The 56,836-nt window shown below is 57.1% G+C and carries 52 protein-coding genes (1 of these 52 cut by a window edge); 40 read left to right on the top strand and 12 right to left on the bottom strand.

Annotated features, from left to right (window positions below):
• From gltB to ABIE59_RS10365, 4 genes are all read left to right on the top strand, one after another.
• Window positions 1–792: the 3' end of a glutamate synthase large subunit gene (gltB, locus tag ABIE59_RS10380; RefSeq protein WP_286253843.1), read on the top strand. 3,657 nt of this gene lie to the left of the window's left edge; the window shows 792 of its 4,449 coding nt (coding positions 3,658–4,449); its start codon lies beyond the left edge, outside the window; the stop codon is at window positions 790–792.
• Between the two features lie 78 nt (window positions 793–870).
• The gene (locus ABIE59_RS10375) at window positions 871–2,289 is read left to right on the top strand and encodes a glutamate synthase small subunit GltD family protein (RefSeq protein WP_061332380.1); all 1,419 of its coding nucleotides are present in this window, start codon (window positions 871–873) and stop codon (window positions 2,287–2,289) included.
• A 125-nt stretch (window positions 2,290–2,414) separates the two neighbouring features.
• Window positions 2,415–3,479, top strand: coding sequence for a uroporphyrinogen decarboxylase (gene hemE, locus ABIE59_RS10370; RefSeq protein ID WP_354446650.1), 1,065 nt, complete (start codon window positions 2,415–2,417; stop codon window positions 3,477–3,479).
• Window positions 3,480–3,765: 286 nt separating this feature from the next.
• Window positions 3,766–4,134, top strand: a complete 369-nt coding sequence (locus ABIE59_RS10365; protein WP_058091272.1) for a PilZ domain-containing protein — start codon at window positions 3,766–3,768, stop codon at window positions 4,132–4,134.
• Window positions 4,135–4,141: 7 nt separating this feature from the next.
• Here the strand turns inward: ABIE59_RS10365 and radA are convergent, their stop codons facing one another.
• Complete coding sequence (gene radA, locus ABIE59_RS10360) at window positions 4,142–5,518, bottom strand: DNA repair protein RadA (protein ID WP_061332378.1); 1,377 nt, start codon at window positions 5,516–5,518, stop codon at window positions 4,142–4,144.
• A complete protein-coding gene (gene ettA / locus ABIE59_RS10355; protein ID WP_061332377.1) occupies window positions 5,518–7,179 on the bottom strand; it encodes an energy-dependent translational throttle protein EttA in 1,662 nt (553 codons plus the stop codon). The genes radA and ettA overlap by 1 nt, the downstream gene beginning before the upstream one ends.
• A gap of 396 nt (window positions 7,180–7,575) precedes the next feature.
• On the opposite strand from ettA, the gene glyA reads away from it, so the two are divergent.
• The 8 genes from glyA (at window position 7,576) to ABIE59_RS10315 (ending at window position 14,191) form a co-directional block, all read left to right on the top strand.
• A complete protein-coding gene (glyA, locus tag ABIE59_RS10350; protein WP_354446647.1) occupies window positions 7,576–8,829 on the top strand; it encodes a serine hydroxymethyltransferase in 1,254 nt (417 codons plus the stop codon).
• A gap of 73 nt (window positions 8,830–8,902) precedes the next feature.
• Window positions 8,903–9,421, top strand: coding sequence for a transcriptional regulator NrdR (nrdR, locus tag ABIE59_RS10345; RefSeq protein WP_058091276.1), 519 nt, complete (start codon window positions 8,903–8,905; stop codon window positions 9,419–9,421).
• On the top strand, window positions 9,418–10,533 hold the full coding sequence (gene ribD, locus ABIE59_RS10340; RefSeq protein ID WP_152437326.1) for a bifunctional diaminohydroxyphosphoribosylaminopyrimidine deaminase/5-amino-6-(5-phosphoribosylamino)uracil reductase RibD: 1,116 nt from the start codon (window positions 9,418–9,420) through the stop codon (window positions 10,531–10,533). Before nrdR ends, ribD begins: the two co-directional genes overlap by 4 nt.
• 63 nt (window positions 10,534–10,596) lie before the next feature.
• Window positions 10,597–11,712, top strand: a complete 1,116-nt coding sequence (ribBA, locus tag ABIE59_RS10335; RefSeq protein WP_354446644.1) for a bifunctional 3,4-dihydroxy-2-butanone-4-phosphate synthase/GTP cyclohydrolase II — start codon at window positions 10,597–10,599, stop codon at window positions 11,710–11,712.
• A 48-nt stretch (window positions 11,713–11,760) separates the two neighbouring features.
• A complete protein-coding gene (gene ribH, locus ABIE59_RS10330) occupies window positions 11,761–12,237 on the top strand; it encodes a 6,7-dimethyl-8-ribityllumazine synthase (RefSeq protein WP_106693188.1) in 477 nt (158 codons plus the stop codon).
• Window positions 12,237–12,713: a transcription antitermination factor NusB gene (gene nusB / locus ABIE59_RS10325; RefSeq protein WP_072678316.1), complete on the top strand. Its 477-nt coding sequence runs from the start codon at window positions 12,237–12,239 to the stop codon at window positions 12,711–12,713. The genes ribH and nusB overlap by 1 nt, the downstream gene beginning before the upstream one ends.
• 3 nt (window positions 12,714–12,716) lie before the next feature.
• Complete coding sequence (gene thiL / locus ABIE59_RS10320) at window positions 12,717–13,667, top strand: thiamine-phosphate kinase (RefSeq protein WP_354446641.1); 951 nt, start codon at window positions 12,717–12,719, stop codon at window positions 13,665–13,667.
• Between the two features lie 14 nt (window positions 13,668–13,681).
• Window positions 13,682–14,191 (top strand): phosphatidylglycerophosphatase A family protein, encoded by a 510-nt coding sequence (locus ABIE59_RS10315; RefSeq protein ID WP_354446826.1) that lies wholly within the window; start codon window positions 13,682–13,684, stop codon window positions 14,189–14,191.
• A gap of 49 nt (window positions 14,192–14,240) precedes the next feature.
• Here the strand turns inward: ABIE59_RS10315 and ABIE59_RS10310 are convergent, their stop codons facing one another.
• Window positions 14,241–14,444, bottom strand: coding sequence for a DUF6316 family protein (locus ABIE59_RS10310; protein WP_286921068.1), 204 nt, complete (start codon window positions 14,442–14,444; stop codon window positions 14,241–14,243).
• 262 nt (window positions 14,445–14,706) lie between these two features.
• Between ABIE59_RS10310 and ABIE59_RS10305 the strand changes: the two genes are divergently transcribed.
• Window positions 14,707–15,357 carry a DUF2057 family protein gene (locus tag ABIE59_RS10305; RefSeq protein ID WP_354446638.1) on the top strand — a complete coding sequence of 217 codons (651 nt, stop codon included), beginning with the start codon at window positions 14,707–14,709 and terminating at the stop codon, window positions 15,355–15,357.
• 38 nt (window positions 15,358–15,395) lie between these two features.
• Here ABIE59_RS10305 and ABIE59_RS10300 read toward each other — a convergent pair whose 3' ends face one another.
• Window positions 15,396–16,922 carry a WS/DGAT/MGAT family O-acyltransferase gene (locus tag ABIE59_RS10300; RefSeq protein ID WP_354446636.1) on the bottom strand — a complete coding sequence of 509 codons (1,527 nt, stop codon included), beginning with the start codon at window positions 16,920–16,922 and terminating at the stop codon, window positions 15,396–15,398.
• A gap of 93 nt (window positions 16,923–17,015) precedes the next feature.
• Complete coding sequence (locus ABIE59_RS10295) at window positions 17,016–17,930, bottom strand: LysR substrate-binding domain-containing protein (RefSeq protein ID WP_354446634.1); 915 nt, start codon at window positions 17,928–17,930, stop codon at window positions 17,016–17,018.
• A 190-nt stretch (window positions 17,931–18,120) separates the two neighbouring features.
• Between ABIE59_RS10295 and ABIE59_RS10290 the strand changes: the two genes are divergently transcribed.
• On the top strand, window positions 18,121–19,107 hold the full coding sequence (locus tag ABIE59_RS10290; protein ID WP_354446632.1) for a glutathione S-transferase family protein: 987 nt from the start codon (window positions 18,121–18,123) through the stop codon (window positions 19,105–19,107).
• A 47-nt stretch (window positions 19,108–19,154) separates the two neighbouring features.
• Here ABIE59_RS10290 and ispB read toward each other — a convergent pair whose 3' ends face one another.
• Window positions 19,155–20,123 carry an octaprenyl diphosphate synthase gene (gene ispB, locus ABIE59_RS10285; protein WP_354446630.1) on the bottom strand — a complete coding sequence of 323 codons (969 nt, stop codon included), beginning with the start codon at window positions 20,121–20,123 and terminating at the stop codon, window positions 19,155–19,157.
• A 241-nt stretch (window positions 20,124–20,364) separates the two neighbouring features.
• Between ispB and rplU the strand changes: the two genes are divergently transcribed.
• The 4 genes from rplU to proB all read left to right on the top strand — a co-directional run bounded on the left by rplU (window position 20,365) and on the right by proB (window position 23,457).
• On the top strand, window positions 20,365–20,676 hold the full coding sequence (gene rplU, locus ABIE59_RS10280) for a 50S ribosomal protein L21 (protein ID WP_061332366.1): 312 nt from the start codon (window positions 20,365–20,367) through the stop codon (window positions 20,674–20,676).
• A gap of 35 nt (window positions 20,677–20,711) precedes the next feature.
• Window positions 20,712–20,972 carry a 50S ribosomal protein L27 gene (rpmA, locus tag ABIE59_RS10275; RefSeq protein ID WP_022987754.1) on the top strand — a complete coding sequence of 87 codons (261 nt, stop codon included), beginning with the start codon at window positions 20,712–20,714 and terminating at the stop codon, window positions 20,970–20,972.
• Window positions 20,973–21,108: 136 nt separating this feature from the next.
• Window positions 21,109–22,302 (top strand): Obg family GTPase CgtA, encoded by a 1,194-nt coding sequence (gene cgtA, locus ABIE59_RS10270; protein WP_354446627.1) that lies wholly within the window; start codon window positions 21,109–21,111, stop codon window positions 22,300–22,302.
• Between the two features lie 30 nt (window positions 22,303–22,332).
• Window positions 22,333–23,457 (top strand): glutamate 5-kinase, encoded by a 1,125-nt coding sequence (gene proB / locus ABIE59_RS10265; protein WP_354446625.1) that lies wholly within the window; start codon window positions 22,333–22,335, stop codon window positions 23,455–23,457.
• 72 nt (window positions 23,458–23,529) lie between these two features.
• On the opposite strand, the gene rpsT is transcribed toward proB, so the two are convergent.
• The gene (gene rpsT / locus ABIE59_RS10260) at window positions 23,530–23,799 is read right to left on the bottom strand and encodes a 30S ribosomal protein S20 (RefSeq protein WP_072678304.1); all 270 of its coding nucleotides are present in this window, start codon (window positions 23,797–23,799) and stop codon (window positions 23,530–23,532) included.
• 269 nt (window positions 23,800–24,068) lie between these two features.
• Between rpsT and murJ the strand changes: the two genes are divergently transcribed.
• The 12 genes from murJ to ABIE59_RS10200 all read left to right on the top strand — a co-directional run bounded on the left by murJ (window position 24,069) and on the right by ABIE59_RS10200 (window position 38,463).
• Window positions 24,069–25,658, top strand: a complete 1,590-nt coding sequence (gene murJ / locus ABIE59_RS10255) for a murein biosynthesis integral membrane protein MurJ (protein ID WP_354446622.1) — start codon at window positions 24,069–24,071, stop codon at window positions 25,656–25,658.
• Window positions 25,659–25,776: 118 nt separating this feature from the next.
• Window positions 25,777–26,745, top strand: a complete 969-nt coding sequence (gene ribF / locus ABIE59_RS10250; RefSeq protein ID WP_354446620.1) for a bifunctional riboflavin kinase/FAD synthetase — start codon at window positions 25,777–25,779, stop codon at window positions 26,743–26,745.
• A 34-nt stretch (window positions 26,746–26,779) separates the two neighbouring features.
• Window positions 26,780–29,599: an isoleucine--tRNA ligase gene (ileS, locus tag ABIE59_RS10245; RefSeq protein ID WP_354446618.1), complete on the top strand. Its 2,820-nt coding sequence runs from the start codon at window positions 26,780–26,782 to the stop codon at window positions 29,597–29,599.
• Window positions 29,599–30,120, top strand: coding sequence for a signal peptidase II (gene lspA / locus ABIE59_RS10240; RefSeq protein WP_354446616.1), 522 nt, complete (start codon window positions 29,599–29,601; stop codon window positions 30,118–30,120). The genes ileS and lspA overlap by 1 nt, the downstream gene beginning before the upstream one ends.
• Before the next feature lie 5 nt (window positions 30,121–30,125).
• Complete coding sequence (gene fkpB, locus ABIE59_RS10235) at window positions 30,126–30,578, top strand: FKBP-type peptidyl-prolyl cis-trans isomerase (RefSeq protein ID WP_354446614.1); 453 nt, start codon at window positions 30,126–30,128, stop codon at window positions 30,576–30,578.
• A 159-nt stretch (window positions 30,579–30,737) separates the two neighbouring features.
• The gene (gene ispH, locus ABIE59_RS10230) at window positions 30,738–31,688 is read left to right on the top strand and encodes a 4-hydroxy-3-methylbut-2-enyl diphosphate reductase (RefSeq protein ID WP_354446612.1); all 951 of its coding nucleotides are present in this window, start codon (window positions 30,738–30,740) and stop codon (window positions 31,686–31,688) included.
• A gap of 208 nt (window positions 31,689–31,896) precedes the next feature.
• The gene (locus ABIE59_RS10225; protein WP_354446610.1) at window positions 31,897–32,382 is read left to right on the top strand and encodes a GspH/FimT family pseudopilin; all 486 of its coding nucleotides are present in this window, start codon (window positions 31,897–31,899) and stop codon (window positions 32,380–32,382) included.
• Between the two features lie 46 nt (window positions 32,383–32,428).
• Window positions 32,429–32,842: a type IV pilus modification protein PilV gene (gene pilV, locus ABIE59_RS10220; RefSeq protein WP_354446608.1), complete on the top strand. Its 414-nt coding sequence runs from the start codon at window positions 32,429–32,431 to the stop codon at window positions 32,840–32,842.
• Window positions 32,839–33,942 (top strand): PilW family protein, encoded by a 1,104-nt coding sequence (locus ABIE59_RS10215; RefSeq protein ID WP_354446606.1) that lies wholly within the window; start codon window positions 32,839–32,841, stop codon window positions 33,940–33,942. The genes pilV and ABIE59_RS10215 overlap by 4 nt, the downstream gene beginning before the upstream one ends.
• 11 nt (window positions 33,943–33,953) lie before the next feature.
• Window positions 33,954–34,550, top strand: coding sequence for a PilX N-terminal domain-containing pilus assembly protein (locus ABIE59_RS10210; protein WP_354446604.1), 597 nt, complete (start codon window positions 33,954–33,956; stop codon window positions 34,548–34,550).
• 11 nt (window positions 34,551–34,561) lie between these two features.
• Window positions 34,562–38,029, top strand: a complete 3,468-nt coding sequence (locus tag ABIE59_RS10205) for a pilus assembly protein (protein WP_354446602.1) — start codon at window positions 34,562–34,564, stop codon at window positions 38,027–38,029.
• Window positions 38,026–38,463 (top strand): type IV pilin protein, encoded by a 438-nt coding sequence (locus ABIE59_RS10200; RefSeq protein WP_286253894.1) that lies wholly within the window; start codon window positions 38,026–38,028, stop codon window positions 38,461–38,463. Before ABIE59_RS10205 ends, ABIE59_RS10200 begins: the two co-directional genes overlap by 4 nt.
• A 17-nt stretch (window positions 38,464–38,480) precedes the next feature.
• Here ABIE59_RS10200 and ABIE59_RS10195 read toward each other — a convergent pair whose 3' ends face one another.
• The 3 genes from ABIE59_RS10195 to ABIE59_RS10185 form a co-directional block, all read right to left on the bottom strand.
• On the bottom strand, window positions 38,481–39,044 hold the full coding sequence (locus ABIE59_RS10195) for a GspH/FimT family pseudopilin (protein WP_354446601.1): 564 nt from the start codon (window positions 39,042–39,044) through the stop codon (window positions 38,481–38,483).
• Window positions 39,045–39,145: 101 nt separating this feature from the next.
• Complete coding sequence (locus tag ABIE59_RS10190) at window positions 39,146–40,531, bottom strand: sigma-54-dependent transcriptional regulator (protein WP_354446599.1); 1,386 nt, start codon at window positions 40,529–40,531, stop codon at window positions 39,146–39,148.
• 54 nt (window positions 40,532–40,585) lie between these two features.
• Entirely contained in the window at window positions 40,586–42,232 is a 1,647-nt protein-coding gene (locus ABIE59_RS10185; protein WP_502915348.1) for a sensor histidine kinase, read from the bottom strand.
• Window positions 42,233–42,325: 93 nt separating this feature from the next.
• Here ABIE59_RS10185 and ABIE59_RS10180 point away from each other — a divergent pair, with 93 nt between their 5' ends.
• Entirely contained in the window at window positions 42,326–43,990 is a 1,665-nt protein-coding gene (locus ABIE59_RS10180) for an NAD+ synthase (RefSeq protein WP_354446597.1), read from the top strand.
• 66 nt (window positions 43,991–44,056) lie between these two features.
• On the opposite strand, the gene ABIE59_RS10175 is transcribed toward ABIE59_RS10180, so the two are convergent.
• Window positions 44,057–44,890, bottom strand: a complete 834-nt coding sequence (locus tag ABIE59_RS10175; RefSeq protein WP_138438111.1) for an outer membrane protein assembly factor BamD — start codon at window positions 44,888–44,890, stop codon at window positions 44,057–44,059.
• 63 nt (window positions 44,891–44,953) lie between these two features.
• Here ABIE59_RS10175 and rluD point away from each other — a divergent pair, with 63 nt between their 5' ends.
• The 3 genes from rluD to clpB all read left to right on the top strand — a co-directional run bounded on the left by rluD (window position 44,954) and on the right by clpB (window position 49,597).
• Entirely contained in the window at window positions 44,954–45,931 is a 978-nt protein-coding gene (rluD, locus tag ABIE59_RS10170; RefSeq protein WP_354446594.1) for a 23S rRNA pseudouridine(1911/1915/1917) synthase RluD, read from the top strand.
• Window positions 45,921–46,679 carry a peptidoglycan editing factor PgeF gene (gene pgeF / locus ABIE59_RS10165; protein WP_354446592.1) on the top strand — a complete coding sequence of 253 codons (759 nt, stop codon included), beginning with the start codon at window positions 45,921–45,923 and terminating at the stop codon, window positions 46,677–46,679. The genes rluD and pgeF overlap by 11 nt, the downstream gene beginning before the upstream one ends.
• Window positions 46,680–47,020: 341 nt before the next feature.
• Window positions 47,021–49,597, top strand: coding sequence for an ATP-dependent chaperone ClpB (gene clpB / locus ABIE59_RS10160; RefSeq protein WP_354446590.1), 2,577 nt, complete (start codon window positions 47,021–47,023; stop codon window positions 49,595–49,597).
• Between the two features lie 82 nt (window positions 49,598–49,679).
• On the opposite strand, the gene ABIE59_RS10155 is transcribed toward clpB, so the two are convergent.
• Window positions 49,680–50,159 (bottom strand): DUF4124 domain-containing protein, encoded by a 480-nt coding sequence (locus ABIE59_RS10155; protein WP_354446588.1) that lies wholly within the window; start codon window positions 50,157–50,159, stop codon window positions 49,680–49,682.
• Window positions 50,160–50,631: 472 nt separating this feature from the next.
• Between ABIE59_RS10155 and ABIE59_RS10150 the strand changes: the two genes are divergently transcribed.
• From ABIE59_RS10150 to msrQ, 6 genes are all read left to right on the top strand, one after another.
• Window positions 50,632–52,350: an acetolactate synthase 3 large subunit gene (locus tag ABIE59_RS10150; RefSeq protein ID WP_354446586.1), complete on the top strand. Its 1,719-nt coding sequence runs from the start codon at window positions 50,632–50,634 to the stop codon at window positions 52,348–52,350.
• A 2-nt stretch (window positions 52,351–52,352) separates the two neighbouring features.
• Window positions 52,353–52,844: an acetolactate synthase small subunit gene (gene ilvN / locus ABIE59_RS10145; RefSeq protein WP_061332344.1), complete on the top strand. Its 492-nt coding sequence runs from the start codon at window positions 52,353–52,355 to the stop codon at window positions 52,842–52,844.
• 63 nt (window positions 52,845–52,907) lie between these two features.
• Window positions 52,908–53,924 (top strand): ketol-acid reductoisomerase, encoded by a 1,017-nt coding sequence (gene ilvC, locus ABIE59_RS10140; protein ID WP_354446583.1) that lies wholly within the window; start codon window positions 52,908–52,910, stop codon window positions 53,922–53,924.
• A 91-nt stretch (window positions 53,925–54,015) separates the two neighbouring features.
• Entirely contained in the window at window positions 54,016–54,828 is an 813-nt protein-coding gene (gene pssA / locus ABIE59_RS10135; protein ID WP_354446581.1) for a CDP-diacylglycerol--serine O-phosphatidyltransferase, read from the top strand.
• Between the two features lie 92 nt (window positions 54,829–54,920).
• Window positions 54,921–55,892, top strand: a complete 972-nt coding sequence (msrP, locus tag ABIE59_RS10130; protein ID WP_354446579.1) for a protein-methionine-sulfoxide reductase catalytic subunit MsrP — start codon at window positions 54,921–54,923, stop codon at window positions 55,890–55,892.
• Window positions 55,892–56,509 (top strand): protein-methionine-sulfoxide reductase heme-binding subunit MsrQ, encoded by a 618-nt coding sequence (gene msrQ, locus ABIE59_RS10125; RefSeq protein WP_354446577.1) that lies wholly within the window; start codon window positions 55,892–55,894, stop codon window positions 56,507–56,509. The genes msrP and msrQ overlap by 1 nt, the downstream gene beginning before the upstream one ends.
• Window positions 56,510–56,836: the final 327 nt, after the last annotated feature.

Raw genomic sequence — 56,836 nt, 5'->3', positions numbered from 1 at the left:
AAAGATACCGCTGCAGCTATCGCAGAGAAGTCCGGCGGCGCCTGGAGCTACAAGGTTACCAACTGCGATCGCTCCATTGGTGCGCGGCTGTCTGGCGAAATTGCAGCGCAGTACGGTAACCAGGGAATGGTGGATGCACCGATCACCCTGGATCTTACCGGGACCGCAGGCCAGAGCTTTGGTGTGTGGAACGTGGGTGGTCTGAACCTGATTCTTGAAGGCGATGCCAACGACTACGTGGGCAAGGGCATGACTGGCGGCAAGCTGGTTGTTAAACCGCCCCGCGGCAGCGACTTCAAAACCCAGGAAACATCCATCGTGGGTAATACCTGCCTGTACGGCGCGACAGGGGGCAAGCTGTTTGCCGCTGGCACAGCCGGTGAACGCTTTGCGGTTCGTAACTCTGGTGCCCATGCGGTGGTAGAAGGGGCCGGGGACCACTGTTGTGAATACATGACCGGCGGCCTGGTGACCGTTCTCGGTTCCACCGGCTATAACTTCGGTGCCGGCATGACCGGCGGCTTCGCCTATGTGCTGGACCTGGACAACACCTTCGTGGACAAGTACAACCACGAACTGGTTGAGATCCAGCGCATTTCGCGGGAAGACATGGAAGCCTACCGGAATCACCTGCGTGGTGTGATCCGGGAGCATATTTCCGAAACCGGAAGCGCCTGGGCGGAGCACCTACTTGAAGATTTCGACGATTACATCGGCCGCTTCTGGCTGGTGAAGCCAAAGGCTGCGAACCTGCGCAGCCTGCTGGCCAGCACCCGTGCCCGCCCGGAATAAGGCTGGGCAACGCAAAGGTTGATGGGCTGCGCCAGCGGGCGCAGCCCCCGTCGAAATTGAGCTGATGAGAGTAGCAACATGAAAGAACGTCTCAACAATGACTTTCAGTTTGTGGAAGTTGGGCGGGTAGACCCGAAGAAGGTGCCTGCCAAAAAGCGGAAGAAAGAATTCGGTGAGATCTATCACCCGTTTACCGAAACCCATGCGGCATCTCAGTCTCACCGCTGCCTGGCTTGCGGTAACCCCTATTGCGAGTGGAAATGCCCGGTACACAACTATATTCCGAACTGGCTGAAGCTGGTGTCTGAAGGCAACATCATGAAGGCCGTGGAGTTGTGCCACCAGACCAACTCCCTGCCGGAAGTGTGCGGCCGGGTGTGCCCACAGGATCGCCTGTGTGAAGGTGCCTGTACCCTGAACGATGGCTACGGCGCGGTAACCATCGGTTCAGTGGAAAAATACATTACCGACACGGCCTTCGCGCTGGGTTGGAAGCCTGATATGTCCAATGTGAAATGGACAGACAAAAAAGTGGCCGTTATCGGCGCCGGGCCCGCTGGCCTCGGCTGTGCCGATATCCTGGTGCGTAATGGCGTCAAGGCGGTGGTTTTCGATCGTTACCCTGAAATTGGCGGTCTGCTGACCTTCGGTATTCCCGAGTTCAAGCTGGAAAAGTCCGTGATGTCCCGGCGCCGTAAGGTGTTCGAGGAGATGGGCGTGGAATTCCGTCTGAACACCGAGGTGGGTAAAGATGTCCAGGTGAAGAGCATCATGGAAGAATTCGACGCGGTGTTCATGGGCATGGGCACCTACACCTACATGAAAGGCGGCTTCCCGGGAGAAGAATTGCCGGGCGTCTATGATGCTCTGCCGTTCCTGATTTCCAATGTGAATCGCCGTCTTGGGTTCGAGAAAAAAGCGACAGACTTCATCGATATGAAGGGCAAGCGCGTGGTGGTGCTGGGTGGTGGTGATACCGCCATGGACTGCAACCGCACCTCCATTCGTCAGCAGGCGGAGAGCGTCACCTGTGCCTACCGTCGGGATGAAGCCAACATGCCCGGTTCGCGCCGGGAAGTCGCAAACGCCAAGGAAGAAGGTGTGAAGTTCCTGTTTAACCGGCAGCCTATCGCCATCATCGGTGAAGACCGTGTTGAGGGCGTCAAGGTGGTGTCTACCCAGCTGGGAGAACCGGACGAAAATGGCCGTCGCCGCCCTGAAGTCGTGCCGGGTAGTGAGGAAGTCATTCCTGCAGATGCGGTACTGGTGGCGTTTGGTTTCCGGCCGAGCCCCGCTGACTGGTTCGGTGAACACGAGGTGAACACCGATGATTCCGGTCGCGTTGCAGCGCTGGAGGAAGCCGAGTTCCCGTTCCAGACCAGCAACCCCAAGATCTTTGCCGGTGGCGATATGGTGCGCGGCTCTGATCTGGTGGTCACTGCCATCTGGGAAGGTCGCCAGGCTGCGGAAGGCATTCTGGACTACCTCGACGTATAACTCTGAGTTGATCAGAGTCAGAAGGGCGGCTTGCTACGGGTAAGCCGCCCTTTTTTATTCGTATAAACGGGGTATCATTGCTCCCCATTATCTCTGACCATTTACCGACGAGAACGGGATACCATATGACCGAGCTGAAGAATGACCGCTTCCTGCGCGCCCTGATGCGGCAGCCTGTAGACCGCACCCCGGTGTGGATGATGCGCCAGGCGGGTCGCTACCTGCCGGAGTACCGCGCAACCCGGGCCAAGGCCGGCGATTTTCTCAGCCTGTGCAAGAACACGCCGCTGGCCTGTGAAGTTACCCTGCAGCCGCTCGAGCGCTATCCGCTGGACGCTGCCATCCTGTTCTCCGATATTTTGACCATTCCTGATGCCCTGGGCCTGGGCCTGTATTTCGAAACTGGCGAAGGTCCGAAATTCCGCAAGGTGATTCGCACCGAAGCCGACGTCGACGCCCTGCCGAAGATGAATGCCGAGTCGGATCTGGACTACGTGATGAACGCCGTCTCCACCATCCGCCGCGAACTCAGCGGCCGGGTGCCTCTGATCGGTTTCTCCGGCAGCCCCTGGACCCTGGCCACTTACATGATTGAGGGCGGCTCCTCCAAGACTTTCTCCGAAGCCAAGAAGCTGATGTATGGCCAGCCGGAAGTGATGCACCGCTTGCTGGACCACCTGGCAGACTCGGTGATCGATTACCTGAACGGTCAGATCAAGGCCGGTGCCCAGGCCGTGCAGATTTTCGATACCTGGGGTGGGGTGCTGAGCAGCTGGGCCTACGAAGAGTTCTCCCTGCGTTACATGAAGAAGATTGTGGATGGGCTGATTCGTGAAAGCGAAGGCCGCAGGGTGCCGGTGATCGTGTTCACCAAGAACGGCGGCCAGTGGCTGGAGTCTATTGCTGATTGTGGCGCCGACGCCGTGGGCCTGGATTGGACGACGGACATTGGCAATGCCCGCGCTCGCGTGGGCGATAAAGTTGCCCTGCAGGGCAATATGGACCCGGCCATGTTGTATGCGCCGAAGGCGCGGATTCGCCAGGAAGTGGCGGATATCCTGAAGCGGTATGGCTCGGGGTCTGGGCATATCTTCAACCTGGGGCATGGGATAACGCCGGATGTGGATCCGGAGCATGCTGGGGCGTTTATAGAGGCGGTTGTTGAGCTTAGCGGGCAGTATCACCAATAGGTTCGAGTTTGTGCTTTGTTTACTCCTAGCCTGCGGGCTGTGGAGTAGGCAGGGTGGCGATAGGGCCTCCAAAAAAACGCTACGAGCTCATCCCTGAGCGCTTCGCTCCGGCCATCCATGGCCTCCGAGATTTTTTGGAGGCCCTATCGCCACCCTGCAGTCCAACGTTTCGGGAATATCTTAAGCCCTCGGGAGCGAAGCTCTCGTTAACCACTCCACGCTGTACTCCCTTTTATGTCCGGTCTATAGTCATAGAGAGTAATGACCGTCGAGCCGGAGCTGCCCCTTGTCTACCAAAACTTCCGAAAAACGCCGTTTCCATCGAATCAGTTTCGATGCGCCCTGTGAGCTGCATTGTCAGGACCAGGTGTGGTCAACCGAGGTGCTGGATATTTCCCTGAAGGGCGTTTTGGTCCAGCGGCCGGAAGGTTGGAAGGTTCCGCTCAACAAGCCTTGTGAGGTGGTGATTCACCTGAATGAACATGAAGCCGCGATTGTGATGGCGGTGGAGTTGAAGCATGTGGAGGATCATCGGCTGGGATTTCGGTGTCAGTATATTGATCTTGAAAGTGCTACGCATTTGAAGCGGTTGGTGGAGTTAAATCTTGGTGATCAGGCGCTGTTGGAGCGGGAGTTTGCGCATCTGATTGATTAGTCAGAGCTCAAAGCTCCTCCAATGCCGAAAGGGCATCAGAAAGCTTGGTCACCGGAATGACCTTCATGCCTTCTACAGGCTTGCGCGGCACATTGGCCTTGGGAACCAAAGCTCGGGTGAAGCCGTGCTTGGCCGCCTCGTAAATCCGCTCCTGGCCATTCGGCACGGGTCGAATTTCCCCGGACAGACCGACTTCTCCGAAAATCACCAGATCCTGCGGCAACGCCCGATTCCGAAACGATGACACCACCGCCGACAACAACGCAAGGTCCGCGCTGGTTTCGTTGACTTTCACGCCCGCTACCACGTTCACGAACACATCCTGATCTGCCACGTGCATGCCGCCATGGCGATGCAGCACGGCCAGCAACATCGCCAGGCGGTTCTGGTCTGTGCCCACGGCCACACGCCGCGGGTAGCTGCCCTGAGCCATGTCCACCAGAGCCTGGATCTCCACCAGCATGGGCCGGGTGCCTTCCCAGACCACCATCACCACACTGCCGGGAGCCGCCTCTTCGCCCCGGTTCAGGAAAATGGCGCTGGGGTTTTTTACTTCCTTCAGGCCTTGTTCCAGCATCGCAAACACGCCCAGCTCGTTTACCGCGCCGAAACGGTTCTTGATGCCCCGCAGGGTGCGGTAGCGGCTGTCGCTGGAGCCTTCTAGCAGGATGGAGCAATCGATCATGTGCTCCAGCACCTTCGGACCGGCCAGGCTGCCGTCTTTGGTGACGTGGCCAACCAGCAACAAAATCGTGCCGGTTTGCTTGGCAAAGCGGGTGAGAAAGGCGGCGCTCTCACGCACCTGGGATACCGAACCCGGGGCGGATTCGATATCGGCCACGTGCATCACCTGGATACTGTCGATCACCAGAATGCGCGGCTTCTCCATTTCCGCCACCTGCATCAACCGCTCCACGGAGGTTTCCGAGAGCATTTTCAGGTCTTTGGTGGGCAAACCAAGGCGTTTGGCGCGCATGGCGACCTGTTGCAGGGATTCCTCGCCAGTGACATACAGGGCTGAGTGTTGCTCGGCCAACTGGCAGACCGCCTGAAGTAGCAGGGTGCTTTTGCCCGCGCCGGGGTGGCCGCCCATCAAGACTGCCGAGCCTTCCACTAACCCGCCGCCCAGTACCCGGTCGAACTCCTGCATGCCGGTACTGATGCGGGCCTGTTCGGCCAGGCTGACTTCGTCCAGGCTTTTGACCTCGGAGAGGCTGCCCGCGTAGCCCTCAAAACGGGCGCTGCGGGCGCCCTTGCCGGGGCCGGAAACGCCGCGTACTTCGCTGATGGTATTCCAGGCCTGGCAAGCCGTGCACTGGCCTTGCCACTTGGAATAGTCTGCACCGCATTCGGTGCAGACATAGGCAGTTTTTGCTTTTGCCATCAGGCCAGCTTCTTGTACTTCATGCGCTTGGGCTGCATCGCTGATTCGCCCTTGCGCTTCTTGAAGTCGGCGTCGTAGTCGGTGAAGTTGCCTTCAAAATACACCACCTCGCCGTCATCTTCGAACGCCAGGATGTGGCTGGCGACGCGGTCCAGGAACCAGCGGTCGTGCGAGATGATCAGTGCGGAGCCGGGGAAGTTCAGGATGGCTTCTTCCAGGGCGCGCAGGGTCTCCACGTCCAGATCGTTGGTAGGTTCGTCCAGCAGCAACACGTTGCCACCTTGCTTTAACAGCTTGGCCAGATGCAGGCGGTTACGCTCACCGCCGGACAGGTCGCCTACCCGTTTTTGCTGGTCGGTGCCCTTGAAGTTAAAGCGGCCCACATAAGCGCGGGAAGGTGTTTCGTAGTTACCTACCTTGATGATGTCGTTGCCGTCGGACAGTTCTTCCCACACGGTCTTGCTGCCGTCCAGGTCGCGCATCTGGTCTACGTAGGCCAGTTCCACGGTTTCGCCCACGGTAATGGTGCCGGAGTTTGGTTGGTCCATGCCGGCAATCATTTTGAACAGCGTGGATTTACCCGCGCCGTTACCACCGATAATGCCAACAATGGCGCCCGGCGGTACGCTGAAAGACACGTTTTCATAAAGCAGGCGATCATCGAAGGCCTTGCTGATGCCTTCCACTTCGATCACTTTGCCGCCCAGGCGCGGTCCGGGCGGGATATACAGTTCGTTGGTTTCGTTGCGCTTCTGGAATTCCTGTGAACTCATCTCTTCGAAGCGGGCCAGGCGGGCCTTGCTCTTGGACTGGCGGCCCTTGGCGTTGGAACGCACCCACTCAAGCTCCTGCTTGATGGCTTTCTGGTGCGAGGCTTCCTGTTTGGATTCCATTTCCAGGCGCTTCTCTTTGTTCTCCAGCCACTGGCTGTAGTTGCCCTCGAACGGAATGCCGTGGCCACGGTCCAGTTCCAGGATCCAGCCGGCCACATTGTCGAGGAAGTAGCGGTCGTGGGTAATGGCGACCACAGTGCCATCGTAGTCGTGCAGGAAGCGCTCCAGCCAGGCCACGGATTCCGCATCCAGGTGGTTGGTGGGCTCGTCCAGCAGCAGCATGTCCGGGCCGGACAGCAGCAGGCGGCATAGGGCGACACGGCGGCGTTCACCGCCGGACAGTACTTTGACTTTCTGATCCCAGGCCGGCAGGCGAAGAGCGTCGGCGGCCACTTCCATTTTGCGTTCGATATCGTGGCCGTCGGTGGCCTGGATGATGGCTTCCAGTTCGCCCTGCTTTTTGGCCAGGGCGTCGAAATCGGCATCCGGCTCGGCGTATGCGGCGTATACCTGGTCCAGTTCGGCCAGCGCGTTGTGTACGTGGGCGACGGACTCGTCGACGATTTCCTTGACGGTTTTCTCTTCGTCCAGCTCCGGCTCCTGTGGCAGGTAGCCTACATTGATCCCGGGCTGTGGCCGGGCTTCGCCGATGTAATCCTGGTCGACACCCGCCATAATACGGAGCAGGGTGGATTTACCGGAGCCGTTAAGGCCGAGAACGCCGATTTTGGCGCCCGGGAAGAAGCTCAGGGAAATGTCTTTCAGAATCTCCCGCTTGGGTGGTACCACCTTGCCCACGCGGTTCATGGTGTATACGTACTGGGCCATATTGGCAGAATCCTTATCCGAAATTCGCGTAGATAACAGAAAACACGACAGGTGTCTGGCTAAGGCCTTCGGGGTGGGCGATTCGGGATCCTCAAAAACAGGGATGTTTTTGCGGAGCGTACAGGGACGTATTCACAGCGTATCCCGAATCGCCCACCCCGAAGGCCGTCACTGCCAAAGTAGACACCATTGAATGTTGATCGGCTAAGGTATCTAAACCTATCCGGGATAGCAATTGAGTGAAAATCGGGATCCTCGGTGTGCCGGTATCTGCGGACGGCATAAAGGATGATTTTTAACCCGCTTTCGGGATAGAATAGCGGCCCAATTTTTCAGGGGTTACGGCATGCACAGAGGCAGCGCCGGGCCAGCCATACAGACAGGGGCAGCACATCCATGTTTAATCGTGATATGAAAATCGCCGGTTTCGATGACGAACTTTGGAACGCCATGCAGGCGGAAGAGAAGCGTCAGGAAGCGCACATCGAACTGATCGCGTCTGAAAACTACACCAGCCCGCGGGTGATGGAAGCCCAGGGCAGTGTGCTGACCAACAAATACGCCGAAGGTTATCCCGGCAAGCGTTATTACGGCGGCTGTGAGTTTGTCGATATTGCCGAAGACCTGGCCATTGCCCGTGCCAAGGAACTGTTTGGTGCTGCCTACGCCAATGTGCAGCCCCATTCTGGCTCCCAGGCCAACTCTGCCGTGTTCATGGCCCTGCTCAAACCCGGCGATACCGTTCTGGGCATGAGCCTGGCCCACGGTGGCCACCTGACCCACGGTGCCAGCGTCAACTTCTCCGGCAAGATCTATAACGCCGTTCAGTACGGTATCAACACCGACACCGGCTTGCTGGACTACGACGAAATCGAGGCACTGGCCGTTGAGCACAAGCCGAAGATGATCATTGCCGGCTTCTCAGCATATTCCCAGGAATTGGACTTTGCCCGCTTCCGTGCCATCGCCGACAAGGTTGGCGCCTACCTGTTTGTGGACATGGCTCATGTGGCTGGCCTGGTTGCTGCGGGCGTGTATCCGGACCCGGTGCCACACGCCCACGTGGTTGCAACCACCACTCACAAGACCCTGCGCGGCCCCCGTGGTGGCCTGATCCTGGCCTGTGATGATGAAGATCTGCAGAAGAAACTGAACTCCGCCGTGTTCCCCGGTGGCCAGGGCGGCCCGCTGATGCACGTGATCGCTGCCAAGGCTGTGTGCTTCAAGGAAGCCATGAGCGACGAGTTCAAGGCTTACCAGAAGCAAGTGGTCAAGAATGCTGCAGCCATGGCTGAAGTGTTTGTTGAGCGTGGTTTTGACGTGGTTTCCGGTGGCACCAAGAACCATCTGTTCCTGGTCAGCCTGATCAAGCAGGACATTACTGGTAAAGACGCCGACGCCGCGCTTGGCAAAGCGCACATCACCGTGAACAAGAACGCCGTCCCGAATGACCCGCGCTCGCCGTTTGTGACCTCTGGTCTGCGCATTGGCACCCCTGCAGTCACCACCCGTGGTTTCAAGGAAGGGGAGTGTCGTGATCTGGCTGGCTGGATGTGTGACATCCTCGACAACCTTGAAGACGAAGCAGCCATCAGCCGTGTGCGTGAGCAGGTAGAAGCGGTGTGTGCCCGCTTCCCGGTCTATGGCTAAGTGATAGCGTAACAAGACTGCCCGGCTGTTCTTGACGGAGCCCCGGGTTCTTCCTTTCCGGAGCATCTGAATTATGCATTGTCCTTTCTGTGGTGAAGCCGATACCAAGGTGATTGATTCGCGCCTGGTGGCTGAAGGTGATCAGGTTCGCCGCCGCAGGGAGTGTTTGTCCTGCCGGGAGCGGTTCACTACGTTTGAAAACGCTGAGCTGGTGATGCCGCGCGTGGTCAAGCAGGATGGAACCCGGCAGCCATTCGATGAAGAAAAACTTCGGGCAGGCCTGATGAAGGCGCTGGAAAAGCGGCCGGTCAGCATCGAGGAAATCGACGCTGCCCTGAACCGCATCAAGTACCGCCTGCGTTCCACTGGTGAGCGTGAAGTAAAGTCTATGCAGCTCGGTGAGGAAGTGATGACCGAGCTGCGCCAGCTCGACAAGGTGGCCTACGTTCGCTTTGCCTCTGTTTATCGCAGCTTTCAGGACATCAACGAGTTCAAGGAAGAGATTGAGCGATTGTCTCAGGGTAATGGTGAAACCGCGGCTGATGTGGCAAGGGCGTTGGCCGACAAGCAGTCCGGAAAAGGCAAGGCATGATTGCAGACCGTGACCGGGCGATGATGGCCCGGGCCATTCAGTTGGCCTGGCGTGGCCGCTATTCTACCCACCCCAACCCCCGGGTTGGCTGCGTGATCGCCAAGGGCAACCGCATCGTCGGAGAAGGCTGGCACGAACGTGCCGGAGAGGCTCACGCAGAAGTTCGCGCTCTGAGCCAGGCCGGCCAGGATGCCCGTGGGGCGACTGCGTATGTCACGCTAGAGCCCTGCAGCCATTATGGCCGAACGCCGCCCTGTGCCAGAGCGTTGATTGACGCTGGCGTGGCGCAGGTATTTGCCGCGACGAAAGATCCTAATCCGTCAGTGTCTGGCCGGGGGCTGGACATGCTCCGGGATGCCGGCATCAAGGTGACCGAGGGGTTGATGGCTGATGAAGCGGTTCGCTTGAACCCCGGCTTTATGAAACGCATGAATACTGGCCGGCCCTGGGTTCGCCTGAAAATGGCCGCCAGCCTGGATGGCCGTACCGCTATGGCCTCTGGCGAAAGCCAGTGGATCACCGGGCCCGAAGCCCGGAGGGACGTGCAGCGGCTGCGCGCCATCAGCGATGCTATCCTGACGGGAGTAGGCACGGTTCTGGCGGATGACCCATCGTTGACGGTGCGTCGGGATGAAATGGGGGAGATTGGTGATGCCACGGATCCCTCACGCCAGCCTCTGCGGGTTATTGCCGACCGGGACGCCCGCACACCGGCGACGGCGCGTATTCTCCAGGGGGGCAATGTTCAGGTGTTCTGCGCCAGTTCGGCACTGGCATCGGCGCCGGCGCAGGATCTGGCCGCGCTGGGCGTTAGCCTGACCGGTGTGGCCTGGAAAGATAATGGTGTTGACCTTGCTGAGCTGCTGGATGCCCTGGGCGAACTTGGCATCAACGAATTATTGGTAGAGGCGGGGCCAACCTTGGCCGGAACGTTCATTCGGGAAAACCTTGTGGATGAACTCTGGTTGTATCAGGCGCCGGTATTTCTGGGCAGCACCGGGCGACCAACCGCTCATCTGCCGCTTGAAACAATGGCTGATAAAGTGCAATGGAAAGTGCTGGATCGGCGTCAGGTGGGTGAGGATCAGAGGCTGATCCTGGCCCGCAGCTAATCATTCAATTCATTCCCTTCGGTCGCAGCAAGATGCGGCCAGGGTGACAGGGTGCAGAACCGTATGGCACTGAACAGCATTGAAGACATCATCGAAGACATCCGCCAGGGCAAAATGGTGATCCTGATGGACGATGAGGATCGCGAGAACGAGGGCGATCTGGTAATGGCTGCAGAACATTGCACGCCGGAAGCGATCAATTTCATGGCTCGCTTTGGCCGGGGCCTGATCTGTATGCCGATGACCCGAGACCGGTGCGAACAGCTTGGCTTGCCGTTGATGGTGCAACAGAATGCTTCCGGTTTCGGCACCAAGTTCACGCTGTCTATCGAGGCGCGTGAAGGCGTGACCACCGGTATCTCTGCCGCTGATCGCGCCCGCACGGTACAAGCGGCGGTTGCCCGCAATGCCAAGGCGTCAGACCTGGTTCAGCCGGGCCATATTTTTCCCTTGATGTCTGATCCTGGTGGGGTTTTGAGCCGGGCAGGGCACACCGAAGCCTCCTGTGACCTGGCGGCTCTTGCTGGTTGCGAGCCTGCCGGTGTGATCTGTGAAATCATGAATGACGACGGTTCCATGGCGCGCCGTGAAGACCTGGAAAGATTCGCAGAAGAGCATGACCTGAAAATCGGCACCATCGCCGACCTGATCCACTACCGCACCATGAATGAAAAAACCGTGGAGTGCGTGGAAGAGCACGACCTGGATACCGAGTATGGTCTTTTCAAGTTACGTACCTACCGAGACAACATTCAGGGTGCCACCCACCTGGCCATGGTGATGGGAGTTATTGCCCCTGAAGAGCCTGTGTTTGTGCGTGTACACATCACCGATACCCTTCGGGATCTGCTGGGTGCACGTCGTAAGGACTCGCGCAGTTGGCCATTGCATCATGCCCTTGAGAAAGTGGCTGAGGAAGGGCGTGGCGTTGTGGTTCTGCTGAACAGCGCTGAAGACAGCTATAACCTGGAAGATCGAATCCAGGAATTCTACGACGAGGGCACAGCATCTGCCGGGAAAGGCAGTTCTGGCGTGTACTTCACCGTCGGAACCGGTTCTCAGATTCTGCGGGACATTGGCGTAGGCAAAATGCGCTTGTTGAGCCCGCCGGTAAAATTCTCTGCCATTTCCGGTTTCGATCTGGAAGTTGTGGAATACGTACCCTACACCCCCGAATGATAAACCCGGCTGCGGCTCTGAGTGCCGCAGCTCGCGAAGGAGCCCAAGATGGCAGATATCAAAGTAATTGAAGGTGATTTCACCCAGTGCAGCGGCCGTTACGCCCTGGTGGTTGGCCGGTTTAATGGTTTTGTGGTTGAAAGTCTTGTAGATGGGGCTGTAGATACCCTGTTGCGCCACGGTATTTCCAAAGATGACATCACCATCATCCGGGTACCGGGTGCCTATGAAATGCCGCTGGCAGTCAAGCGCGTAGCCGAAACCTCCGACTACGATGCCATCATCGCCCTGGGTGCGGTTATTCGTGGTGGTACGCCGCACTTCGAATACGTCGCCGGCGAAGCCTCCAGTGGTTTGGGCGCTGTCAGCCTGGAAACCGACGTGCCAGTGACCTTTGGCGTATTGACCGTCGATTCGATCGAACAGGCCATTGAGCGCTCAGGCACCAAGGCCGGCAACAAAGGCGCGGAAGCGGCCATTACTGCCCTGGAAATGGTCAGTCTGTTCAAAAAGTTGGGTGAGTAATGAACGAAGCGGGTGATACCTCTCCCCAGCCGGGGAAAACCGGCCAGCCCAAGGCTGGTGATCGGCGCAGGGCGCGGGCCCTTGCCATGCAGGGCCTGTACCAGCGGCACTTCAGCAAAACGCCGATCTCTGACATTGAAGCGGAGTTCATGGTCGATAACGACATGAGCAAAGTGGACATCATGTATTTCCGGGATCTGCTGCGAGGCATCCATCGGGAACAGGCCGAGCTGGATAAGCTGATCGAGCCATTCCTTGATCGCCCATTGAAAGAGGTGGATCCGGTGGAGCTGGCGATTGTTCGCCTGGGCACCTATGAGCTGAAGCATCGGATTGATGTTCCCTACAAGGTGGTGATCAACGAAGGTATCGAGATGGCCAAGCGTTTTGGCGGTACCGAAGGCCACAAGTTTGTGAACAGTATTCTGGATAAACTGAGCCAGCGCTTGCGCCTGGCAGAGACTCGCCCCCGTTGATTCATGGGTGAATTTGAGCTGATTCGTCGCTTCTTTCAGCCCCTGGCCAACAAGGCCATGACAGATCAGCTTATGCTCGGCCCCGGGGATGATTGCGCTATCCAGCGCATTCCCGAGGGCCGGGAGTTGGTCTTCTCTGTAGATACGCTGGTCGAAGGCGTTCATTTCCCTGCACACTATTCTCCTTTCTGCCTGGGTTGGCGTGCGCTGGCAGTGGCGACCAGTGATCTGGCGGCCATGGGGGCTTCCCCGGTCTGTTTTACCCTTGCACTGACCTTGCCTGAGGCGCAGCCGGAATGGCTGGCGGAGTTCACCCAAGGGCTGGCAAAGGCCAGCGACGCTTTCGGGCTTGCCCTGGCCGGGGGCGATACTACCCGGGGGCCGCTGTCGATCTCCATTCAGGTGCATGGCACCGTCCGACAGGGTGAAGCTATCCGGCGCAGTGGCGCCCGCGAGGGTGATCTGATCTGTGTGTCCGGTCCCCTGGGGGGTGCCGGAGCTGCGCTGGATTTTCTCGATGCCGATGATCCGGGGATGGATGAGCAAGCAGTTCTGGCGCGCTATCACTTTCCCGAACCGAGGCTGGAGCTCGGGCAGCGGCTGGTTGGCCGAGCCTCGTCAGCGATTGATATTTCGGACGGACTGCTGGCGGATCTGGAGCACATTCTCGAGCAGTCTGGTGTGGGTGCCGAGCTGGACGCACGCAAAATCCCGATACTACCGGAGCTGAGGCGACTGAAAGGAGACGCCGCGCTCAATCTGGCGTTGACCGCAGGCGACGACTACGAATTGTGCGTCACCATCGCGCCTGATCAGTATGCTGCCCTGACCCCGCAGGAGCGGGGAGGATTGATCACCATCGGGTGTATACAGCACGAGCCGGGGCTGCGCGTGATGGGAGCGGATATGGCGGGATTGCCCGCCGGGTTTGATCATTTTGGGAGGTCGGTTTGAAGGACGAAGACCTGATGCACGAACCAGACAGTCCCGCGGCCCTGCTGCCCCCGGGCTTTCTACGAAACCCGGTGCATTTGCTGGCCTTTGGCTTCGGCAGTGGCGCCATGCCAAAGGCGCCCGGCACCTGGGGGAGCCTGGCGGCGATACCGGTATGGTACACCTTCGCCTGGTTGCCCCCGGTTGCCTATTGGCTGGTGGTTCTGGCGGCTTTCCTTGTGGGTATCTGGTTGTGTGGGAAAACCGCAGACGCGCTCAAGGTGCATGACCATGGAGGTATCGTCTGGGACGAGTTTGTAGGCATGTGGATAGCCCTTGGCCTGTTCCCGGACCAGATCTACGGTGTATTGATGGCGTTTCTGCTGTTCCGGCTGTTCGATGTGGTCAAGCCCTGGCCCATCAGTTGGCTGGATGCCCGAACGCCAGGCGGGCTGGGGATCATGGTGGATGACGTTGTGGCCGGCTTCATGGCGCTTGCCTGCTTGTGGGGGATCGATGTGTGGGTGATGCCCTTCATCATTTGAAGGGCATCACTTGGCGGGTGGGCCAGCCGTGGCTTCCGTTCGGCCAGATTTAATGGAGTTGCTGTTCTTCCGGTAACATCCGTACCACGTGCAGAAAGCGCCTCAGGCCGATCTCTGCCCGCTCTCGGGACGCAAAGGGGCCACTGTCAAAGCCTTCCCGGGTGGTGAAATACCATTTGCTGCCTACACAGAAAAAGCGACTACTGCGAAAGGGGGCCGGGCCTTGTTCCCCGGTCCTGCGCTGAGTGTCCATGGTTGCTCCTGAGCCCGCTTATTCTTTTCTTCTCGGGCGACGCGTTTTGTTTGCCGACCTGTTTAAAATTAATCCAATTGCAGCCTAATTCAACATTTTTTTACATTCTTGTGATCGGTATTGCTTAAAACCGCCAAAAATCCCCGCCGTCGGCGCCTCGCACAGCAAAGCTTTGCTTGCTCCCCGTGGCCTGGATGGTCAGAATGCGAAATCGTGCTATCCCGTCCAGGCCGCCCCGGCCTCTTAAGGAAAAGGAGATGAAATGAGTATGTGTCACGTTTACAGGGTTTTCAAGTTGGTTGCCCTGGTGTTGAGCGTTACTTTGGTTGGATGCGCCTCATCACTGACGCGGGTTGATGCATGGCAGGGCAATCCCGAGGGGGCGGCGACCCCGGCAGTGTTGAAGACCCCGGGTGAAATCCAGGTGGCTGCCATCAATGGCAGAAGCATGACCCGTTTCATGCTGGACGACCTGGCCCTGGATTATGGCTTGCTGCCCGGCGAGACCGAGGTAGTCTTTACCTACAAAACCATCTGGGCCCGTACCGGGGTGGTGCGTGATGGTGAATCCAAAGTGCACACGGTTGAGAGTGAGCAACAGGTCGTGCGCTTCGATGCTCAGCCGGGAGCAGAATATCGGTTCCGTTTTGACAAGCCCTCGTCGCGGCAGCACGCCGAAGCCATGATGGCAGACTTTTCCGCCGCTATTATCGACAGTAACGGGGTGGTGGTGGCTGAATCCGGCAAATGGGATGGACTATCACAGGCTAATGACTCCCGTACACCTCTGGGTACATCCACCAGTGGCGCCAGTGCAGGACCCGGTTCGACCACCCTGGAGCGCCTGCAAGCGCTTTGGAAGGATGCCACTGAGGAAGAAAAGCGAACCTTCCTGCGCTGGGCGTTCGAATAGTTTTGCCAGTATACCGGGCGCCCGGCGCCCGGTCCTGGCTACCGGCGGAATCGCTGAAGCCCGCCCTTGAGTATGTTTTCCAGAAATCCCAATACCTCATCAGTCAGGTTTTGGTTGCTGCTATTCGGAATTTCCAGGCCCTGATCCGGGCCAAGTTCAGGTAGGCATTCCTCGATTCCCGTCAGACTGTCCTCAACCAACTCTTTAAGACTGTCGCCATCGGGAACCACGTCCGGGCACAGGGTAAAGTTCAGCGTCAGTTGCCCTTGGTAGCTCACGGCCACGATGACCAGCCCAAGGCTGTCGAACAGCGGTGCGGTGTTGTATTGCCGTATCAGGCGCGCGCCTTGCAGGAACAGCGGTACCTGTGGTCCGGGTACGTTGGTGATCGGCAAATTGAACAGTGGGTGATAACGCTGCGCCACCTGCAGCTCGGAATACAGCCTGGCAGAAAGGGCCAGCAGGGTGGACGGCAGAAGTTCGGTGAGCCGGTCGGCGGCAATGGCTTCGCGGTAGGGTTCAGACTCAACCGCGTTCTGATGGATTCGCCGGATACGGGCAGCGGGATTAGGTTCGTTAGTGGCAAGATCCAGCAGCATCGCAGACATCTGGTTGCCAGTGGCCTTGCGCAGACTGCTGGACCTTACGGAAATCGGCGTCATTGCCACCAGTGATTTATCGGTGTCGCCCCCCTGTTGCTCGAGGTAACGGTGCAGGGTCTCAGCGCACAATCCGAGCACAACGTCGTTCAGGGTGACATCCCCGAGGCTTGCTTTGATGGCTTTAAGTCTAGAGAGGCTCACACTGGCGGAGACAATGCGTCGATTGGCGGTGATCTGCCGGTTGAACGGGCTGTGGGGCGCGGTAAACAGCGGGAAAGGCACGGGCAGCTTCTGCAGCTGTTTCTTGACCAGTCCCCGGGCCGTGGCCTCGGCCGCGTTGTAGGCGAGTGATGCAACCTGCATGGGTGTTTTGAGCATGTTGGCACCGGCCTGAAGAAAAACCCTTTCCTCCGATGGCTCCGGTCGGGCCATCCAGGGTCGGGGTGGCGCAATAGGCCGGGGCTCTGGTGTGTATTCCAGTAACTTGCCCATGATTTCCTCGCCACTGAAGGCGTCAATCGCGGCATGGTGCAGTTTGACGATCAGTGCAAAACCTTGTTTGTCTCCCTCTGGATCGTCAATACGGAAGCCATCTACAAACGTAACTTGCCACAGTGGGCGGTCACGTTTGAGCGGCTCCTCCATAATTTTTGACGCCAGCGACATCAGGCTTGCCTGTTTGCCGTGTTCACCCAGGTTGACGTAGGCCAGGTGTCGCTCAATGCTGAAACCCGGGTCATCGATCCAGTAGGGGCGCCCCAGGCGCAGCGGGATTTCCTTGAGCTTTTGCCGAAACAGGGGCACCACATGCAGGCGGCTGCGCAGGTAGGACACAAACGTGCTGAATGCCAGGGGGGCGCTCAGGCTGCTGGCGTCGAAAAGGTACACACCGCCAATGTGCATGGGGGTGGTTTCTGACTCCAGGTAAAGAAACGAGGCATCCAGTTCCGACAGCTGACGCATCCAGCGCACTCCCTTGTGTGTCACGGTTAAGGTTGCGGGCCTTGGAGTATAGCCCATGGCATGACGGGGCCTATTGGCCCCGGTGCCCCGATTTTATTCCGGTTGAAGCCATTTGTGGATGGTCTCATCGTGGCTGAGTCGGTCCCAGAACCACATCAGTGCTTTACCCCTGTCTTCGCTATGGCGGGCCAGATGCACGCTGATAGCGGAACGGGGTTCACTGGTCTCTTTGGCGATAAGCGAACCCCTGGCGAGCTGATCCCGGATTCGGGGGGAGGGGAGCCAGCCCACGCCCAGACCTGCCTCCTGGGCCAGAATTTTTTGATCAATGTTGCTGACGGTGAGGGTTCTCTGGCGCCGGAATATTCCCGCATGGCCAGGTGGCAGCGAGCGCGACGTATCGGCCGCTACAGCTGCCGGATACTGTGCAATATCCGCCTCGGCCAACGGGCCGGTTACCCTGGCGAGAGGGTGCTCTGCGCCTACCGCAAACACAAACGGTACCTGCCCCAGCGATTTGGTGGCGAAAGCTCCGGCAGGTTTGCTCAGCAGGTCTGCCCCGACAACCATATCAACGCGACGGCTTTGCAGGGCATCCCAGGCACCGGCGAAGACTTCCTCGATAACCTGAACATCAACCGGAACCCCAAGCTGATGGAAATCCTGAATGGCCGGAAACAGGCATTCCGCCGGCAGCAGCGAGTTAAAACCAATACGCAGCCGGGTTTCCCAGCCCTGGGCCACCTGCCGTGTGGTATGGGCAAGGTTCTCAGCGGCTTCCAGCAGTGAACGCCCCTCCTCAAGCAGATACCGCCCGGCCGGGGTCAGCACAGCCTTATGACCGCTACGGTCAAAGATACTGACGTTCAGATCCTCTTCCAGTTTCTGAACCGTGTAACTGATAGCCGAAGGCACCCGGAACAGCTCCGAGGCGGCGCCGGCAAAACTGCCCTTGCGGTCAATGGCGTCCAGCACTTTGAGTGCGTCAATGGTAACGGCTGTATGCATGTTCGAATAATCTGAAAGTGTTTGCCAGAAATGCTTGCTATCAGCCTACCAGCCCACCCGGTAACCTGTCTCCAACATTTGTAAACGGGGTCAGACCCCTGTGAATTAATGTAGACAGTTAAATCGGGGTCAGACCCCTGTTGATAAGTCTGCAGTTGTACACAGGGGTCTGACCCCAAAAGGAGGTTTTATGGGGTTGTTGGTTGATGGTCAGTGGCACGATGAGTGGTACGACACCGAAAAGACCGGAGGTAAGTTTGAGCGTGAAGCGGCGCGGTTTCGCAACTGGGTGACTGCGGATGGCTCGCCCGGCCCGGTGGGAGAGGGTGGTTTTGCCCCAGAGAGCGGGCGTTACCACTTGTATGTGTCGATGGCCTGCCCCTGGGCCCACAGGACGCTGATCTTCCGGAAGCTGAAGGGGTTGGAGCGTCACATTTCGGTGTCGGTTGTGCACCCGGATATGGTGGAGAATGGCTGGGAGTTTCGGGAGGATGACCCGGCACACCAGGATCACCTCTATCAATCGCAGTTTATGCATCAGATCTACACCCGGGCCGCGCCGGATTATTCCGGGCGGGTGACGGTGCCGGTGTTGTGGGATAAGCAGCAGGAAACCATCGTCAGCAATGAGTCTGCCGATATTATCCGGATGTTCAATTCCGCGTTTGATGGCCTGGAGGGTGTGAATTCTGGTCTGGATCTATACCCGGAGCAGCTGCGCCAGCAGATCGATTCGGTGAACGAGCGGGTTTATGACACCGTTAACAATGGCGTTTATAAAGCCGGCTTCGCCACAGCTCAGGACAAGTACGAAGAAGCCTACAGCGCGCTGTTTAATTCTCTGGACTGGCTTGAGCAGATCCTGGGAGGGCAGCGTTACCTGACGGGGCATCAGCTTACGGAAGCAGATTGGCGCCTGTTCACCACGTTGATTCGGTTTGATGCTGTGTATTACAGCCACTTCAAATGTAATCGACAGCAGATCCGGGATTACCCGAACCTGTCGGGTTATGTTCGTGAGCTGTATCAGGTGCCAGGCGTGGCCGAGACGGTGGATATTCGGCAGATCAAGCAGCATTACTATGTCAGCCAGCGCACGATTAACCCTACACAGATAGTTCCGGTTGGGCCGGCTCTGGACTTCGATGCGCCCCATGGCCGCGAGCAGGCTGGCTAAGGCAGTAGAACGGGCGGCGCCTGATGGGTTGCCGCCCGGCTTGATAGTCAGCTGACTCGGGCTACCGCCACTTCAGTCAGCAACTCCAAGGCCTTCCGGTGCTCAGACTTCGGCAGGCAGGTGAGCAGGTCGCAGGCGATCTGTGCCTGCTCCTTCGCCTTGGCCATGGTGTATTCGATGGCGCCGGAGGCTTTGACGATCTCCAATACCTTCGGCAGGTTGTCCAGCCCGCCTTTGCGGATGGCCTGACGAATCAGTTGTCGCTCTTCATCGCTGCCGTTGGCCATGGCATAAATCAGGGGCAGGGTGGTTTTCCCTTCGGCCAGGTCGTCGCCCACGTTTTTGCCCATGGCTTCGGCATCGCCCAGATAATCGAGAACGTCGTCCACCAGCTGGAACGCCAGGCCTAGATGCTTGCCATAGTCTTTCAGTGCAACTTCTTGCTTGTCATCGGCGCCTGCCAGCAGCGCGCCGGTGTGGGAGGAGGCTTCGAACAGCATGGCAGTCTTGTTATGGATGACCACCATGTACTGCTCTTCGGTAAGATCCGGATTTTTTACATTCATCAGCTGCATCACTTCGCCTTCGGCAATCACCGCCGTGGCGTGGGACAGAACGTTCATGATTGGCAGGCTTTCCAGCTCCACCATCATCTCGAAGGCCCGGGCGTAGAGGAAATCACCTACCAGGACACTGGGAGCATTGCCCCATTTTGCGTTGGCGGTGCTGCGGCCCCGACGCATGTCAGAGGTATCGACCACATCGTCGTGAAGCAGGGTGGCGGTGTGCAGGAATTCGATGACGGCAGCCAGTTTCAGGTGTTCGCTTTCGCTGTATCCTGCAGCCCGACTGGATAGTAGCACCAGAAGCGGCCTCAGGCGCTTGCCGCCGCTTTCAATGATGTATTGAGCGATCTTCTCAACCATCGGGACGTCAGAGGCAAGCCGCTGGATTATCAGATCATTGACGCGGCTGAAGTCTTCCGCCACGGTATCGTGGATGCGCTGGGCTGTCATCGGGCTGGTACGTCCCTTGCTGGTGTTTTCGTTGAGTTTTCGGGCAGGACGCGGCAATGCTAGGTATTGCTGCTTACAGTGTCAACTTGCCCGGGAATCTCGCTTGTATTGCCCGGCGGCTTTTCGTACAATCACGCGCCCAACTCATCCCAACCTGCGCTCCCTGCAATAGGGTCGCCAGAGCGCTTCCCTTAGAACCAGGTGGATAAGAGCAGGGATGGGTCAATCGCGGAGACTATGAATGTACGCAGTTATTGTTAGCGGTGGTAAGCAGCACCGTGTAAAAGAAGGCGAAACTCTGAAGCTGGAAAAGCTGGAAGTTGAAACCGGCGGCTCTGTTGAGTTCGATCGTGTTCTTCTGGTTGCCAACGGCGACGACGTAAAAGTTGGCGCTCCGGTAGTTGACGGTGCCAAGGTGACCGCTGAGGTGGTTAGCCACGGTCGTCACGACAAGATCAACATCATCAAGTTCCGTCGTCGTAAGCACCACATGAAGCGTCAGGGCCACCGTCAGTGGTTTACTGAAGTCAAGATCACGGGTATCCAGGGCTAAGCCCTCGAATAACCCCTTAATGAAGGAGGCTGGTAATGGCTCATAAAAAGGCAGCAGGTAGTACCCGTAACGGTCGCGATTCCGAGTCGAAACGACTTGGTGTCAAGCGCTACGGCGGTGAGACTGTCACTGCAGGCAGCATCATCATTCGTCAGCGTGGCACCCGTTTCCACGCCGGCAGCAACGTAGGCATTGGCAAGGACCACACCCTGTTCGCGAAAGCGGAAGGTCAGGTGAAGTTCGAGACCAAAGGCCCACAGAACCGCAAGTTCGTGAGCATCGTTCCGGCTGCGTAAGCAGCGGCGATCCGGTTCTGTCGAACCTTGGGTGAGCCTGATATGCTGATCTGATCAGCCCTCAGGTGAATCCGGAGCCCCGCAAAGCTTCCATGAGGCTGCGGGGCTTTTTAGTTTATGCAAAGGCATCAGGCGTATGAAATTTGTAGACGAAGCCACCATCATCGTTGAAGCCGGTAAAGGCGGCCACGGCTGTCTGAGTTTTCGGCGGGAAAAGTATGTACCCAAGGGTGGTCCCGACGGCGGTGACGGTGGGGATGGCGGCTCTGTCTACCTGGAAGCAGACAGCGCTCTGAACACGCTGATTGACTACCGCTTCCAGCGTAAACACAAGGCCCAGAATGGTGAGCCGGGTGCAGGCCGTAATTGCACCGGTAACAAGGGCGAAGATCTCGTGCTGCCCGTTCCAGTGGGCACGACCGTAGTCGATATGGATACCCACGAAGTGCTGGGCGACCTCACCAAAGAGGGGCAGCGCCTGAAGGTGGCCCAGGGCGGATTTCATGGTCTGGGGAACACCCGTTTCAAGTCGTCGGTTAACCGGGCGCCACGCCAGACCAGCAAAGGTTCTGAAGGTGAGACCCGGAATTTGCGCCTGGAGCTGAAAGTCCTGGCGGATGTCGGTTTGCTGGGTATGCCCAATGCCGGCAAATCCACCTTCATTCGTTCAGTATCGGCGGCAAAGCCCAAGGTGGCTGACTACCCCTTTACCACTCTGGTACCAAATCTTGGTGTGGTCAGTGTTCAGGCTCACCAGAGCTTTGTCATTGCCGACATTCCCGGGTTGATCGAAGGCGCCGCAGAGGGTGCGGGCCTGGGCATTCGCTTCCTGAAACACCTGGTGCGTACCCGCTTGTTGCTGCACCTGGTGGATGTGGCGCCGTACGATGGCTCCTCACCTGTGGAGGCGGTCCGTGCCATTGCCCACGAGCTGGAAAAGTTCAGCGAAACCCTGGCCAGCCGGCCCCGGTGGCTGGTACTGAACAAGGTTGACATGGTGGCGGAAGAAGATCGCGATGCCCATTGCCAGGCCATTGTGGATGAGCTGGGCTGGGAAGGCCCGGTTTTCCGCATTTCGGCGCTGAGTGGTGAGGGTACCAAGCCGCTGGTTCAGGCGGTGATGCGCTGGATTGAAGAGCAGGCCGAGCAGGAGGCTGAAAATCCGGAAGTCGCCGAGCAAGAAGCCGCCCGCCGTCGAAGGATGGATGAAGAAGCGCGCGCCAGAATAGAGGCGGACCGACAGGCTCGCCGGGCTGCCCGAGAAGCCGATGACGACGATGACTTTGACGACGATGATTACGACGTCGAAGTCGTCTACGCCCCAGAGTAAACCGAAACACCAAGGAACAGAATCGCAATCATGAGTGAACGCCTCCAGCTCCGAAAGGCCCGTCGTCTGGTTATCAAAATTGGTAGCGCCTTGCTCACTGATGATGGCAAAGGGCTGGATGTTGCGGCTCTCGGGTTGTGGGTAGACCAGATCGCTGAGCTGATTGCCGAAGGCGTCGAAGTCGTGGTGGTGTCCTCAGGTTCGGTGGCTGAAGGCATGAGTCGTCTGGGTTGGAATGCACGCCCACAGCATCTGCACGAACTGCAGGCTGCTGCTGCCGTCGGCCAGATGGGCCTGGTGCAAACCTGGGAGGCTCAGTTCAAGCGCCATGATATCCATACTGCCCAGATCCTGCTTACTCACGATGACCTTTCCGATCGCAAGCGTTACCTGAATGGTCGCAGCACGCTGCGCACGCTTCTGGATTACGGTGTGGTGCCTATCGTAAATGAAAACGACACGGTGGTGACCGACGAGATTCGATTTGGCGACAACGACACCCTGGGTGCGCTGGTGGCCAACCTGATCGAAGCCGATGGTCTGATCATCCTTACAGACCAGTTGGGGTTGTTTAACAAGGACCCCCGCAAGCATCAGGATGCAGAACTGGTTACCGAACGCAAAGCCGAAGACCGGGATCTCGACGCCATGGCGGGTGGCGGCGCCGGGGCGCTGGGCCGCGGAGGTATGCTGACGAAGCTGCGGGCAGCCCGCCTCGCAGCCCGTTCAGGAGCCTTTACCGTGATTGTCGGCGGTCGTATCGAGCATGCGATTTCCCGTCTGCGGCAGGGTGATGTGATTGGCACGTTATTGCTTCCAGAGCAGGGTAGAATGGCGGCTCGCAAACAGTGGATTGCCAGCCATCTGCAAACCCGGGGTAAGTTGACGCTGGATGATGGTGCGGTAAAGGTGTTGCGCCAGGGCGGTCGCAGTTTGTTGCCGGTAGGCGTGAAGGCAATTGCCGGCCAGTTCCGGCGGGGCGAGATGGTGTCATGCGTTGACCTGAATGGTCGGGAAATTGCCCGCGGGCTTGTTAACTACGATGCGGACGAAGCAAGGGCTATTGCCGGCCGCTCAAGTGATCGCATTGCCGATGTGCTGGGTTATGTCTCCGACGAAGAGATGATTCATCGGGATAATCTGGTTGTGGTCTGATTGGTTCGTATAACGGGTAAAATTCAGGCACAAAAAAACCGGCACGAAGCCGGTTTTTTATGAGCTCAAGAATCAGGCCGCTTTCAGGGCCTTGATCTTGGCGTTCAGGCGGCTCTTATGGCGAGCAACCTTGTTCTTGGCGAAGATGCCTTTGTTGACCATGCTGTCCAGAATCGGCTGAGCCGTTTTCAGGGCCGCCTGGGCACCTTCGTAGTCGCCAGCTTTGATCTGAGCGTCTACTTTCTTCATGTAAGTACGCGCCATGGAACGCAGGCTGGCGTTGTGCTTGCGGTTTTTCTCGTTCTGACGAGCGCGCTTCTTGGCTTGCGGGGAATTTGCCACCGTAAAACTCCTGAAATTCGTTGCTGTAACTACTGAATATGTTTACATCGCAGGCGCGCCAAAACCAGCGCGTCGGAATAAATGACGCGGAACTATGCCGCTGAAAGCCCCAAATGTCAAGGCCGGCGCCGCAGTAATCCCCGTGTTGTAAAGCCCTGTGGTACACTCCCGCATCGTTGCATGGGGCCAGCGCTGGCTGAGGCTGGCACCCTGTGGATTACCGAAACGCCATTCCGGCCTGAACCCTGGATTTCTGGACGCTCAAAACCATGTCTTCGGAACCCCGACCGACGGAACCGCCGTTGTCTGACAAAACACCGCCCAAGGCGCCCGGGTTGCTGCGCTCATCGGGGGTTGTTGGTGTTATGACCATGCTGTCCCGGGTTCTGGGGTTGGTTCGGGATATGGTGATTGCCCGCTATTTTGGCGCCGGAACCGCAGCGGACGCTTTTTTCGTGGCGTTCAAGATTCCCAACTTCCTGCGCCGCCTGTTTGCCGAAGGTGCATTTTCGCAGGCCTTTGTGCCGGTGCTGTCGTCCTATCGGGAAAATCGTGACATCTCCGAAGTAAAACGCCTGGTGGATGCGGTGTCCGGTTCTCTTGGCCTGGTCCTGCTGGCGGTGACGCTGGTTGCCATGCTGGGGGCGCCGGTGCTGACCACCATCTTTGCCCCGGGTTTTCTCGGTGATGACGTCAAGTTTGCCCTCGCCAGCGATATGCTGCGCATCACGTTTCCCTATTTGCTTCTGATCTCTCTCACCGCGTTTGCCGGCGGTATCCTGAACAGTTATGACCGGTTTGCCATTCCCGCGTTCACCCCGGTATTGTTGAATCTCGCCATGATTGGGGCGGCGATCTTCCTGGCTCCCCTGATGGATGAGCCGGTGATGGCGCTCGCCTGGGGCGTGTTTATTGCCGGCGCCTTGCAGCTGTTTTTCCAGTTGCCGTTTCTGATGCGCCTTGGGCTGCTGCCCAGGCCGCGGGTGGACTACAGGCACGAAGGGGTTAGCCGGATTCTCAAGCTGATGGCTCCGGCGTTATTTGGTGTGTCGGTCAGTCAGATCAACCTGTTGCTGGACACCGTGTTGGCGTCGTTCCTGCAAACCGGCAGCGTATCCTGGCTGTATTACTCTGACCGCCTGGCGGAGTTGCCGCTGGGGGTGTTCGGTATTGCTATTGCCACGGTGATTCTGCCCAGCCTGTCCCGCAAACACGCGGCCGCCTCGAAAGACCAGTTCGCCGCCACCCTGGATTGGGCTGTGCGAGCGGTGTTGTTGATTGGTGTGCCGGCAGCGCTGGCGCTGGCGCTGCTGGCAGAACCGCTGATTGCCACCCTGTTCCACTACGGTGAGGTGACCGACCGTGACGTAGCCATGTCGGCCCAGAGTCTTCGGGCTTATTCCGCTGGCTTGCTGGCGTTTATGTTGATCAAGGTGCTGGCTCCCGGCTTTTTCTCCCGGGAAGACACCAAAACCCCGGTGAAAATTGGCGTGATTGCCATGGTGGCCAATATGGCCTTCAACCTGGCGTTGATTGTACCCCTGGCTCACGCTGGCCTGGCGCTGGCAACGTCGATGTCTGCCTGGCTAAACGGCTACTTGCTCTGGCGTGGATTGCGTAAAGAAGGCGTATGGAAAAGCCAGCCGGGTTGGCCCAGGTTCCTGATGCAGTTGTTGGTGGCCAATGCCGCCCTGGCGGCGGTCGTGTTCTGGTTCAATGCCCCGGTGGCAGACTGGCTTGCTGCCAGCGGTTTGCAGCGGGCCACGGATATGGGGGGTTTGGTTGTTGCCGGGGTGGCGGCGTACTTCTTGGCTTTGGCCCTGGTAGGCGTGCGGGTTCGCCAGTTCCGCCAGAAGTAAGCAGCCTCAAGATTTCTACCGCACCCCTGCATGGGGTATAATCGCGCGTTTTCTCACCAGCGCCTTGCCTTGGGTATGGGCGCCAAAAAGCCAGTTGGCAAGTTAAGGTTCGCAGTACATGCGTCTGATTCGAGGCCTGACCAATCTTAAGCGCCTGTCCGGGCAAGCGGATTCGCCGCTCGCCGATGGCTGTGTGGCGACCATCGGCAATTTTGATGGCGTGCACTTGGGCCACAAAACCATTATTGATCAGGTGAAGCAAAAAGCCGCTGAGCTGGATGTGCCCTCTGTGGTGATGATTTTTGAGCCCCAGCCCCGGGAGTTTTTCCAGGGTGCTGACGCGCCACCACGACTCATGCCGTTCCGCCAGAAATTTGAGGCGTTGTTGGCCGAGGGCGTGGATGTGGTGCTGTGCATCCGTTTCGACGAGCGATTCCGCAGCTATTCTGCGATGGGCTTTGTGGAAGATGTGCTGATCCAGGGCCTGGCGGTGCGCCATCTTGTGGTGGGTGATGACTTCCGTTTTGGCTGCGACCGGGCCGGGGACTTCAGATTGCTGGAGCAGGTGGGCCAGGAGCATGATTTTACCGTCGAAAATACCCGCACTGTGACGGTAGACGGCGAGCGGGTAAGCAGTACCCGCGTGCGCAATGCCCTGAATGTGAACGGCCTTGAGGAAGCGGAACGGCTGCTCGGGCACCCTTACCGCATCCATGGGCGGATTGTGTACGGGCGCCAGTTGGGCCGGCAGATCGGTGCCCCCACAGCTAACATCCTGCTGCATAAGATGCCGGCGCTGCGTGGTGTGTACGTGGTGCGGGCCCGGCTTGAAACCGGTGAATGGCGCGATGGCGTGGCCAATATCGGCCTGCGGCCCACGGTAGACGGCAAGCGGCCATCACTGGAAGTGCACCTGTTCGACTTTGCTGGCACACTTTATGGCCAGCATTTGGAAGTGGTGTTCCGCCATGGCCTGCGGGACGAAGTGAAATTCGACTCTGTTGACGAACTGAGGCAACAGATCGCCCGGGATTTTGAGCATGCCCGGGCCTGGCTGGCGAATAACCCCGCCACGCCGGAAACCTGATTCAACTGACCAACTAAAGAGTACGCACACAAACATGAGCGACTACAAGCATACCCTGAATCTGCCGGAAACCGCGTTTCCCATGCGCGGTAACCTGGCCAATCGCGAGCCGGAGATGCTCAAGCGGTGGCAGGACCTGAACGTCTACGGCAACCTGCGCAAGCAGCGTGAAGGCCGGGAAAAGTTCATCCTGCACGATGGCCCTCCCTACGCCAACGGCAGCATTCACATCGGGCATGCGGTCAACAAGATTCTGAAAGACATGATCGTGAAATCCCGCAGCTTCATGGGCTATGACGCACCCTACGTGCCCGGTTGGGATTGCCACGGCCTGCCCATTGAACACAAGGTGGAGCAGGAAATCGGCAAAGCCGGCGTGAAGGTGGATTACAAAACCTTCCGCCAGGCCTGTCGCGATTACGCTATCAAGCAGGTTGAAGGCCAGAAAGCCGATTTTATTCGCCTGGGTGTGATGGGCGAGTGGGACAAGCCCTACCTGACCATGGACCCGAAAGTGGAAGCGGGCATTGTCCGGGCACTGGGCAAGATCGTGGCCAAGGGGCACCTGGTGCGTGGATTCAAGCCGGTATACTGGAGTGTGGTTGGTCAGTCCGCACTGGCAGAAGCCGAAGTTGAATACCAGGACAAAACCTCTACCCAGATCGACGTGCGCTTCACCGCCGTGGATCAGGACGCTGTATTGAAAGCCTTCGGCACCAGCGATGGCCAGGGCGATGTGTCGGTTGTGATCTGGACCACCACCCCATGGACTATCCCGGCCAACCAGGCGGTGTCCATCGGCGCGGATCTGGAATACGCCCTGGTGCAGTTGGACGCCGGCAACGGCCCGGAGCGCCTGATTCTGGCCACCGATATGGTGCAGGGCATCATGGCTCGCTGGGGGGTGGAAGATTATCAGGTGCTGGCCAATGTGGTCGGTTCAGCGCTGGAAAACCAGCTATTGCACCATCCGGTGTATGACAAACAGGTTCCGGTGCTGCTGGGCGACCATGTCTCCCTGGATGCCGGTACCGGCGCAGTCCACACCGCACCAGACCACGGTATGGAAGACTTTGAAGTAGGCAGGGCCTACGGCATTGGCACCATCAACCTGGTGAAAGCTGACGGTACCTACACCGAAGCGGCTGGCGAGTTTGCCGGCGTGCACGTATACAAGGCCGACGAGCCGGTATGCAGCGCCCTTGAGCGTGAAGGTAAGCTGGTGCGCTCGGAGAAATTCCGCCACAGCTACCCGCACTGCTGGCGGACCAAAACCCCGCTGATCTATCGGGCCACGCCCCAATGGTTCATCAGCATGGACAAGCTCAACCTGCGCGCCGATGCTCTGGAAGCCATCAAGGGCATCCGCTGGGTGCCATCGTGGGGCCAGAATCGTATCGAGGCCATGTTCGAGCAGAGCCCGGACTGGTGTATCTCCCGTCAGCGCACCTGGGGTGTACCGATCACCTTGTTTATCCACAAGGAGACCCAGGAACTGCATCCGAACACCCAGGAACTGATCGAGAAGGTAGCCCAAGCGGTGGAAGCCGGCGGCATCGATGCCTGGTACGACATTGACCAGAAGGAACTGCTGGGCGCAGACGCCGACCAGTACGAAAAAGTAATGGATACCCTGGATGTCTGGTTTGATTCCGGTGTCACCCACGACTCTGTTCTGAGAGTGCGGGAGGAACTGGGCCAGTTCCCGGCCGATCTGTACCTGGAAGGCTCCGACCAGCACCGAGGCTGGTTCCAGTCGTCCCTGAAAACCTCCATCGCCATGAATGGCGTGGCCCCGTACAAGCAGGTGCTGACCCACGGCTTCACCGTGGACGCCAAGGGCTACAAGATGTCCAAGTCCATGGGTAACGTCATCGCACCACAGGAAGTGATGAATGAGCTGGGTGCGGACATTCTGCGCTTGTGGGTTTCCGCCACCGACTACAGCGGCGAGATGAGCGTCTCCAAGGACATCCTGCGCCAGACGGCAGACGGCTACCGCCGTATCCGTAACACCGCCCGCTTCCTGCTGAGCAACCTGACCGGGTTTGATCCGGAGCAGCACACGGTGGCGCCGGAAGACATGATCGCCCTGGACCGCTGGATGGTGGACCGTGCCCTGCAGCTGCAGAAGGAGCTGCACGAAGACTACGGCAACTACGCCTTCCTGCGGATTTACCAGAAGGTATACAACTTCTGTGAATCCACCCTGGGCGGTTTCTACCTGGACATCATCAAAGACCGTCAGTACACCACCCAGGCTGACAGTCTGGCGCGGCGTTCCTGCCAGACGGCGCTCTATCATGTAGCCGAAGCCCTGGTGCGCTGGATTGCCCCGATCCTGAGCTTCACCGCCGATGAAATCTGGCAGCACCTGCCTGGCAAGCGTGGCGACACCGTGTTCTACGAAACCTGGTACGAAGGCCTGACGGCATTGCCGGAAGACTTCGAGCTGGGCCGCGACTACTGGCGTGAAATCTACGCGGTGAAAGAAGCCGTCAACAAGTGCCTGGAAGAAGCCCGTGCCCGTGGCGAAATCAAAGGCTCTTTGAGTGCGGAAGTGACTCTTTACTGCGAAGGTGGCCTGGCCGAGCGACTGAACTATCTTGGTGAAGAGCTGCGCTTTGTGCTGATTACCTCTGAAGCCACCGTTAAGCCGGTGAGCGAAGCAGCCGGCGCAGAGCAAACCAACGTGGAAGGCCTGCTGGTGAAAGTGACCCCCGCCGCCCACGCCAAGTGCGAGCGCTGCTGGCACCACCGTGAAGACGTGGGCCAGAACGAGCAGTACAGTGATCTGTGCGGCCGTTGCGTCACCAACGTGGAAGGCCCGGGCGAAACCCGTGCTTACGCCTGATGGATGCGGTCATGACTGAAAGCACAGGCAGCAAACTGAAATGGCTGTGGCTGGCGGTGCTGGTCATCGCCATCGACCTGGGCACCAAAGCCATAGCCACGGCTATGCTGACCTATGGCAACCCGGTACCGGTGCTGCCCAGTTTCAACCTGACGTTACTGCACAACACTGGCGCGGCATTCAGCTTCCTGGCCGATGCCGCCGGCTGGCAGCGCTGGTTCTTCGTGACCCTGGCGGTTGTGGTCAGTGTGGTGCTGGTGGGCTGGCTGAGAAAACTCAAAGCCCATGAAACCTGGACCGCCATCGCCATCGTACTCATTCTCGGTGGTGCCATCGGCAACGTGTACGACCGGGTGGTGCATGGTTACGTGGTGGACTTCCTGCATTTCTACTGGCAGGACTGGCATTTCCCGGCCTTCAACCTGGCCGACACCGCCATCACCATCGGTGCCGCCATGATGATACTCGACGCATTCCGCAAACCCGCTGACGACAGCGGGGATGCCAACCGGAGCAACTGATTCCCATGAAAGAACTGCCCATCGACAAGGGGACCCGCGTAAAACTCCATTTCGCCCTCAAATTCGAAGACGGCGAAACCGTGGACTCCACCTTTGATAAAGAACCGGCCACCCTGGAAATCGGCGACGAAAACCTGCCGGAAAATTTCGAAGCTTACCTGATGGGCCTGAAAGCCGGCGACCACAAAACCTTCGAAGTACCGCCGGAAAAAGCCTTCGGTCAGCACAACCCCAGCAACGTACAAACCTTCAAACGCCACGAATTCAGCGCCGACATGGTGCTGGAACCCGGTGTGGTGGTGTCTTTCGCCGATGCCCGTCAGCAGGAGTTGCCTGGTGTGATCAAGCGGGTAGAAGGTGATCAGGTGGATGTGGACTTTAATCACCCGCTGGCAGGGCATACACTGAGCTTTGAAGTAAAGATCATTGATGTGGAGCCGGCTGGCCCGACGCATTGACTTGATCGGCTAACCATGAATTAGCGGGATGCGAGGTAGGTTCTTCCGGGACTGTCTGCAGCAGGGATGCTGCAGTCAAGCGTACAGGGACGTATTCACAGCGTGTCCCGGAAGAGCCTACCTCGTAGCACGCGGGCGACAATCTCTAAGGGCAATGTTATGCAAATCCGACTCGCTAACCCCCGTGGCTTCTGTGCCGGCGTAGACCGCGCCATAGAAATCGTAAACCGCGCCCTCGACGTATTCGGCGCCCCCATCTACGTACGCCACGAAGTCGTCCACAACAAATTCGTCGTCGACAACCTCCGCAACCGCGGGGCGATCTTTGTCGACGAACTGCACGAAGTGCCAGACGACAAACTGGTCATCTTCAGCGCCCACGGCGTGTCCCAGGCCGTACAGAACGAAGCCGCCCGCCGTGGCCTGAAGGTCTTCGACGCCACCTGCCCACTGGTCACCAAAGTCCACATGGAAGTCATGCGCTACAGCCGCGACGGCCGCGAGTGCATCCTCATCGGCCACCATGGCCACCCGGAAGTGGAAGGCACCATGGGCCAGTACGACCACAGTAACGGCGGCGACATCTACCTGGTAGAAGACGAAGCGGACGTACAAAAGCTGGAAGTGAAAGACCCCAGCCGCCTCGCCTACGTCACCCAGACCACCCTCTCCATGGACGACACCGCCCGGGTGATCGACGCCCTGCGCGCCAAATTCCCGGAAATCGAAGGCCCCCGCAAAGACGACATCTGCTACGCCACCCAGAACCGTCAGGATGCCGTCAAACAACTGGCCGGCGACTGCGACCTGATGCTGGTTGTCGGTTCCCCCAACAGCTCCAACTCCAACCGCCTGCGGGAGCTGGCCGAACGTATGGGTACCCCCGCGTACTTGATTGATGAAGCTGCCCAGATTGATCCCCAATGGCTGGAAGGTAAGCAGGCCATCGGTGTGACGGCGGGTGCTTCTGCCCCGGAAGTGCTGGTGGCGGATGTGATCAGCCGGCTTAAAGATCTGGGCGGGGAAGAGCCTCAGGAAGTGGCGGGCAGGGAGGAGAATATCGTGTTCTCTATGCCTAAGGAGCTACGGATTGATGCGATTAATGTCTAGGTGGCGGCGCTAGGAGTAGCTCCCCTGATACTCATTTAACAGATCCTCGATCTCCTTGCTCAATAGTAGAATTTTGTGCGCGTTTTCACGTTTTTCGCCAATCCTGTCCGTTTACTCCAGCCAAGAAACCGTTCGTCGAGCACCTGTTCGGCTGATCGACGGTGTCAATATACTATCAGTGATGAAACAAACAATAGAGGCTTAAGGCATGAGGCCAAAGCATTCCGGGTTCACTTTGATCGAGCTTATGATTGTCGTCGCATTAATCGCAATCATCGCGACTGTCGCAGTTCCTGGTTTTCGATCATTAATTGAATCCAGTCGTCTCACTTCAACCACAAACAATGTGATCGGGCTGCTCAACTACGCCCGAGCAGAAGCCGTGCGTCGTGGCGAGCCCGTAGCGTTGAGGGCTATGAATGGAGACCTTCAGCAGGGGCTCGAAGTGCTGTTGGAGCGAGATTTACCTGATGCTAATGCCGACATACTTCGGGCAGCTGAAGCAATGCCCGGTTCAGTAACACTAACGATCACGAATGGTGTAATGCCGGTGTTTCGGGGTAATGGTGAAAAGAAGGGTGGTAACCCGACAGAGTTCCGAATTTGTCCTGGTAATGGCAAGCCGGGAGTGGACATCGTAATCAATCGGGGCGGCCAGGCAAACCGAGCGCAAACTGAGCCTGCGTGTACCTGACAACTCTGACGAAGGCACTCGTTCGCATCACACGAGGTTGGTAAATATGACATCGAAACAAACCGGTTTGACCATGATCGAAGTGATGGTCGCGCTGTTGGTCCTGGCCATTGGTCTATTGGGCGTGGCCGGAATGCAAACAGTCTCAATGCAGCAGACGCAGGGCGCGGATCAGCGCTCTATCGCAGTGTTGCACGTTCAGACCATGGCAGACGAAGTGCGCTCCAACCGAGGTCTGCCATCGAGTGCTGATAGAGCCACTTGGGAAGCGTCAGTCAAGAAGGATCTTGGTGAGGAAGCGACAGCAGAGGTTACGTCTGTGAACGCAAACCAGGATGCAAGGATCATCGTTACCTGGGAGTCCCGGCAGACTGTTTGGGATAGTGCTGAAGAAAGCGAAGATACTGGAAGCTCGATGCACAAAAACTCGTTTTCACTATTGGTGAGGTATGCGCCATGATCCTTCTTGACTTGCAGTTCAAACATCAGAAGGGCTTGTCGATAATCGAACTGATGATCGCCCTACTGCTGGGTTCGCTTTTAACGGTGGGCTTGGTCCAGATATTCACATCGAATAGTCAGGCTTTCCGGATGTCGGAGGCGGTGTCTCGTACCCAGGAGTATGGGCGGATAGCGTCAGACATGCTTGCCAGAGAGGCTCGTAACGCAGGTTATTTTGGCTGCAACTCTGACAACTTCGTCAGTAACCTTGATATTGATGAAAACGATGACGATTGGGATGCGTTTAGTTGGGATATGTCAACGTCCGTCAGTTCTGAAAGCACTCGGCGTCCGGCTAATGCTGTCAATGGCACGGATTTTATTTATTTCAACGGCCTGGATGGTGGTGGCCTAGAAATAGTTGCATCAGCCCCGCCGACCGCCGCTTCCACGAAGGTCGCGAGTCGCGATGGTGCAGACCCGGCCGCCTTTTTGGATTCGGGGGATATCATAGCCATCACAGATTGCCAGGGTACTGACATTGTTCAGATTTCGAATATCAACACCCAAAGTGGCAACTTGGAGGTGACGTTGGTTACGAACTCGGGTTCTGGCTCTCCCGGTAATGACTTCAGCAACAACGTTTGTTCCAACACGGGAAATCAAGGGGCAGGAAATAATTGCTTGTCCAATGACTACGGTGAAGGTGCGCAGATCTTGAAGCCTTTCGAACGAACTTACTTTATTGGTGAAAGCACTACCACTGGTGGTCGGGCCCTGATGATGCAAGAGCGTCAGAATGGAGTATCCAGAACTTTCGAAATGGTGGAAGGCGTAGAAGATTTGCAGGTTCGGTATGGTCTGTCCGGTGACAGGGATTCACCTGTCAATCGATGGCTGGATGCGGAGAATGTGAGTGATTCTGATTGGGGTAGTGTTCGAGCTGTCCGGGTCAGTCTATTGGTTCGGGGTGGGCCTGATAATCTCTACGATGACAGCGCTTCGGTATGCTTTCCTGCCTGGGCGGATTGTTCCGGCGGGAACAATTACGCAGCTCAGGATAAGCGGATGTACAGGGTTTATTCCTTTACATCGAATGTACGTAACAAGTCGAGTTAACGGGGGCAGCAATGATAAGCAGACAAAGGGGCTCTGCCCTTCTGATGTCGCTGGTAATTCTCTTGGTTTTGTCATTGTTGGCTACGTCCTCAATGCAGAACTCGGTTATGCAGGAGCGAATGTCAAACTCTGCCAGAGAGGGTGTTATTGCTTTGGAGGCTGCGGAAGCAGCGCTCAGGGGAATTGAGAAAGATCTGGATGGCTTGACTTCTTTGGCGGGATTCGGCGCAAACACCGCTGGCTGGTTTGACACGGGCGAGGCGCCACCCGCGCTATCGGCGAGTACTTGGGGTACCGGCAAGATCGCTGAGGCTCCGGAGGTTGATGGGTTAACGCCAGAATATTTTATTGAGTACCGTGGGCCGGTAAAGCTGAAACAGGATCAAAGTGGTGGCGCAGACGGGCGAACAGTGCGCAATTTGAATTTTGAGGGGTCTGGCGGTCTGGGTGGTAGTGGTGGCGTAGCTGGTCCTGGTCAGGCAGACGTTATGGGTAGCGCAGAATCGATGCGAATTGTGGTGATGGCGAAAGGTCCCTCGGATGAGAGCCGTAAAGTCATTGAAAGTTTTTACTTTATCAGCGCCAAGAACGTTGGCACTGAAGATTGAGGGTGCGAGCTATGTTCAAACAACTTAAGTTGAAAATATTTGCCCTCGGTATGGCTTTGGTTCTACCAGCTGCGGGTTGGGGAGAAGTCAATTTTGCTCAGAAACCGCTGGCGGCCGGTGGCGGCGTAGACCCTAACCTGTTGTTTGTGCTCGACGATTCAGGTTCCATGCGATGGGGGTTTATGCCTGATAGCTTGATGGGGGGGCGCAATTTAGGGAACTGCAACACCGTTGTCACCTACGGCTCTGATACGCTTTGTGCTCTAAACGTAGGTTCAAGGCCATACCTTCTAAGTCCGACTTTTAATAAGGTCTACTACGACCCTGATGTTACGTATGCTCCGCCTTTGGCGGCAGATGGATCGGCGATGCCAAATGCCAACTTTTATTCAGCGCCAATTAATGGGTATGCGAGCGGCTCTACGACCGTAAACCTGGATACAAACTACAGAGCGATCATGGATGATTACTACTATTACGGGCGTTGGAATGGCCGAAATTATTTCGGTTTTACCGTCAGCCCCTTTGCGAATGCCACCAGAGCGTTTTATTACCGCTGGAGAAGCAATTGTGGTGATGCCACGAATGTAAGTTGCTATGACCAGGTCAGTATCAATGATAATGCCGGTAGAACAAACTTTGCCAACTGGTTCTCTTATTACCGTAGCCGGGAAATGGCGGCAAAAGCTGGGATAGGGACGGTCTTTGCGAATCCGGATCTTAGTTCAGATTTTCGCCTCGGCTGGGGCTTGATTAACCAGGGGCGGAATACCGTTGATGATGCAACCAATGTTCGGGCCATAACCAACGGCGTACGTCCCTATGACTCTGTCCGTACAAATTTCATTAATTGGCTCTACGGGGTAAATTCTACAGGTGCAACACCTTTGCAGAGGGCGCTAGAGGGTGCAGGCCAGTATTATGAGAAGAGCGAGCGTGCGTGGCTTGATGATCCCGGTAAGTCCAAAAGCTCGGTGAATCCAGCCAGGGAGTGTCGTATTTCGGCAACGATGCTGATGACGGATGGTTATTATAATGTCGGGAGCAGTTATGACCCTGATCTAACCGTCAATGCTGATAATGTCGATGGCCCGGAGATTACTAATAGTGCGGGTGACAGTGGTCAATATAAGGCGGTTCCCCCCTTCAGTGACAGCGTGACGAGCCGAGTAACCCTCGCTGATATCGCAGCCCATTACTGGAAGCGCGACTTGCGCCCGGATATTGATAACTTTGTCCCTACGATCGATGAGGTTAGAGGGGGCTCTGATGCCAGATCGACTATAGGAAACCCTGCTTTTTGGCAGCACATGATGACATACGGTATCGGTTTTGGCGTTGAGGGAACCGTATCTAGAGACGATGCCGTTTCAGCGGTTTTAAACGGTACCAGTGTTGATTGGTGGGGTGGGGACACGGATGAAAACAAGATTAATGACCTTCTTCATGCTTCCATGAATGGTCGTGGTGATTTCTTTAGTGCGGGTGACCCTGAAACATTCAGGACTCAACTGGAAGGTTTGTTAGACCAATTTCTTGGTAATGCAGGTTCGGCTACTGGGGTCGACTTCAACGTCGCGTCAATCGAAGCAGATAACGCGCTTGTATTCTCGAGTTACTTCGAACCGAATGGCTGGACAGGGGACCTTGAAGCGGCCACGCTCAAAGCTGGGTCGGATGGCCGCCCGGAAGCGGTAGTGGGTGAAGACAATGAAGGGTGGTCCGCGCGAGCCAAGTTGAACTCTGCTGTCCCTGATGACAGGAATATTCTTACATTTGATGGCAGTCGTGGGCAGCCCTTCCGCTGGACGTCTCTGTCCAACGCCCAGAAGAATGATTTGAATACCGGAACACCATCACTCGGAGAAAAGCGTCTTGAGTTCATTCGGGGTAAAAAACGCGCAACTTTCGAGGCTGAGAACGAGGGAGATGGAAAGTACTTCCGTCAGCGGCAGCATTTGCTGGGCACCATTGTTAACTCGACCCCTCGCTTCGTAGGTGTGCCAGATTCAAACTGGCCGAACAGCAGCGATTTCGGGGATGGTAAGTATACAACCTTCGTCAACTCTAACCTCGACCGAACTGCAGTTGTATACGTGGGTGCTAATGACGGGATGCTGCATGGCTTCCGGGCGACGCCAAACGATGAGGGCGGTGGTGAGGAAGTTCTGGCCTATGTCCCTTCTTTCATATCGTCAACTGCAGAAGAGGAAGGGCTACATTACCTCACAAAGCCCGGGTTTTCTCACCGTTTCTATGTCGATTTGAACCTTGAGGTGGTCGATGTTTATTCGCGAGGTAGAAGAGCCAACGGCAACGTTGAGAACCAGAGAGAATGGAGGACGGTCCTCGTAGGGGGAAGTCGTGCTGGTGCTAAAGGGATTTTCGCCCTAGATGTCACAAACCCTGAAGAGTTTGGTGAGGACAATGCAGGCGCACAGGTCCTCTGGGAATTTACTCACGAGAAGCTTGGCTACCTGGTAGAGCCGCCTGAGATTGCACAAATGGAATGGCCGGATGGCAACATTCGTTGGACTGTTTTCGTGCCGTCTGGATACAACTCGGGTTCCACAGGGTTTTTCATGTTAGATCTTGAGGGAGGCTTGGATGGAAGCTGGGATAGTAGTGACTACATGTATTTTGAATTTAAGTCCGGTGGCACAGGGCTGTCCCCGTTAACGTTGATTGACAACGTCAACGAAGATCATCTTGTTGATCGGGTTTATGCGGGTGACCTTGATGGGAATATGTGGGTTGCGGTTAATAATGAGGGGACCATGGAATCAGCTTATACCCAAGCTGGTTTTAATAGTCCCTATTTCAAGGCGGATCAGCCTATAACATCGGCTCCGGCCGTTGCCTTGTCAATGGATACCGGCAAGGATCCTGATTTGATGATCCTTTTTGGTACCGGTAAGTATCTGGAGACCGGTGACCACTCCAACAAAGATGATCAGTACTTCTACGCTGTGCATGAAACTTCGGACGCTGGAGCTCTTCCCCTTACAATTAATGATTTGGTGGACATGCCGGTAACCGAGCAGGGCGGTACCATTGATGGGGTTAGCCGTACAATTCGGGTAGCGTCGGAAAACCGTGTTGACTATGAGCTCAAGCGTGGCTGGTATTCTAAATTGCCTAGCAGTGGCGAGAGGGTGGTTAACTATCCGGTTATTCGTGGTGAATATGTGTATGTAAATACACTGATTCCAGGCGAAAATCCGTGTCTGGGCGGCGGCGACGGCTGGGTTATGGGCTATGAGATTCTTCGTGCCGAAAACACAACTCCAGGTTTTGCTGCATTTGAAAACAGTACCGAAAATGCGAGTGGGTTCAAAGTAAGTACGCCTCCATCGCAGCTATCGGTCTGGGGCAATCTCCTGGCATTTAATAGCAGTTCTGGTGGAGCCCAGTTTGTTGGCTTGCCTGAGCTAATCATAGGGCTGGGTCGCAAGGGCTGGCGGGAGATAACTGAGTGAGGGTCAATGGTTTGAAATACCGTAGACAAAGTGGCGGGTTCACGTTAATCGAGTTGATGATCGTTGTTGCTATCGTCGGGATACTCGCAGCAATAGCGTACCCGTCGTATCGTAACAATGTGATGGCTACTCATAGAACCAATGCCCAGGCAGACATGATGAAATTGGCACAATGGATGGAGAGAAAGTATCTTCAGCAGAACTATGATTACAGGGACAGCGGCAATCCGCCAACGTTGCCCCAGACAAGATCTCCAGAGTCAGGAACCAAAATGTATGATCTGTCTTTGGCGAGTGTAGATAAAAACTCTTTTACCTTGCAGGCTGTGCCAGCGGGGGCTCAGTCAAACGACAAGTGTGGCACGCTCACGCTGGAGCATTCGGGTAGAAAGGAAGCCAAGAAAGGAGGCACAGTAGTTGCCGACTGTTGGTAGTGGGCTGGCTACCCCTGTCACATACATGTGACAGGGGTGCCGTTAGCTTTCTCTGGAATGCCATCTCCATCTGAGTCGCGGGCTAGTCTTATACTGCCGCCCTTTCTTACGACGATGTGGGCGGCCTTCATTGGATTCCCATCGTCGGGACACCATGTAATGTTTCCGAGGTCGCTATAGATCATACCGTTAGGCTTATATTGAAAGTAGCTTCTACTCAATGATGCTACTTTAAGATAGCCGAGCTTGGGTGGTGGTAGGACCCTGATGACCTGCTCCGAACTGGCTACTCGCCGTAAATTGCCCGGATCTTTAAAAAGGGTTAAAGGTTGAGACCAGTCTCGGCTGCAGTTGTCATCCTGATCTAGCGGACACAGCGTAACAAGGGTACCGTTAATAACAGATTCCTGTCGCCCTAACGCCATGAATCCGAGCGTGTCATTGATGACTGCTCTTCGCTGTGAATCGTCGACCAGTCCCTTTAGTGATGGTAAGCCTGCGGACGCCACTATCGCTATAACGGTGAGGCAAATCATCAACTCAGTTAAGTTTACGCCTGATTGTTTCTGTCTCCTGATCATCCTTGATGCTCCTGTAGGTTTCCATCCTGAAAACCATCACGCTATAGTCTTTTGTAACATCGTGTAAATTGGCAATGTCGAATTGATCTGTAAGAAATTTCTCACTCCATCCCCAACTTCTTCAACCGATACCGCAACGCCCGAAAACTGATCCCCAGCCTCTTAGCCGCCGCCGTCTTGTTCCACCGGGTTGCTTCCAGCGCCTTCTCAATCGCCTGCCGCTCGATATTCTCCAGGAAGCACTCAAGGTCTATCTCCCCCTCAGGCACAGGAGCAGGAGCCTCTGGTGCGCCGGTGTCAGAGCTGCGCTCTGATACCGGGGTTCCGGGGATAGCGCCACCACCCAGATGCAAATCAGCCGCATCAATAAAGTCTTCATCACACAGCGTAAACGCCCGCTCCAGAATATTTTCCAGTTCCCGCACATTGCCTGGGAAATCATATCCCTGCAGGCGTTCGATAGCTCCTGGCGTTAGTTTGGCGGGGTCGCATTCGTACTCTCGGGCGATGCGCTGCAGAATATGGTCGGCCAGCAGGGAAATGTCTTCCGCCCGCTCGCGCAGAGGCGGTACCGCCAGTTCAATCACGTTAATGCGGTAGAACAGGTCCTGACGGAAGCTGCCTTCCTGCACCAGTTCAGGCAGGTTTTTGTGGGTGGCGCTGAGTACGCGGATATCTACTGGCACTTCCTTGGTGTCGCCCACGGGTCGCACAGCTTTTTCCTGAATGGCGCGCAGCAGCTTTACCTGCATGGCCAGAGGCAGGTCGGCGACTTCGTCCAGGAACAGGGTGCCGCCGTCGGCGCTTCGGAACAGGCCATCCTTGTTTTCGACCGCACCGGTAAAGCTGCCTTTCTTGTGGCCGAAGAATTCGCTTTCCATCAGTTCCGAAGGAATGGCGCCGCAGTTCACGGCAATGAAAGGGCCATCGGCCCTTGGGCCCTGCATGTGGATCATGCGGGCGACCAGTTCTTTTCCGCTGCCGGACTCGCCGCTGATAAACACCGGCGCCTGGCTGCGGGCCAGTTTTCGGGTCTGGTTCCGCAGCTTGCGGATTTGTGGAGACTCACCGAGCAGAAGCCCCGGCTCGTCGGTTTCGGCAGTGTCGTGGTTTCTGGGTTCACTCAGCTTCAGGGCACTGTTCACCAGCTCCCTCAAGCGGGGCAGTTCCACGGGTTTTGAGACAAAGTCGAAAGCGCCGGCTTTCAGGGATTCGATAGCCGTGTCCATGTTGCCGTAAGCGGTGATCACGGCCACCGGCGTGCAGGGGGCGTGCTGCTGAATCCAGTGCACCAGGTCTATGCCATTGCCATCGGGCAGGTTCATGTCGGTGAGGCACAGCTGGGGCTTGTGTTGTTCAAGCAAGGCCCGGGCTGTAGTCAGGTCCGGTGCGGTGTAGGTGGTAATCCCCATGCGGTTGAGGGTGATTTCCAGTAAGTCCCGGATATCCGGTTCGTCGTCAACAATCAGCGCTGTTTGGTGTGTCATTATTGGTATTCGGTTCCCTGTTGAATTTCAAACGCCCGATGGCCCGCGCCCGGTTTAGATCATCCTCCCGGGATGCGCAAAGGTAATGCGAAAGCGACAGCCAGGCTGTTCATCTTCCACCAGCGACAAATGCGCCTGGTTGGCCTCGCATAACTCGCGGGCCAGGTACAGGCCAAGGCCGGTGCCGCTCTTGTCGGTGGTGAAAAAGGGCTCAAATACCGAGTGTCGGTGTTCCCGTGCAATGCCGGGGCCGAAATCCCGGACATCCACGTAAGCCCGCTCGCCATCGGCGGTGGCGCCAACCACTAATTGTATCCTGTTTTGGCCGGTCTGCTGTTTGCTGTAGCGCAAACCATTGTCACACAGATTCACCATGACCTGCTCAATCTGGCTCTCGTCAAAGCGAGCGGGCGGCACCGCGTCGTCTGCCAGTAACTCAATAATGGCTTTGGAGCCATCGTCCCGGGTCTGTTGGAAGTCCTGGGTGAATTCGCTAAGCCAGTCCCTCACGTTCACTTGCTCTGAGTTGGCGGCCCTGCGCCGGGACAGGTCGAGCACGTTTTCAATGATGCCATTCACCCGCTTCGAGTGTCGGCGAATGATATCGAGCATCTGTTTGTCGCCTTTGTCCAGGTTGGGCGACTCCTCCATCAGTTGTGCTGCGTGACTGATGGCCCCGAGGGGGTTGCGGATCTCATGGGCGATGCCGGCGGTCAGGCGCCCTAGCGACGCCAGCTTCATTTGCTGGGCTTGCTGGGTGACTTTGCTCATGTCCTCGATGAACACCAGAATCTGGTCACCCCGCTCCTGATCCAGTTGGGTAAAGTTGGCCTGTAGCAGGGGGGAGGTGGGCGACGCCTGAAACGGTTCGATGCGCATGTTGGGGTTTTTCAGCCAGGCCTCCAGGCCTTTGCGCAACGGTTTGGGCAGCAATCGGTTTTGGTGCTCTGCACCACCCTGGCTGTTGACCGACCCGAAAAGCAGCTCTTCCGCCGCTGCGTTAGCCAGTCGGACCTGGCCAAAACGGTCCAGTACCAGAATGCCCGTTCGCATGCGCTGGATGATCTGCTGGTTGATCTGCTCCAACTCCGCAATGCTTCGGGCCCGGCTGGTGGCAAGAGCCTCGCTGCGCATCATGCGCTTCGAGATGCCTTGCAAAACGAAGGCGGCGGCAAAATAGAGGATGCCCAGTGAGCCGGCGCGAACAATATCGTCCGCGGATTCGTTGATCACCAGCACCGCCCAGCCGGAGATGCCCAGGGAACAGATGGCTGCGAGCGCAGCGTAGAAAGTGCCCATGCGGCTGGGATTGAGGATGTTCCCGGCGGCAACGGAGACAATGACCAGATTGGCGAGGCCGTTGGTGATGCCGGTGCTGGCCAGCAACAGCCCATGCATTATCAGGATATCGATCAGAATAGACAGGGTAATGTGCCGCTGCCGTGGCTGCAGCCCGGCCAGCAGCATTAAACCAACAAAGGCGTTGATGGCGAGATAAGACACCGCGCCTGCCTGGTAATAATCCAGCCAGCGAAATTTGGAATCGGTGGTGAATGGGTCCACAAACAGCAGGCCGACCAGCATCAGGCTGATCACCAGCCGGTAATGATTGTAGATTCGGAACAGCCTCACCTGCTGATGGTGTGCTCGTGGCCCGAAAGGAGAGCGCGCGGCTGTGGCTGAAGATGCGTCGGTTACCATGGGTATGGTTATCTGCCTTTGGTCAGGAGAAATCCTTGTCTATGGAGGGTTATAATAGCCTTTTAACGGCAATAAGTTACAGGAGCCCTGATCATGACGGTAACCGGTACAACCACCGAAGACACTGCTGCGCCCCGTAAGCTACGGGTGGTGATGGCCCAGCTGGATTTTCTGGTGGGGGATATTCCTGGCAATACCGACTTGATCATTCAGGCCACCCGTGAGGCAGAGGAGCGGCATCAGGCTGATATCGTGTTGTTCCCGGAACTTTGCCTGACAGGGTACCCGCCGGAAGACCTGTTGCTTCGGCCGAGCCTGGATTTGCGAGTGCAAGAAGCGCTTGAGCGTTTGCAGCAGGCGAATCTGGCACCCGCCATGATCATTGGCACGCCTCTCCGCGCGGCGGGCCTGCTCTATAACGCGGCAGTGATCATCGAGGCCGGGGAAATCCGGGGCCGGTATTTCAAACGCTGCCCACCGAACTACCAGGTGTTCGATGAGAAGCGCTACTTTGCCGAAGGTTCGCAGACCCTGGTGGTCGACATCAAAGGAGTTCCGGTGGGTATCACGGTGTGTGAAGACCTCTGGAAAGATGGCCCCCTGGAAGATGCGGCGGCCGCTGGCGCCCAGTTGGTCCTGAACCTGAACGCGTCTCCCTACGACATCGACAAGCAGGCCCGCCGCAAGGCGTTGCTGGAGCGAAAAGCCACGGAAAATCGTGTCAGTATCGTTTATGTCAACCTGGTGGGTGGGCAGGACGAATTGGTGTTTGATGGTGGCTCGATGGTTTATGACCACTCGGGTACTTTGAAAGTCGAAATTCCCCAGTTCTCCAGTGGCCTGTTCCCGGTGGATTTTCTGTGTGAACACCACTGCCAGCCGGTGTCTCAGCCACTGCCTCCGGAGCCGTCACTGGAAGCGAATGTTTATAACGCGCTAGTCACCGGTGTTCGGGACTACGTTAATAAAAACGGTTTCAAGTCTGTGGTACTTGGCCTGTCCGGCGGCATTGATTCCGCGGTGACTCTGGCCGTGGCGGCGGATGCCCTGGGCAAGGAGCGGGTGCGGGCGGTGATGATGCCATTCCGATACACCTCCAGTGCCAGCCTGGAGGACGCAGAAGCCCAGGCGAGGGCTATGGGAGTCCAGTACGATGTGTTCTCCATTGAGCCCATGTACGACACCTTTATGGCGACTCTGGCCAAACCCTTTGAAGGTACACGTCCAGACACCACGGAAGAAAACCTCCAGGCGCGCCTGCGCGGCGTGTTGCTGATGTCCCTGTCCAACAAGTTTGGCTCTCTGGTACTGACCACCGGTAACAAGAGCGAGATGGCGGTGGGCTATTCCACGCTCTATGGCGATATGGCTGGCGGCTTCGACGTGCTGAAAGACGTGCCGAAAACCCTGGTGTTCCGCCTGGCCTGGTACCGCAACAGCGTTGCGCCGGTCATTCCCGAGCGAGTGATTACCCGCCCGCCGTCGGCCGAACTGGCGCCCGACCAGAAAGACGAAGACAGCTTGCCCGGCTACGACATTCTTGACCAGATTCTGCATTTTTACGTGGAGCGGGATTACAGTGCCGAGGCGATTGTCGCGGAGGGGTTTGATCGTGCGGATGTAGAGCGGGTGGTGCGCCTGGTGGACATCAATGAGTATAAGCGCCGCCAGGCGCCTATCGGCGTGCGTATTACCGAGCGGGGGTTCGGTAAGGATCGTCGCTATCCGATCACCAATGGCTGGAAGCTTGGTTTCTGATTGCTTCCCCTTGAAAGAAATAAGGGCCGGTGGCGAATGCTCCCGGCCCTTTGGGTCTCTGGATGGTTACTCGTCGCCAATCAGGCCAAAGGTGACAACATTGGTGAGCGAGCGATTCTGGCGGCGCAGGCGGTCAGACTGAAATTCGCCGTTCTCATCAAACGCTTCGCTGTTGGGGAAATTGGTGCGCAGGGTGGCAATGGCATCGCTGGCGCCTTTTTTCAGGTCCATTAACCGGAAGGTATCGGCCAGCAGAATCAAAGCTTCTTCCACGGACGGTGAAGACGGGTAATTCTCGACAACATAGCGGGCCCGGTTGTTTGCCGCGATGTATGCCTCACGCTTGATGTAATAGCGGGCAGCGTGCAGTTCCAGTTCCGCCATCCGGTTGCGCACAGCGATCATACGTTGGCGGGCATCCGGGGCGTATTCGCTGTCCGGGAAGCGGTTCAGAAGCTGCGAAAAATCCCGGAAGGCCTGCAGTTGCTCGCCAGGGTTTCGGGCGGCAACATCAATGGCGAAGTATCGCGCCGCCAGACCGATATCGAGATTATAGGAAGCAAGGCCACGCATGTAGAGGGCGTAGTCCAGGTGCTCGCTCTGCGGATTCAACCGCATGAAACGATCCGCCGCTGCCCGGGACCCCTCAAGATCAAGATTCTGGTAACGGGCGTAGATCAGGTCCAACTGGGCCTGCTCGGCATAGCGGCCGAACGGGTAGTAGGTTTCCAGGGCATCCAGGTTCTGCTCGGCTTCATTGAAGTTGCCGGAGTTCATCGCCTTGCGGGCATTGTCGTAATAGGTCTTCTCCGGCAGCACTTCCACGTCCTTCTTGGAAGCGCAGCCCGTGGCCAGCGCTATCATTGTGGAAAGTAGCAGTAATCGGACAACTGATCTCATGCCGGAATCCCGTATAATGGTCACAACTTGAATGAATTTCGCATTGTAGCAAAAAGAGGCTGAATGTCTTCCAATAACCGGATTACCGGACATTACATAGTACCCCCGCAGCTCAGCGACAAGCGCCTGGACCAGGCCGCCTCCGAGTTGATGCCCGAGCATTCCCGCTCGCGCCTGCAGTCCTGGATCAAAAGCGGCGCCTTGACCGTTAACGGCGCCGTTCGAAAGCCCAGAGACAAGGTGATGCTGGATGACGTTCTCGACCTGGACGCTGAACCGGAAGTACAGGTGACCTGGGAAGCTGAGCCGATCAGCCTGGATATCGTCTACGAAGACGAACACCTGCTGGTGATCAACAAACCAGCCGGCCTGGTTGTGCATCCGGCAGCCGGCCACGCCGATGGCACCCTGGTCAATGCGCTTTTGAATCACGCGCCAGAGGTCGAGAACCTGCCCCGGGCTGGTATTGTGCACCGGCTGGATAAAGACACCTCCGGCATCATGGTGGTGGCCCGCAGTCTGATAGCCCACACCTCTTTGGTAGACCAGCTGCAAACCCGCACGATGGGGCGGGAGTATGAGGCGGTTGTGGTTGGCTCCTTGACCGGCGGCGCCACCGTAGACGCACCCATCGGCCGGCACCCCCAGGATCGCAAGCGCATGGCGGTGGTTTCCTCCGGTAAACCGGCAGTTACCCATTACCGTTTGCTGGAACGTTTCGCCGCCCACACCCACATCCAGTGCAAACTGGAAAGCGGCCGAACCCACCAGATCCGCGTGCACATGACCCACGTGCGCCACCCTCTGGTGGGTGACCCTGCCTACGGCGGCCGCCTGCGCCTGCCCAAAGGCACCACAGAAGAGCTTCGCCAGGCCCTGGCCGCGTTCAGTCGTCAGGCCCTGCATGCCAGAAGGCTGACCCTGGAACATCCGGAAACCGGCGAAACCCTCAGTTGGGAAGTGCCGTTGCCGGACGATATGGTCCAACTCATCGAAGCCCTGCGCAAACACGCCCGGGAGCTGGAAAACAGTGATTTCTGACAACAACACCCTCACCCCGAGCTGGCGCGCGCCAGCTCATGTTCGTGCCCTGTGCACCACCCGAAAAGGCGGCGTAAGCCTGCCACCATGGGAAGCCCTGAACCTGGGCGGTCACGTTAACGACAACCCGGATCACGTGGCTGAAAACCGCAGCCGCCTGGCCGGATTTATCGGCTTGGATGCCACCAACATCGGCTGGCTCAACCAGGTACACGGCACCGGCGTGGTGGAACTCATGCCAGATAATGTAGGTGTAATACCCGAAGCCGATGCCAGCTACACCCGACACCCCGGCATCGCCTGCGCCATACTCACCGCCGACTGCCTGCCCGTCATCCTGACAGACACCGACGGCACCGTCATAGGCGCCGCCCACGCCGGCTGGCGCAGCCTGTGCGGAGGCGTACTCGAAAATCTGATCACCGCCATGGCCGTACCCCCGTCCAACCTCCAGGCCTGGCTCGGCCCCGCCATAGGCCCCGACAGCTTCGAAGTCGGCCCCGAAGTCCGGCAGGCCTTCCTCGACCACAACCCCGAAGCCGATCATGCATTCACCCCCTCCAAACAACGCCCCGGCCACTACTTGGCTAACATCTACCAACTCGCAAGTCAGCGTTTGAAAGCAGCCGGCGTTACGTCCATCTCAGGCGGCAGTTTGTGCACCGTCAACGACAGCGACTGGTTCTTCTCGTATCGAAGAGACGGTGAAACCGGAAGAATGGCGACGTTGATCTGGATGAAATCATAATCAAACCCAAGACGTCTCGGGCGAAAAACTCCGAAGCATCGGGCTGGGGCAGGGAGCGCTTTCCAGAACTGTCTGCAGCAGGGATGCTGCAGTCAAGCCTACAGGGAAGTATTTACGGCGTGTTCTGGAAAGCGCTCCCTGTTCCAGCCCCGACGACGTAATAGCATGCCCGTAACGAACCAAACTCCACGCCAAGACTGACCGCCGTCAAATTTCTGACGAAATAGCCCCAGGCCAACTTGAAGTCCCCCAGGTTGCCCCTACATTAATTCTCAAAGCAACACGAATACCCTTCACCAACCACCAACCGGTATTCGCACAAAATTCGGGGAAACGAACACATGAGAATCGACAAACTCACCAGCAAACTGCAAAGCGCCCTGGCCGATGCCCAGTCCATTGCAGTCGGCAAAGACCACAACTTCATCGAGCCCGTCCACTTGATGCAGGCCCTGCTCGACCAGCAGGGTGGCTCGATCAAACCCCTCCTTCAGCAGGTAAGTGTAGAGCCCGGCCGCGTGCGCCAGGCCATCGCCAAAGAAATTGAAAACCTGCCGGAAGTGCAGGGCAACGCCGGCGACGTCTCCATGTCAAACGACATGGGCCGGCTGTTCAACATGGCCGACAAACTGGCCCAGAAGCGCGGCGACCAGTTCATTTCCAGTGAGCTGATTCTGCTGGCAGCCGTCGAAGACCGCGGCTCCCTCGGCCGTGTGCTGAGAGAACAGGGCGTGGACAAGGCTGCCCTGGAAAAAGCCATTGATGCCGTGCGCGGCGGCGAAACCGTCAACGACGCCAGTGCCGAAGAAAATCGTCAGGCGTTGTCCAAATACACCATCGACCTCACCGAGCGCGCCGAAGCCGGCAAACTGGACCCGGTCATCGGCCGTGATGATGAAATCCGCCGCACCATCCAGGTACTCCAGCGCCGCCGCAAGAACAACCCCGTACTGATTGGTGAGCCGGGTGTGGGTAAAACCGCCATTGTTGAAGGCCTGGCCCAACGCATCGTCAACGGTGAAGTGCCGGACGGCCTCAAGGATAAAAAGGTGCTGTCTCTGGACATGGGTTCACTCATCGCCGGCGCCAAGTTCCGCGGTGAGTTCGAGGAGCGCCTGAAAGCCGTGCTTAACGAACTGTCCAAACAGGAAGGTCAGATCATCCTGTTCATCGATGAGATCCATACCATGGTCGGCGCCGGCAAAGCCGAAGGCTCCATGGACGCCGGCAACATGCTCAAGCCCGCGCTGGCACGGGGAGAGTTGCACTGCGTAGGTGCCACCACCCTGAACGAATACCGGGAAAACATCGAGAAAGACGCAGCGCTCGAGCGCCGTTTCCAGAAAGTACTGGTGACCGAGCCCAGTGAGGAAGACACCATTGCGATTCTTCGTGGCCTGAAAGAGCGTTACGAAGTTCACCACGGTGTGGAAGTGACCGATGGCGCGATCATCGCCGCCGCGAAACTGTCCCACCGTTACATCACCGATCGCCAGCTGCCGGACAAGGCCATTGACCTGGTGGATGAAGCAGCCAGCCAGATTCGCATGGAAATGGATTCCAAACCCGAGGCGTTGGATCGCCTGGAGCGTCGCCTGATTCAGCTGAAAATTGAACGGGAAGCCCTGAAGAAGGAAACCGATGCCGCCTCCAAGAAACGGCTGGAGGAGCTGTCATCCGTGATTGTCAGCGTCGAACGCGAATACGCGGATCTGGAAGAAATCTGGAACACCGAGAAAGCGGCACTGCATGGCTCCCAGAAGATCAAGAGCCAGCTGGAGCAGGCCAGGATTGATCTGGAAAACGCCCGCCGCGCGGGTGACCTGGGCAAAATGTCCGAGCTTCAGTACGGCACCATTCCTGAGCTGGAGCGCCAGCTGGATATGGCCAGCCAGGCTGAAATGATGGAAATGAAGTTGCTGCGCAACCGGGTAACCGACGAGGAAATTGCCGAGATCGTCTCCAAGTGGACCGGTATCCCGGTATCGAAGATGCTCGAGGGCGAGCGGGACAAACTGATGCGCATGGAAGACGCCCTGCACGACCGGGTGATCGGCCAGCATGAAGCGGTCGAGGCGGTCTCCAATGCCGTGCGCCGGTCCCGGGCCGGGTTGTCTGATCCCAACCGGCCGAATGGCTCGTTCCTGTTCCTCGGGCCGACCGGTGTGGGCAAGACCGAGCTGTGTAAGGCCCTGGCATCGTTCCTGTTTGATACCGAAGAGGCCATGGTGCGGATCGATATGTCCGAGTTCATGGAGAAGCACTCCGTCGCTCGTCTGATCGGTGCGCCTCCCGGTTACGTGGGCTATGAAGAAGGTGGCTACCTGACTGAGGCGGTACGCCGCCGGCCATACTCGGTGCTGCTGCTGGATGAGGTGGAAAAGGCCCATCCTGATGTCTTCAACGTCCTGCTGCAGGTGCTGGATGATGGTCGCCTGACCGACGGCCAGGGCCGTACGGTCGACTTCCGGAATACCGTGATCGTGATGACCTCAAACCTGGGCTCCCACATCATTCAGGAAAAGGCGGGTGAGGAAAACTACGACGCCATGAAGGCGGCAGTGATGGAGGAGGTGGGAACGCACTTCCGCCCCGAGTTCATCAACCGGGTAGACGAAGTGGTGGTGTTCCATCCGCTGGCGGAGAACCAGATTCAAGGTATTGCCCGTATCCAGATCGAGAATCTGGCGCGGCGATTGAAGGATCAGGATATGAAGCTTGAGCTGGACGATGCGGTTATGCAACTGCTGGCGGAAGTGGGCTACGACCCGGTCTACGGTGCGCGCCCTCTCAAGCGAGCGATTCAGCGGATGATTGAGAACCCCCTGGCTCAGAAACTGCTGCAGGGCGGCTTTGTGCCCGGCGACACCATCCGCGCCAGCGTGGCTGGTGGCCAGTTGGAGTTTACAAAAGTCTGAGGCTCCACGCGCCAGGGCGGCATAAAAAAGGCCAGGCAACGCAAGTCGCCTGGCCTTCTTGATTTTGGGTGTTCATTAGATTTTAGCGTTGTGCTGGTGTGCCGTTTAACGGGCCACAGTTCTCGTCGGCAATCTCCTGGAACCGGCGACGCTGCTCGTCGATCTCTTCGGGAGCCAGATATCGTCTTTCTCCGTTTTCCTCTACCTGTATGCGGGCGTTACTGTTAATTACGTCCAGGTTGGACCGGGCGGTGGCACAATTGGCTTCCCGCTGCTTGCGGCGAGCTTCCTCAACAGCGGTCTCTTGACGGCGCTGTTCCTGGGAGCGCTGCTGCTCCTGCAGTTCTCCCAGCTGTTCCTGGGCACTCTGGCGCTGGCCAGACTGGCTTCTGCTGGTGGTGCCGGAGCGGACATTCACCTGCTCCGAGTTCGCGCCCGTTGGCTGGCGGTCGCCAAAGTGGGTTACCCCGTTTTCATCTGTCCATTTATACACTGAAGCGCCGGCCGCAAGGCCCGGTGTCATCGCCATCAGAAGTGTCAGCATCAGGATTTTTCGATTCATGTCTCTGCCCGTTTCTTGTCTACTGCCTGGGGATATCATGCCATCGAAACGATGGATTTTCCCTTGCCTGGTTCAAATCTCTTGCACGTTATATCCCGTCAGTATGGCAGAGTGTAGAGGAAAATGGTCGCAATTAAGCCGCAGCGCCTATTGACAGTGAGTTTCCCGCTGTCAGAATTACCGATTGCCTGAAGACTGGGGTCAATACGGCAGGCAATCCCGAGCGAGTATCCCCCGTTAATCACCACACTGAGTTCGCCACGCGCTGGCGGGCGCTGGTTGTTGCTTACGTGCAACCCGTTGATTGGTCGTTCTCCGCAACCCTCAGGAGGGCGGCTGGCCAGGAGACAACCTCTTATTCATGGTGTGGAGGAGTTCACCGGTTCCGCTTTCAAAAGAAGCAGGGAAACCGAAAATCCAGGCAACCGGGGCGAAACCCGGCTCATTCACTCGTAGAAGAGGGTAGAAAATCGTGGAGTTATTGTCTGGCGCCGATATGCTGATCCGCTCCCTGCAGGATGAAGGGATCGAATACATATACGGCTATCCGGGTGGTGCAGCCCTTCATATTTATGATGCGCTGTTCAGGCAGGACAAAGTCAAGCATATTCTGGTGCGGCACGAGCAGGCGGCGGTCCACATGGCCGACGGCTACGCCCGTGCAACCGGAAAACCAGGTACCGTACTGGTGACCTCGGGTCCTGGAGCCACCAACACTATTACCGGCATTGCCACCGCCTTTATGGATTCCATCCCCATGGTGGTTCTGTGCGGCCAGGTTGCATCCACCCTGATTGGTGAAGATGCTTTCCAGGAAACCGATATGATGGGTGTTTCCCGCCCGGTGGTTAAACACAATCTCAGTGTGCGCCATCCGGAAGAAATTCCTGAAGTGATCCGCAAGGCTTACTACATCGCCTCTACCGGCCGCCCCGGCCCGGTGGTGGTGGATATCCCCAAGGATATGACCACCCCGAACGAGCGCTATGAGTATTCCTATCCCAAGAAAGTGAAACTGCGCTCCTATAACCCGGCGGTTCGTGGCCACGCAGGCCAGATCAAGAAAGCTGTGGATATGTTGATGGCCGCCAAGCGCCCGATGATTTACGCCGGTGGCGGGGTGATTCTGGGTAAGGCCTCGAGCCAGTTGACTGAGCTGACCAAGACACTGGGATTCCCGATCACCAATACCCTGATGGGCATTGGTTGTTATCCGGCGACTGACAAACAGCACCTTGGCTGGCTGGGCATGCACGGCACCTACGAAGCCAACATGGCGATGCACCACTCAGACCTGATTCTCTGCGTCGGTGCGCGTTTTGATGACCGGGTAACCAATGCCACCGAGAAGTTCTGCCCTGGCGCTCGCATCATCCATATCGACATTGACCCCGCGTCTATTTCCAAAACGATTGATGCCGATGTGCCGATTGTGGGCCCGGTGGATGCGGTCCTGAAGGAAATGCTGTCACTGGTCAAAGAGTCCAAAGACAAGCCGGATGCGGATGCGCTGGCGGCCTGGTGGAAGCAGATTGAAGAGTGGCGAGCATTCCACGGGATGCGTTACGAGACCAGCCCGGACGTCATCAAGCCGCAGGAAGTGGTTGAGATGCTCTGGAAGCTCACCAACGGCGACGCCTTTGTGACCAGCGATGTTGGTCAGCACCAGATGTTCGCGGCCCAGTATTACAAGTTTGATAAGCCTAACCGCTGGATCAACTCCGGGGGCCTTGGCACCATGGGCTTCGGCTTGCCGGCAGCTATGGGCATCAAGCTGACTCACCCGGATGACGAAGTGCTGTGCTTCACCGGTGAGGGTAGTATCCAGATGAACATTCAGGAGCTGTCTACCTGCAAGCAATACAATCTGCCTGTGAAGATCATCAACCTGAACAACCAGGCACTGGGTATGGTCAAGCAATGGCAGGACATGAACTATGAGTCCCGGCACGCTGAATCCTACATGGAGTCATTGCCCGATTTCATCAAGCTGGCGGAAGCCTACGGTCATGTCGGTGTTCGCATTGAGCGCAAGGAAGATCTTGAGCCCAAGCTCAAGGAAGTTCTGGCGATGAAAGACCAACTGGTGTTTGTGGACATCTACGTTGACCGCTTCGAGCATGTGTACCCGATGCAGGTTGCTCGTGGTTCCATGAAAGACATGTGGCTCAGCAAAACGGAGAGGGTGTGATCATGCGTCGAATCATTTCTGTTTTGCTTGAAAACGAACCTGGCGCTCTGTCTCGGGTGGTTGGCCTGTTCTCGCAGCGTAACTACAACATCGAGACCCTGACCGTTGCGCCGACAGAAGACGAAACCTTGTCCCGCCTGACGGTTACCACCACCGGTTCCGACAAGGTCATCGAACAGATCACCAAACAGCTGAACAAGCTGATTGAAGTGGTCAAGCTGGTCGACCTCACCGAAGGTTCGCACATTGAACGCGAACTGATGCTGGTGAAGCTCAAGGCGACCGGCTCCCAGCGTGCGGAAATCAAGCGCACGGTGGATATCTTCCGAGGCCAGATCGTGGACGTGACCAGTTCCGTGTACACCGTGCAGTTGGCGGGTGACAGCGACAAGCTGGATGGCTTTATCCAGGCGGTGGGTACCTCCGGAATCCTTGAAGTGGTGCGTACCGGCGTCTCAGGTATCGCTCGTGGCGAAAAGGTGCTCAGCCTCTGAGGCTGCTTTGCAAATTTGAACATCATGGCCCGGCAGGGCCATTACATATAATAGAGGTTTCTCATGCAGGTTTATTACGATAAGGATTGTGATCTTTCCATCATCCAGGGCAAGAAAGTTGCCATTCTGGGCTTCGGCTCCCAGGGCCACGCGCACGCGTGCAACCTGAAGGACTCGGGCGTTGATGTAGTGGTTGGCCTGCGTGCCGGCTCCTCCTCCATCGCTAAAGCCGAAGCCTACGGACTGAAGACCAGCGACGTGGCTTCGGCCGTTGCTGCCGCTGATGTGGTTATGGTTCTGACTCCGGACGAATTCCAGGCCCAGTTGTACCGTGAGGAGATCGAGCCGAACCTGAAGCAGGGCGCTACCCTGGCCTTCGCTCACGGCTTCGCGATCCATTACAACCAGATCGTTCCGCGTAAAGATCTGGACGTGATTATGGTTGCCCCGAAGGCGCCGGGCCACACTGTGCGCACCGAGTTCACCAAGGGCGGCGGCATTCCTGATCTGATCGCCATCTTCCAGGACGCCTCTGGTAACGCCAAGAACGTTGCTCTGTCTTACGCCAGCGGCATTGGCGGCGGTCGTACCGGCATCATCGAAACTACCTTCAAAGACGAAACCGAAACCGACCTGTTTGGTGAGCAGGCGGTTCTGTGTGGTGGTGCGGTTGAGCTGGTAAAAGCCGGTTTCGAGACATTGACCGAAGCGGGCTACGCGCCGGAAATGGCTTACTTCGAGTGTCTTCACGAGCTGAAGCTGATTGTTGACCTGATGTACGAAGGCGGCATCGCCAACATGAACTACTCCATCTCCAACAACGCCGAGTACGGTGAGTACGTAACCGGCCCGGAGGTGATCAACGAGCAGTCCCGTGAGGCCATGCGCAACGCACTGAAGCGCATTCAGAGTGGCGAATACGCCAAGATGTTCATCTCTGAGGGTGCGTTGAACTACCCGTCCATGACGGCGCGTCGTCGCCAGAATGCGGCTCACGAGATCGAGACCGTAGGCGAGAAGCTGCGCTCCATGATGCCGTGGATTTCCGCAAACAAAATCGTGGATAAAGACAAGAACTGATCCGGGATTTCCGGTACGGTTTTGAAAGCGCGGCCCTAGTGGCCGCGTTTTTCGTATATACTCCGCCCAAATGCTTTCCGGAGTTTATGGAATGACTGAAGACAAAAAATCTGTTGAACATCCAGAGTCCCACGGTGCACACGAGTCAGAAGTGGCGGCCGGAGAGGTTATTGAGGAAGAAGTCGTCGGTGGTGCAAAGGTTCGCCGAAAGGGTATCTATCTACTGCCAAATGCCCTGACAACGGCATCCCTGTTTTCCGGGTTCTATGCGATTGTTTCAGCAGCCAACGGCGTTTTCGATAATGCAGCTATTGCAATATTCGTCTCCATGATTCTCGACGGCCTTGATGGCCGGGTAGCGCGGATGACCAATACCCAGAGTAAGTTCGGGGAAGAATACGATAGCCTTGCCGACATGGTGGCATTCGGCGTTGCGCCCGGCATGGTGGCTTTTTTCTGGGCTCTGAACGGCCTCGACAAGGTTGGCTGGGCTATTACGTTCATCTACGTTGCAGGAGCTGCCCTGCGCCTCGCCCGTTTCAACACCCAGATTGGATCGGTGGACAAGAAGTACTTTGTTGGGCTGCCGAGCCCGGCTGCTGCAGCGTGTGTGGCAGGTCTGGTCTGGTGCTTCCATCAGTATGAGCCAGCCACCTGGCTGACCTTGCTATCTATTATTGTTGTAGGCGGCGCGGGCGTGCTGATGGTCAGTAATGTGCTTTACCGAAGTTTTAAAGACCTTGATATGCGAGGGCGGGTGCCATTTGCGGCCATCCTGCTGGTTGTGCTGATTCTTGTGGTGATCGCCCTTGATCCGGCAACCGTACTGTTCACAGCATTCCTGATTTATGCACTGTCTGGTCCGGTGCGGGCCCTGTTCAGAAACAAGGCCAAGCGCGCCTGACGCATTAGTGCTCCCGCCCGGCTCGATCCGGGCGGGAATTTCTCCGGGAATCAACGGTCACTTGTTTAAACCGCTTCCTCTGGAGTCAGCTCATGCTCATCAAACGGCGTCCGTCCTGGTCTTTGTCCGAATCCGAAGTCACTCCCCGGTCTGTCTATGTGAACCGCCGCAAGTTTATGACCGGTGCCATTGCCTCTGCTGCAGCCCTCGCTGCCCCGGGTCTTTTGCGGGCAAGTGACAGCCCTACGACCACTCCGTTGGCCTTTCGTGAAATGCCGAAGTACTCGACCGACGAGAAGAAAACGCCTTTTGATGCGGTTGCCAAATACAACAATTTCTACGAGTTTGGCACCGGCAAGGGTGATCCTGCCAAGTATGCCCGCGAAATGTCTGTGGATCCCTGGTCTGTGGAGGTTGATGGTGAGTGTGCCCGGCCAGGTCGTTACGCCCTGGAAGATCTGCTGAAGCCCCACGAGTATGAAGAACGCATTTATCGGCTTCGTTGTGTTGAGGCCTGGTCCATGGTGATTCCCTGGGTTGGCGTGCCGTTGGCGGCCGTGTTGAAGCGCCTCGAGCCGAATTCGCGAGCGAAATATGTGTACTTCGAAACCTTGCATGACCCAAGACAGATGCGTGGGCAGCGGTCTCTGTTCAGTACCATAGATTGGCCGTACCGGGAGGGGCTGCGTATGGATGAGGCGATGAACGAGCTTTCGTTCCTGGCTATTGGTCTCTATGGCGAAACTCTGCCTAATCAGAATGGCGCTCCGATCCGCCTCGTGGTTCCCTGGAAGTACGGATTCAAGAGTATTAAATCGATTGTTCGGATTCGGTTTCTGGAAGAGCAGCCTAAAACAACATGGGAATTGCTTGCGCCAAGTGAGTACGGATTTTATGCCAACGTAAACCCTGAGGTGGATCATCCGCGTTGGAGTCAGAAGAGAGAGCGGCGTTTACCCTCTGGTGTGCTCCGTCCGAATTGGATGGAAACCCGAATGTTTAATGGTTACGAAGAGCAGGTTGCCCAGCTCTATAAGGGTATGGATCTGACAAGGTACTACTGATGCCGTCTGCAGCCGAACGGTTGGTGTCCAGCGTTTCCGCAAAAGTCGTGGTCTTTTGTTTCGCCCTTATTCCTTTATTTCTGCTGGTGTTTGATGTGGTCGCCGGCAGAATTGGCCCGGACCCGGGGCAGGAGATAACCGAGCGGCTGGGTATTGCTGCGTTCCAGCTAGTGCTCGTGACGCTTCTGGTAACTCCGTTGAGAAGATTGACGGGTTGGGCTGGATGGCTGCGCCACCGCCGCATGCTGGGTTTGTTCGCCTTTTTCTACGCAGTACTGCACGTGTTTGCGTTCTTACAACTTATCCTTGGTTGGGGCGATCTTTGGGCCACCTTCACCCGCCGACCGTACATTGCGCTAGGCGCGGCCGCATTCCTGTTGCTGGTTCCCCTGGCGTTGACCTCCACCAAAAAGATGATGCGGAAGACTGGTCGGTACTGGAAGCCCTTGCATCGACTCATATACCTTTCTGCCGTGTTCGCTTGGTTGCATTTTCTCTGGCAGGCGAGAAGTGATGTGACGGAAATGGTCGTGTACGGGGCAGCACTGTTCGTCTTGCTCGGGCTGAGGGTTTATTGGTTCGGCGTGTATTCGCTGATTCCGCTTAGAGCCCGTTAATTCAGTACATAAAATGCTCGCTTTGTTGGTGATTTGATCAGGCGAGTAGGTGGAAACGGAATTCTATGTTTTTTTTCACAAGAGGGCGTTGACAGTTTTCCTGACGTCTGTAGAATGCGCACCACTTCTGAGGGACAAGCCGGTAACGGCAACCTCCCAGACGAAAGCAACTGTTTGAAAGTGTTCGAAAATTTGATCTTAAAATTCTTCGAAATAAACGGTTGACAGGGCAGCGGAACGATGTAGAATACGCGGCCTTGATTGAGCAACAGCTCAAACGCTCTTTAAAAAGTTAACCAAGTAATTCGTGTGGGCGCTGGCCGAGGT

This window comes from Marinobacter sp. MBR-99 (genome assembly GCF_040547575.1).
Lineage (GTDB): Bacteria > Pseudomonadota > Gammaproteobacteria > Pseudomonadales > Oleiphilaceae > Marinobacter.
Note: the sequence above shows the minus strand (reverse complement) of the source record. Positions and strands in the feature narration are given on the sequence as shown.

What these genes read in the sequence shown, in the direction of transcription:
- rplU (WP_061332366.1), top strand. Translation starts at nt 20,365, where the DNA reads ATGTACGCAGTTATTGTTAGCGGTGGTAAGCAGCACCGTGTAAAAGAA.
- ABIE59_RS10190 (WP_354446599.1), bottom strand. Translation starts at nt 40,531, where the DNA reads ATGACACACCAAACAGCGCTGATTGTTGACGACGAACCGGATATCCGG.
- fkpB (WP_354446614.1), top strand. Translation starts at nt 30,126, where the DNA reads ATGAAAGAACTGCCCATCGACAAGGGGACCCGCGTAAAACTCCATTTC.
- lspA (WP_354446616.1), top strand. Translation starts at nt 29,599, where the DNA reads ATGGATGCGGTCATGACTGAAAGCACAGGCAGCAAACTGAAATGGCTG.
- ABIE59_RS10180 (WP_354446597.1), top strand. Translation starts at nt 42,326, where the DNA reads ATGACGGTAACCGGTACAACCACCGAAGACACTGCTGCGCCCCGTAAG.
- msrQ (WP_354446577.1), top strand. Translation starts at nt 55,892, where the DNA reads ATGCCGTCTGCAGCCGAACGGTTGGTGTCCAGCGTTTCCGCAAAAGTC.
- ABIE59_RS10185 (WP_502915348.1), bottom strand. Translation starts at nt 42,232, where the DNA reads ATGGTAACCGACGCATCTTCAGCCACAGCCGCGCGCTCTCCTTTCGGG.
- rpmA (WP_022987754.1), top strand. Translation starts at nt 20,712, where the DNA reads ATGGCTCATAAAAAGGCAGCAGGTAGTACCCGTAACGGTCGCGATTCC.
- proB (WP_354446625.1), top strand. Translation starts at nt 22,333, where the DNA reads ATGAGTGAACGCCTCCAGCTCCGAAAGGCCCGTCGTCTGGTTATCAAA.
- ribBA (WP_354446644.1), top strand. Translation starts at nt 10,597, where the DNA reads ATGGCACTGAACAGCATTGAAGACATCATCGAAGACATCCGCCAGGGC.
- murJ (WP_354446622.1), top strand. Translation starts at nt 24,069, where the DNA reads ATGTCTTCGGAACCCCGACCGACGGAACCGCCGTTGTCTGACAAAACA.
- ispB (WP_354446630.1), bottom strand. Translation starts at nt 20,123, where the DNA reads ATGACAGCCCAGCGCATCCACGATACCGTGGCGGAAGACTTCAGCCGC.
- ribF (WP_354446620.1), top strand. Translation starts at nt 25,777, where the DNA reads ATGCGTCTGATTCGAGGCCTGACCAATCTTAAGCGCCTGTCCGGGCAA.
- hemE (WP_354446650.1), top strand. Translation starts at nt 2,415, where the DNA reads ATGACCGAGCTGAAGAATGACCGCTTCCTGCGCGCCCTGATGCGGCAG.
- ABIE59_RS10295 (WP_354446634.1), bottom strand. Translation starts at nt 17,930, where the DNA reads ATGCATACAGCCGTTACCATTGACGCACTCAAAGTGCTGGACGCCATT.
- ABIE59_RS10225 (WP_354446610.1), top strand. Translation starts at nt 31,897, where the DNA reads ATGAGGCCAAAGCATTCCGGGTTCACTTTGATCGAGCTTATGATTGTC.
- ABIE59_RS10210 (WP_354446604.1), top strand. Translation starts at nt 33,954, where the DNA reads ATGATAAGCAGACAAAGGGGCTCTGCCCTTCTGATGTCGCTGGTAATT.
- ABIE59_RS10195 (WP_354446601.1), bottom strand. Translation starts at nt 39,044, where the DNA reads ATGATCAGGAGACAGAAACAATCAGGCGTAAACTTAACTGAGTTGATG.
- ABIE59_RS10205 (WP_354446602.1), top strand. Translation starts at nt 34,562, where the DNA reads ATGTTCAAACAACTTAAGTTGAAAATATTTGCCCTCGGTATGGCTTTG.
- ABIE59_RS10300 (WP_354446636.1), bottom strand. Translation starts at nt 16,922, where the DNA reads ATGCGTCAGCTGTCGGAACTGGATGCCTCGTTTCTTTACCTGGAGTCA.
- glyA (WP_354446647.1), top strand. Translation starts at nt 7,576, where the DNA reads ATGTTTAATCGTGATATGAAAATCGCCGGTTTCGATGACGAACTTTGG.
- ispH (WP_354446612.1), top strand. Translation starts at nt 30,738, where the DNA reads ATGCAAATCCGACTCGCTAACCCCCGTGGCTTCTGTGCCGGCGTAGAC.
- radA (WP_061332378.1), bottom strand. Translation starts at nt 5,518, where the DNA reads ATGGCAAAAGCAAAAACTGCCTATGTCTGCACCGAATGCGGTGCAGAC.
- pilV (WP_354446608.1), top strand. Translation starts at nt 32,429, where the DNA reads ATGACATCGAAACAAACCGGTTTGACCATGATCGAAGTGATGGTCGCG.
- ribH (WP_106693188.1), top strand. Translation starts at nt 11,761, where the DNA reads ATGGCAGATATCAAAGTAATTGAAGGTGATTTCACCCAGTGCAGCGGC.
- ABIE59_RS10375 (WP_061332380.1), top strand. Translation starts at nt 871, where the DNA reads ATGAAAGAACGTCTCAACAATGACTTTCAGTTTGTGGAAGTTGGGCGG.
- ribD (WP_152437326.1), top strand. Translation starts at nt 9,418, where the DNA reads ATGATTGCAGACCGTGACCGGGCGATGATGGCCCGGGCCATTCAGTTG.
- ABIE59_RS10315 (WP_354446826.1), top strand. Translation starts at nt 13,682, where the DNA reads ATGCACGAACCAGACAGTCCCGCGGCCCTGCTGCCCCCGGGCTTTCTA.
- ABIE59_RS10305 (WP_354446638.1), top strand. Translation starts at nt 14,707, where the DNA reads ATGAGTATGTGTCACGTTTACAGGGTTTTCAAGTTGGTTGCCCTGGTG.
- ABIE59_RS10310 (WP_286921068.1), bottom strand. Translation starts at nt 14,444, where the DNA reads ATGGACACTCAGCGCAGGACCGGGGAACAAGGCCCGGCCCCCTTTCGC.
- ilvC (WP_354446583.1), top strand. Translation starts at nt 52,908, where the DNA reads ATGCAGGTTTATTACGATAAGGATTGTGATCTTTCCATCATCCAGGGC.
- msrP (WP_354446579.1), top strand. Translation starts at nt 54,921, where the DNA reads ATGCTCATCAAACGGCGTCCGTCCTGGTCTTTGTCCGAATCCGAAGTC.
- clpB (WP_354446590.1), top strand. Translation starts at nt 47,021, where the DNA reads ATGAGAATCGACAAACTCACCAGCAAACTGCAAAGCGCCCTGGCCGAT.
- ilvN (WP_061332344.1), top strand. Translation starts at nt 52,353, where the DNA reads ATGCGTCGAATCATTTCTGTTTTGCTTGAAAACGAACCTGGCGCTCTG.
- ABIE59_RS10290 (WP_354446632.1), top strand. Translation starts at nt 18,121, where the DNA reads ATGGGGTTGTTGGTTGATGGTCAGTGGCACGATGAGTGGTACGACACC.
- ettA (WP_061332377.1), bottom strand. Translation starts at nt 7,179, where the DNA reads ATGGCCCAGTACGTATACACCATGAACCGCGTGGGCAAGGTGGTACCA.
- nrdR (WP_058091276.1), top strand. Translation starts at nt 8,903, where the DNA reads ATGCATTGTCCTTTCTGTGGTGAAGCCGATACCAAGGTGATTGATTCG.
- ABIE59_RS10175 (WP_138438111.1), bottom strand. Translation starts at nt 44,890, where the DNA reads ATGAGATCAGTTGTCCGATTACTGCTACTTTCCACAATGATAGCGCTG.
- thiL (WP_354446641.1), top strand. Translation starts at nt 12,717, where the DNA reads ATGGGTGAATTTGAGCTGATTCGTCGCTTCTTTCAGCCCCTGGCCAAC.
- ABIE59_RS10215 (WP_354446606.1), top strand. Translation starts at nt 32,839, where the DNA reads ATGATCCTTCTTGACTTGCAGTTCAAACATCAGAAGGGCTTGTCGATA.
- rluD (WP_354446594.1), top strand. Translation starts at nt 44,954, where the DNA reads ATGTCTTCCAATAACCGGATTACCGGACATTACATAGTACCCCCGCAG.
- ABIE59_RS10155 (WP_354446588.1), bottom strand. Translation starts at nt 50,159, where the DNA reads ATGAATCGAAAAATCCTGATGCTGACACTTCTGATGGCGATGACACCG.
- ileS (WP_354446618.1), top strand. Translation starts at nt 26,780, where the DNA reads ATGAGCGACTACAAGCATACCCTGAATCTGCCGGAAACCGCGTTTCCC.
- cgtA (WP_354446627.1), top strand. Translation starts at nt 21,109, where the DNA reads ATGAAATTTGTAGACGAAGCCACCATCATCGTTGAAGCCGGTAAAGGC.
- pssA (WP_354446581.1), top strand. Translation starts at nt 54,016, where the DNA reads ATGACTGAAGACAAAAAATCTGTTGAACATCCAGAGTCCCACGGTGCA.
- nusB (WP_072678316.1), top strand. Translation starts at nt 12,237, where the DNA reads ATGAACGAAGCGGGTGATACCTCTCCCCAGCCGGGGAAAACCGGCCAG.